We start from the raw sequence: 57,671 nt of genomic DNA, 5'->3' as shown, positions 1-57,671 counted from the left end.
ATTTAGCTGCACTGTACTTTGTAAAACGTTACTTAGGCTTCTTTCCAATAGGTTAATTATGGCTTTAATACTGGCACGCACGAGTTTTGTTTTAGTCCTGATGCTAACCGCTTCACTCTCTTTGTGGAAAAGCTCTGACCTACACCATACTGCTTACCTGCAAATGGAAACCTACTTAGGCGGATCGAGTACGCTTCACTTTACTTTCAGTTTATTGATCGGCTTTTTATCGGTTTTCACGTTCCCTTCTCTGGTGAGCTCGAATAAAACCGACATTTTTGGGATTCGTCTTTTGCTACTGCTGTTGGCTATCGTTTCAATGGAAGAAATAAGCCAACTTTTTATTCCAAATCGATCATTTAGTTTTGATGATCTCAGCACCAACTGGATAGGCGTTATCTCAGGTTACTTTAGTGCCAAGTTAATTCGTTTCATCCGCGCTCGATCGTTCTAGTAAGACAGGAATCTCTGGGGTATTTGGGTATATAATTACGCCAAACAACCAGACTAACGAGTACATCATGCCATCTCATCCAACCAAGATTACTTTTTTTGAATTCTTAACCCCGTTGATCACGTCAGGCAAAAAGACGATAACGATTCGAGATGAATCAGAAAGCCATTACGTTCCCAATACAGAAGTCGAAGTTTTTACCTTAGAAACGGATCGTAAAGTCTGCGATATCAAGATACGTTCTGTAGAACCACTTCACTTTGAAGATATTAATGAGTTTCATGCAGAACAAGAAGCCATCGAACTACCAAAACTCAAGCAGTTAATTCGAGAAATCTACCCAAATACCGACACGCTCTTTGTTATTGAGTATGAGCTGATTAAATAACCCACAACAAATACTAGACGACTGGTCTAATTCATTCTATAGTACACTTCATGAACGCAAAGACGAATGACACACGCCAACATATTCTCGACGTCGGATATGAGTTGATCGTAAACCGAGGGTTCACGAGTGTTGGTCTTTCAGAGCTATTAAAAAAGGCCGCAGTGCCAAAAGGCTCGTTTTATCATTACTTCAAATCCAAAGAACAATTTGGTGAAGCGATGATTCAAGACTACTTTACTAAGTATTTTGAGCGTTTAAACGCACGCTTTACCAATACTGAACTGAGTGGCTACCAACGCCTAATGAGCTATTTCGAAGAAATGGTCAAAGTAGAAGACGACGTGTGTAATGCGAACAAATGTTTATTGGTCAAGTTAAGTGCAGAAGTCTCCGATCTCTCTGAGTCAATGCGCTTGGCATTACGCCAAGGAGCAGACAAAACCATTCAAGCGATAGCGGATTGCATAGACATCGGCATTCAAGATGGCTCAATCCCCAATGGTGACAGTGCGTTATTAGCAAGGCAGATATACTACCTTTGGAATGGCGCTAGCTTGCTGAACAAACTTTATCAAGATCAGGCAGCATTGACGCAAAGTCTGACCTATACTCAACACTTACTGCAGAATACGCGCACTTGTCCATAACAGGCGGCGTGGAAGCAGAATGAACACCCTACACACGTTTCACTGTCAGAAAAAGCGTCAGTGTTAACACAGTAAACCTTCCCGCTTTAAATAAGCGGGATATTTTGAAATAAATACTAGACGACCGGTCTAATCAACAAGTGAGATAGATATGACTAACGCAACAAATCGCAGAATCGTACTCGCGTCACGTCCCCATGGTGCACCGACACAAGAAAACTTTCGTTTAGAAGAGGTAACGAAACCGACTCCGAAAGAGGGTGAAATGCTATTGAGAACGGTTTATTTATCTCTAGATCCATACATGCGTGGTCGCATGAGTGATGCCGAATCATACGCTGACCCTGTTGCAATTGATGACGTAATGGTCGGTGGTACAGTTTGTCAGGTAGAAACATCAAACCACCCAGATTACGAAGCGGGTGAATGGGTTCTTGCCTACACTGTTGGCTGGCAAGACTACGCTATCTCAACTGGTGAGATGGTCATTAAACTTGGTAAAGAACCGCAAAACCCTTCTTACGCGTTAGGCGTTGCAGGTATGCCAGGATTTACCGCGTACATGGGTTTACTCGACATTGGTCAGCCAAAACCAGGGGAAACCATCGTGGTAGCAGCTGCTACGGGGCCTGTAGGCGCAACAGTTGGTCAAATTGGTAAAATCAAAGGTTGCCGAGTTGTTGGTATAGCAGGCGGAGAAGAAAAATGCCGTTACGCTAAAGAGGTGCTTGGTTTCGATGAGTGTATTGATCACAAAGCTGAAGACTTTGCAGAACAACTGAAAAATGCCTGTGACAAAGGTATCGATGTTTACTTCGAAAACGTAGGTGGCAAAGTATTCGAGGCTGTAATGCCACTTCTGAATACAAATGCGCGTATCCCACTTTGTGGTTTGATTTCTCAGTACAACGCGACAGAGCAGCCTGAAGGTACCGACCACCTTCCATTACTAATGGGTAAGCTCCTGACCAAACGAATCAAGGTGCAAGGCTTCATCATTTTTGATGATTACGGACATCGTTACGGTGAATTTGCGCAAGATATTAATCAATGGTTGGCAGAAGGAAAGATCCAATACTGCGAACATCTAGTACAAGGACTGGATAATGCGCCAGAAGCATTCATCGGTCTGTTGGAAGGTAAGAATTTCGGCAAGCTTGTAGTACAGATTAACGACCCATTATAAAAAGGGATATGTAAATGATTAAACTTCACCACCTCAATCAGTCTCGTTCAAAGCGCATCATTTGGTTACTTGAAGAGCTAGATGTAAATTACGAAATTGTACCCTATGTCCGTGATTCCGTGACCTTCATGGCACCGCCAGAACTAAAAAGTGTTCACCCATTAGGAAAGTCACCTGTTCTTGAAGATAACGGCGAGATTATCATTGAGTCAGGTGCAATGACCGAATATTTGATTGAGAAATACAGTGACGGAGCCTTTGCTCCTGAGCGTGGTACAAAAGCACACACAGAATATTTGCAATGGATGCACTTTGCAGAAAGCTCTGCAATTTTACCTATGTTGCTAAAAATCTTCGTAAGCAAAGAGCCAAATGAAACTCAGTTTTTATCAGGCTATGCCGACAAGGAAGCAATGAATGTACTAGGCTACTTCGAGCAATCCTTAGAAGGCAAAACTTACCTAGTAGAAGAGCGTCTGACTGGCGCTGACATCATGATGTCTTTCATTGTCGAATTGGTTCAAAAGTTTGGTTTAGTTAATCACTTCCCTAATATTGAACGTTATGGGAAACAGCTCGCGACACACCCAGCATTTGCAAAAGCTGAACAACTTGAAGTGAAGTACTCTTAATTACTTCCCCCCTTTCGCCCCTTTGATCACACGTAAAACTTCATTTAAGGGGCGATATTACTAGCATCGCAGACACGCTAACTGGATAGCGCTCCCCCCCAGTCAATCGCTTTCGAGAACGCCGATTGTTATGTCAATCAAGCTAATGTAGTAAATTTCTGATTCTAATATAGTTTCGACCATAGTCACCATCTATTGAATTGATAAGCAATATCAGTTTTCTCCCCCAGCTTTTCCGTAATAACCTCCTCTACAGTTTCTAAGGTATTGAACCCTGGAGGGGGAAGAAAAATGACAAACAAGAAATTGACTACAGCAGCAGGTTGCCCTGTCGCACATAACCAAAACGTTATGACTGCAGGTCCTCGTGGCCCTCAACTATTACAAGACGTTTGGTTCCTTGAAAAATTGGCACACTTTGACCGCGAAGTGATCCCAGAGCGTCGTATGCACGCAAAAGGTTCTGGTGCTTACGGTACGTTCACAGTAACGCACGACATCACAAAATACACTCGCGCTAAGATCTTCTCTGACATCGGCAAAAAAACAGAACTATTCGCTCGCTTCACTACCGTAGCTGGTGAGCGCGGTGCTGCAGACGCAGAACGCGACATCCGTGGTTTCGCACTTAAATTCTACACTGAAGAAGGTAACTGGGACTTGGTTGGTAACAACACACCAGTATTCTTCCTACGTGACCCACTAAAATTCCCAGACCTAAACCACGCAGTAAAACGCGACCCTCGCACTAACATGCGTAGCTCTACCAACAACTGGGATTTCTGGACATCACTACCAGAAGCATTCCACCAAGTGACTATCGTAATGAGTGACCGTGGTATCCCAGCTTCTTACCGTCATATGCATGGTTTTGGTAGCCACACATTCAGCTTCATCAACGCAGAAAACGAACGTTACTGGGTGAAATTCCACTTCAAAACTCAACAAGGCATCAAGAACCTGACTGACCAAGAAGCAGAAGCCATCGTAGGTAAAGACCGCGAAAGCCATCACCGTGACCTTTACGAAGCGATTGAGCGTCAAGACTTCCCTAAATGGAAGATGTACGTACAGATCATGCCTGAGTTAGAAGCGGATGAAGTCAACTTCAACCCATTCGACCTAACACGTGTATGGTCTCAAAAAGACTACCCACTGATCCCAGTTGGTGAGTTCGAACTGAACCGTAACCCAGAAAACTTCTACGCAGAAGTTGAGCAATCAGCGTTTAACCCAGCAGCAGTTGTACCTGGTATCGGCTTCTCTCCAGATAAGATGCTACAAGGTCGTCTGTTCGCTTACGGCGATGCTCAGCGTTACCGTCTAGGTGTGAACCATCATCAAATCCCAGTGAACGCACCTCGTTGCCCTGTTCACAGCTACCACCGTGATGGCGCAATGCGCGTTGATGGCAACTTTGGTTCAACACTGGGTTACGAGCCAAACTACAAACAAGAATGGGCAGAGCAACCAGATTACTCTGAGCCACCTCTACGCATCAATGGCAACGCTGATCACTACGATCATCGTGTAGACGAAGACTACTTCAGCCAAGCGGGTGACCTATTCCGTCTGATGAGCGAAGAGCAACGTCAAACTCTGTTCGATAACACAGCTCGCGCAATGGACGGTGTGCCAGAGTTCATCCAACAGCGCCACGTTCAACACGCATACCAAGCGGACGAAGCGTACGGCAAAGGTCTTGAAATTGCACTAGGCTTAAACAAGTAAGCGAACGCTGCAATCATTACACTGCGTGATTTAAAGACGAAAAAAGGAGGTGCTCTACAGCACCTCCTGATTTCAAATCACTAATCCTTAATCACAAGTCACAAACCATGCTCAAGGAGATTCATTATGATTAACTTAGATTTCTTTAAGCTCTTTGATACCAAAGAACTGTTTATCTATTACTGATTCATCAACTACTGATTTTTAGCTACCGCTTTGATCAGTACTGATGTATCCATGCGACCTAAACCATCACGTTGAAGGTCTGCGTATTGCTCATCCACTTTCTTAGTCAGTGGAAGTTCTAGACCCACTCGCTCAGCTTCTTGCAGACAGAAACCTAAGTCTTTGCGCATCCAATCAATAGCGAAGCCAAAATCGAACTTGTCTTCAGCCATCGTATTTGCGCGGTTTTCCATCTGCCAAGAACCTGCAGCGCCATGCTTAAGCGTTTCTACAACTTGAGCGATGTCCAAGCCTGATTTTTGTGCCAGCAACAAAGCTTCACTCAGACCTTGTAAAACGCCTCCAATACAGATTTGGTTTACCATCTTACAGCGTTGACCCTGACCGTTTTCACCCAGTAGCGTCATCTGCTTCGCGTACACATCCATCGCCGGAGACACACGGTCAAAAATGCTTTGTTCACCACCACACATGATGGTTAGAACACCATTTTCTGCGCCTGCTTGACCACCAGAAACTGGCGCATCAATGAAGTGATTACCATACTTAGCACACGCTTCAGCCAGCTCAACCGCTAGGTCTGCAGAAGTGGTCGTGTGATCGACTAGCACTGCGTCCGCTTTCAAGCCGACCAGAATGCCCTCTTCACCGTAAACAACGCTACGAACGTCATCATCATTACCCACACAGGTAAAAACGATGTCACAGCCTTCTGCCGCTTCACGTGGTGTTTCACAAGCTACGCCTTGGTATTCTTCAGCCCATTTGTCGGCTTTCGCTTTTGTGCGGTTGTATACTTTGGTTTCAAAGCCCGCTTTACTTAGGTAACCAGCCATTGGGTATCCCATCACACCCAGACCAATAAATGCTACTCGTTGTTTTTCCATTGCACGCTTCCCTTAGTTCACCTGACTGAAATGTTTCGTAACATGCTACTAAAGAATTGAAATCATTACTCGTGATTTCTCTTTCCTCGGTCTCGATGATCCTGCATTGCAGTCCGTTTATTGCGCCTTCTACACCCCTTTACTTGACGATTAGCGTAACAGTCAAAGCACTTACAAAGGTTCACTACTGCTTAGCGTGGAACATCGCTTGCCCACTCTTGTCTTTATTCGACCAGAAATTGATGTTGAACTGAGCATCATCGCTCATCTCAATACGGTGCCAGTACTGCGGTGGGCTGGTAGCAAACTGGCCTGCATTAATCACCACCACTACTTCTGCTTCTGTTGCGTGTTCATCAGCAAAGCCGTAGTAGGTCACTTGCCCTTCCATGACGCACAGCTGTCCAAACACTCCCTCAGCGGTATTGTGATGAGTCAGCAGCGCTGCTGGCACATTGTCTTTAGTGAAGAAAGGCGTTGAACGTTGAACAGTCCAGTCTTTGGGAATTCGTAGATGCGACATAATGATACCCTCTCTAATTACAATTCTTTTCGTTTAAATCGGTTAAGCCTGCGCGGCTTGAGACAACTCTCGAAGTAATGGAAATGCTTGCGTAACTTGCTCTCCCGTCACGACGAAGCCCATAAGTCGGCTATTTTCATCTTCTGCCTTAGCGGCAATGCCTGTTTGAGAAATCTGCACGATCCAGTTCGTCACCGAACTAAAATCGCCTGCCAATTGAATTGGGTAGCTCGGCGTTTTCACCTTTACCATCATAGGCGGTAGTTTCAGCTCTGCTTCTTGCCCTAGTAGCTGTTTGCCCAAAGCATTGGCACTTAGCACGATCGGTTGGAGGTACGGCATCATTCGACCTTGGATCTCAGCACAATCGCCTAATGCAAATACATTAGCTACTGATGTCTGTAATCGAGCATCCACCTCGATGCCTTTGTTCACGCTCACCCCACAAGCCTTCGCTAACCAAGTGTTAGCACGTAAACCCGCCGCTGAAATCACTACATCGGCTTCGATTGCTTTACCTTTGCTCAAGCTTGCCACCAGCGAATCATCTGAGTGATTGATCGCAACTATCCCAGTCTCCAAGGCAAGTTGAATACCTTGCTGCTTAAGTTGGTTTTCGAGCGGCAATGCGATGAATTCAGGAATCAAGTTAGCGAGCAAACGGGAATTTGGCTCAACCACCGTAACCGCTTTACCACTGGTTGCGAGATCCATGGCGATCTCGACGCCGATCAAACCACCACCCATTACTAGAATTCGTTCCGCACGGCTGATTTGCTCTTCCGCTAATTGATATTCTTGTAGCGAGTTCAGCGTTATCACCTCAGGTGCTGCATCGCCAGATATTGGCGGCACAAAAGCTTTCGCGCCTGTCGCAAACACCAGTTTGGAGTAAGGATAGGTTTGGCCGTTGGCGACCACTTGCTGAGCTTGCACGTCGACATGCTCAATCATGGTATGGGCGAGCAGTTCGATGTTGTGTTCCTGTGCGAACGCCTCACCACTTTTAACTACCAAGTCTTGGGCGGTTTGCTTGTTGCTGAATACATGACTCAAATCAGGCTTGTTGTATTCCGCGCCATCATCAGCAGTAAACACTTGCAGCGGAATATGTGCGTCCATTCGACGCACTGTTTTCACCAATTGGTAAGCCGCAAAGCCGCTACCAATAATCACAATAGGTGCTTGCATATTCGCCCCCTTACCCGTTGTATTCGACAAAGACGTCTTTACCCAAGTGACATTCTGGGCACAAGAAGTAATCTGGCACTTCAGACCATGCCGTACCCGGTTCAACGCCTTGATTAGGCTCGCCTTTAGCTGGGTCGTATACCCAATTACAAACGGTGCAAACCATGCATTGGTAATCTGCAGGATGCGCCTCGGCACTAGGGTTGCTAGGAGCAGCATCTACTACCGCTTGTGTTGCTACTTGTGCAGCGGGTTGTGATTGAACTTGTGGTGCAGACGCAGCAATCGCCGGAGCAAGAACAGGACTAGTCAGGTCATGCTTTGCCCACAATTTCGCGATGTTCTGACCATGTTCGCGACATTCACGCATCGCTTTACCATCTGGTCGCCATTTTGTTTTCAAGCTCACTGCGGTTTCAAAGCCTGCGTCAGTCAATCGAGCATGGATACGATCCACCGCACCACCGTTCCAACCGTAGCTACCGAACGCAGCGGCTTTCTTCGCCTTAAAGCGCAGACCGGTAATTTCTTCTAGCATGCCTGCGATCTTCGGCATCATGACGTTATTCATGGTAGAAGAACCAACCAAGATGCCTTTTGAGCGGAATACGTTGGCGAGAATTTCATTCTTATCATGCTTAGAGACATTAAAGACTTTGACCGCCACGCCAGGGTCGACATCGTGAATGCCTTGCGCAATGGCATCGGCCATCATTCGAGTGTTGTTTGACATTGAATCGTAGAAAATCGTAATGCGATCTTCTTGATAATTGTCTGCCCATGCTAAGTATTGCTCGATGATTTGAACCGGATTATCGCGCCATACAATACCGTGTGACGTGGCGATCATGTCGACAGGCAAATTGAAGCTCAGCACTTCTTTGATTTTAGCGGTTACCAAGCTGCTGAATGGCGTTAAGATGTTTGAGTAGTAACGCAAACACTGTTCCATCAACTCATTTTGATCCACTTCATCATTGAATAAGCGTTCATCGCAGTAGTGCTGACCAAATGCGTCGTTACTGAATAACACTGCATCGCCCGTTAGGTAAGTCATCATACTGTCCGGCCAATGCAGCATCGGCGCTTCCACGAAGACCAATTGCTTACCGTTACCAATATCAATGCTATCGCCCGTTTTTACGGTTTTGAAGTTCCACTCAGGATGGTGATGATGACCCACAATCGAATCAATCGCCGCTTCTGTACAGTAAATTGGCGTGTTCGGAATCTTCTCCATCAATGCCGACAATGCGCCTGAGTGATCTTCTTCAGCATGGTTTACTACGATAAAGTCGATAGACTTAAGGTCGATTTCCATTTCTAAATTTTGGATGAATTGTTGACTGAATCGATGATCGACCGTATCAACCAATACGGTTTTCTCTTCACGAATTAGATAACTGTTGTAGCTGGTACCTTTTGTCATTTTGTATTCTGTACCGTGGAAGTCTTGAACTTCCCAATCGCGTTGACCTACCCAGTGAATGTTGTTTTTTACGTGAATTGTCATAATTACTACCTTGAATGACGGGATAAACAAAAATAATTTCTTCTTGTATTGCACTGGGCGTGCCAACTTTTAATTACTATATATTTCAGAACCTTAATTAAAAATCAACTTTAACAAGTGTCATTTAGACACAGTTGAAAATTGTCATTAAGACACTACAATAGTCATATTGACACAACTGGTATTGGCTATGACTTCTTTAATCGCACAATGGCTACACATCACGCAAGACCTTAACTCGGCGCTCACTCAACAGGCTCGCTTCGATACGTTATTAACCACGATTCGAGATGTATTGAAGTGTGACTCTTCTGCCCTTCTTTTGTATGAAGACCAGCACTTTAAACCTTTAGCGATCAATGGATTGGCGAAAGAAGTGCTTGGACGCCGTTTTTCCATTGAGCAGCACCCAAGATTAGAAGCCATTGCCCGAGCAGGCGACATCGTGCGCTTTCCCTCTGACAGCGACTTACCTGATCCATACGACGGCTTGATTCCAAACCACGATGACAAACTGCATGTCCATTCCTGCATTGGTTTACCTCTGCTGATCGACGATCAACTGATTGGTGCCATTACAATTGACGCCTTCGACCCCAACCAATTTGATGGGCTACGCAACCAAGAGTTACGTTTTGTCAGCGCGTTGGCAGCAGGTGGCCTTCACACTGCACTCCTACTAGAACAACTAGAGACACAAGCGAGCCTGCCACGCGACTCTTACGCCGAGAAGCGCACCTTAAGTAACGAAATCATTGGCAACTCTCAGGGCATGAAGAATCTTCAAGAGCAGATTGATGCAGTCGCCGATACGGAATTGTCTGTGTTGGTCATGGGAGAAACGGGCGTAGGTAAAGAGTTGGTTGCCAGCGCTATTCACCATCGCTCTAGCCGCTCGAACAATACTTTGGTTTACCTCAACTGTGCAGCGCTGCCGGAATCAGTCGCGGAAAGCGAGTTGTTCGGCCATATCAAAGGCGCATTTACAGGCGCAATCAGCAATCGTAAAGGTAAGTTCGAACAAGCCGATGGCGGCACACTGTTTTTGGATGAAGTCGGCGAACTGTCGTTAGAGCTGCAAGCTAAGTTACTTCGAGCCCTACAATACGGCGACATTCAACGTGTGGGTGATGACCGCCATATTCGAGTCAACACACGCATTGTCGCCGCCACTAACCGTATATTGCATGAAGAAGTGACTGCTGGTCGCTTCCGAGCCGACTTGTATCATCGTCTAAGCGTCTTCCCGCTTCATGTTCCACCTCTTCGTGAACGTGAAGACGATGTGGTATTACTCGCAGGCTTTTTCGCTGAGAGCTTAAGAAGCAAATTGGGATTGAACAGCATTCGTTTGTCCCCCATTTTGGTGCAGGCACTCAAAGACTATTCATGGCCAGGCAACGTGCGAGAGCTTGAACATGTCATTAAACGTGCCGGTGTTTTGGCAAAAGCGCGTACTCACGCCTTGGACATTGAGTTGGTTGAGCAAGATTTTGATATTAGAACGCCGAATCAGAACATCAAGAACATTGAAGAAGCGGAACAAAACTCTTGGCTTGAGCTACCAGAAGGCGGATTGAAGCCTGCCACAGATGCCTTCCAAAAAGCGATGATTGTTCGAGCTCTGGAAGAGAACCAAGGTAACTGGGCAGCAACTGCACGTCAGCTTGAATTAGATAACGGTAATTTACACCGCTTAGCAAAACGCCTAGGGATAAAATAGACACTAACGAATATCACCTAATATGGCATATTCATCGCCAAATAATGTGCCTGATGCCCAACCGCGCACTCAGCCCACCATAAGTAGTGGGCTGAGTGCTCAGATAGAATAGCTACCTAAGTTTGACGGTATTTTCTTCTAAATTTTATTGTCTTGAACCACCTCACAGATTTAATAACCCTTAACAATAAACACAATAATAGTTAAGGTATTTTTATGAGCTAGATCTAATAAAATTAAATATATAGTATTTATTTTAAGAATCTAAACTTTCAAAGTTCATCATAATAAATACAACCTCTATATATACACTTTACCTTCAAAAAACATCAAAATATAATCCCTTCGATAAAAAACACTTAAATGAATTTAACTGTATAAAAGTGAGGAGAATAAAATATGGGATATGGGGCGACAGTATATTCATTAGATACTGAAAAGGTTTTTAACGTACTAAAGAATGAGCGTAATCCAGAGCTAGAAAAAGCCATAATGGAAAGGTGTCAAGACTCCTTTAAGGTGATTAATGAAATGCTGGAAAGTAGTGGCGAAAGCATCCGAGCTGAAGAGCTTCTTATGCAAATGTTGTCTGAAGAGATAAAATACAGTCACTTGGGTTACGCCTATGCTTACTTGCTTGAAGCTATATGTAAGATCACTGGTTATTACTTATCCAATAACTCTTGGTATCCTTGCGATGTAAACGATTTCTGCGATATTCCATTCACTAATACCGATTATCCCATAAAATTCCCACTCCCTGACGATTTCCCTGTTGTTTTTATGATAAAAAATCAAGATATTCACCAAGATAACGTTGACTTCGGAGGCTTATCAGAGCAACAAATATCTGAAGTCAAGAGCTGGTACACTCATGCAGTCGTAAACAATCGTGACTTGGTATTATTTTATTATTAATTTTAACTATTAATAAATTATCCAATAGTTAAAATAACAATAGAATATTAATAAAACTCTAGCTTATATTAAGATAGAGTTTTATCTATTTAACTGAAATTTTTATAATTTTAAAAATATTATATTTCACACCTAATTTATAGACTCTGTGTATAGTGTGTTCAGAGGCAATGTGAACTCATAGGATCAAAATCAAGTTCTAATTTTTAGAAGAAAAAACGATCTGCTTGTGTCAAAATGCGCCATCCCAACCAAAAAGTCTTAATGTAATGAACTACCAAGCTGCTATTTTTGATATGGATGGTTTGCTCCTTGATACTGAGCGCGTCTGTATGCATATTTTCCAAGAAGCATGTGAAGCCCAGAACCTACCCTTCTATAAAGATGTTTACCTTTCAATCATTGGTCGCAATGCAGCGGGCATTGAAGTGATTTTTCGTAAAGCTTATGGGGATGATCTTGACCGCTTACACCAAGAGTGGCGCGACCGTTACGACGCTGTGGTTAAGCACCAAGCGATACCGGTAAAAGAAGGGGTGATTGAGCTGCTTGAGTGGTTGAAAGGCCAAGGGTTGCCAATTGCAGTCGCCACTTCTACAGCAAAAGAAGTGGCACAGAAGAAGTTGGAGTTAGCGGGCCTAAGCAAGTATTTCGACAACTTAACGACAGGCTGTGAAGTGTCACACGGCAAACCTGATCCAGAGATCTACCTGCTTGCAGCAAGTCGTCTAAGCGTAGATCCAACCAAATGTCTCGCTTTTGAAGATTCAAATAATGGCGTACGTGCTGCGGTAGCAGCGAACATGATCACTTATCAAATTCCTGATTTGGTTGAGCCTTGTGACGAAATAAAGCAATTAGGCCATACTGTCGCACCTTCACTGCATGATGTGTTGCACACGTTAAAGCAAACTCGCTAGGCCTACTTGTCGTCTGTTCTCTAGAAGCTCAGCAATTTAGCTGAGCTTCTTTCTTGAAACCTCTCCAATACCGTAAAACCAAACAATTCTGCCACCCGTTTAGAGAGATTATTTTCACCTTAACTCTGGCTAATCACGACTTTTGATTTAACTCACGCAATCGCATGAAATAAGGCATTTGAGTGATCAAATAGCGGAACTGACCAGTACAAGCTTGCAACAAAACGTCAATATACCGATTGAAGCACGTTTTTGGAGTGAAAATTGGCTGATAATGAGAACTATTGGATAAGATCAATCCAAGTCAGCCTAAAATACAAAATGGAGAGTGTTATATGTCTTTACGTTTATTAGCAACAACCTTCGCATTAGTAGGAATGAGCTTTGGTGCCCAAGCCAGTGCCGAGTGTGAAGTGTCATTAGATGCTAACGATATGATGCAGTTTTCTACTAAAACATTGAGCGTACCAGCCACTTGTAAAGAGGTAAAACTAACGCTGAATCACACAGGTAAGATGCCAGCGCAATCGATGGGTCACAACGTGGTCATCTCTGACACAGCCAACCTACAAGCAGTCGGTACTGATGGCATGGCAGCTGGAGCAGAAAATAACTACGTAAAACCAAATGATGATCGCGTCTACGCTCACACAAAAGTAATTGGTGGCGGTGAAAGCACCAGCATTACGTTCAGTACTGAGAAAATGAAAGCCGGCGGTGACTATTCATTCTTCTGTTCGTTCCCGGGTCACTGGGCAATCATGCAGGGTAAATTTGAGCTAAAATAAAAGCTTTAGCCAAGCCAAAAGAAGACTCATTATAGGGAAGCCAAGGCTTCCCTTTTTGATAGATAAAATAGCAATTGAGAAAGGTCTAACACGTCTGGAAACGTGACCAAGAAACATAGCAAGTATGAAACCCTTGCTCCATTGAGATTAAGTTCTTTTGCGAAAAGTTATGGTTAAAAATCAGATTTTTATTTTGCCTTTCCGAAACACAACTAAATGATAAAAGTCATTCAATACCATGTAACTCTTTCCAGTTTCCTGGATGAACCACATAGCCGAACAGAGCATGCCCACCATAAACCAATTCAGTCCCTTCCGGTATCCACAGCATCTGACCTGGGTGCACAAAATGTGTTTCACCATTTGCGGTCAGCTCGAAACAGCCTTCAATCACGAAAATAACCTCATCATAAAGCACTGTCCAAGCCACTTTAGCGCCTTCCCATTTAGCAAAGCCTACGCCTATGTTTGGTGAAATTTCTGGGCTTAACGCCCTGGCAACATACGCCATTCCTGGCGTATCACCACGAACATTGAAATCTAGACTTTTACTATCAACAAGTTTGACTGGCTTCATAATTCACTCCGGCTTTGCCATTTTGCTAATTGGATACGCGTTTTTACTCCCAAACCTAAAAAAGGCTCTGGCGGATTCAAACAAGGCATTCCTGTCACTTGCTGTATGTCATCCAATGATTTAGATGTCGCACCAACGACATAGTCAGCTAACAGTGTTCCAGAAATGGTTCCCCACGCAGCACCAACACCATTGTCACAAGCGCTGGCATAAACACCTTCATCTAATTGACCGAAAAAGTTAGTAAAGTTACGAGAGATTGCATACACCCCACCCCATGTGTGAGTAAATGGTACGTCGGCCAGCTCGGGATAACGCGCCAGAAAGACCTGACGATGATCGTCGCGAATTTGTTCTCTGACTTTATCGTTCATGCTTGAGCCATATTTCGGCACGTGTTTGTAAGTATTGCGGATCAAAATACGTCGATCGGCGGTCATACGTAACGTCGTTCCCGCATGATCAGCTGGAGTTAACCCCCAATTCAGCTCACCTCCGTATCGTTGCATTTCTGCGTCGGTTAATGGACGCGTCCAGCTTGCAAACGTCATCACTGGAAGTAGTCTGTTTTTAAGATAACCAAACTCCCGAGTAAAAATGCTGGTCCCAAGCAGCAGTTCAGGGGTTTCAACAGAGCCACTATCTCCATGTAATACCCAGCAACCGTTTTCTTTACTGAGCTTGCGGATTGGCGAGTTCTCTAACACCTCGACGTTCTCTGGAAGGCTTTCCCCTAGCCCACGCACCAAAGCAGCAGGTTGCATTAAATAACCACCTGGCGTGTAAATTGCGCGGCTGTAGTAGTTGGTTCCCAAGACTTTCGCCAGCTCACTGCCATTAACATGGAAGTATGGTTCGCCAAGGTCTTTCATTAGGTGCTCAAAGTGATCGAGATACGCTTCACCGCGCGCCCCTACGGCTCCTTGATATTTGCCCTTTGCTGACCACTGACAAGAAATACTGTGCTTCGACACTAAAGTGTTTAGCTGAGCAATCGCAGAACGGTTGAGCGACAATAACTTTTGTTTGTGCTCAGGGTCGGGATGCTCAAGTGAAAACTTATGAGGCAAATCGATAACAAAGCCCGAATTTCTTCCTGAAGCCCCTTGGCCGATACGTTGCGCATCAATCAGTATAATTCGTGCATTAGGCATAAGTTCAGCTAAACGTCTTGCCATAGCTAGGCCTGCGAAACCGGCACCTAACACGGCATAGTCAGCACTTTGTTTACCTTTTAACGCCGATTTTTCTGGAATACTTGGCAACGCATGGTACCAACCACACGTCACGTCATCATTGGGTAAATGAATCATCTTTTTTCTCCGCTACGCTGCTGACAGTTTCAATGACAATTGATCTAGCCAAGGGCCGCGTAATGACTGTACTTTTCTTCCTAGCAACGCAAAACCGAGCATTGCTCCTTCTGGTGAATAAAACGCAGCGGTCAATTCATCTGCTTGGGTCTCGATGTACCATTGTCCCTGTTCTTCAGCGGCTACCGGGAAAATCGTGAGTGGAAGAATCGGCGTTTTTACAATCACTGGAGTTGGTGTTAACGAGATAGGGGCGACATCGCCTAGCAAGCTTTTCGCTACAGAAGGGATCATTTGATTAATCGGTGCAATATAGGGCTGCCAACCTTGCTCAGTTTCAACACAGTCACCTAGCGAGTAAATATTCTCATCACTCGTCTGGCCGAATTGATTCACTTTAATGCCCCGGCCAACTTCAAGCCCCGCGCGCTCAGCCAGAGAAACATTTGGCTTGAGTCCAACCGCGCTCAGCACTAGATCTGCTTCAATCTGCTTGCCACTGTTTAGATGTAAAACCGCACTGGATGCGGACCTTGGCTCGATTCTGGTGATACTGTCTTGTAGAGCCCATTGCACGCCTCGATCGGCAAGTGCGCTTTGTAATGATTCACCCAACTGTTGCGGGATCAAACGCTCCATTGGCCATTGACCCAACCCGATAACTGTTACTTCATAACCGCTTTCGATCAGATCATTTGCGAACTCACAGCCAATTAAGCCATCACCTAGGATCGCGATGCGCTTTTTGTCTTGCAGCTCCGCTCTGAAACGGCGGTAATCAACTAAGTCGTTCACACTCATAACCCAAGAGCGATCGCCCTCAATTGGGATTTCAATCGGTGATGCACCTGTTGCCAGTACCAAGCGGCTGTAGGCGTATTTACCGATGGAGGTATGTAACGTTGAATTGGCACGATCGATCTGTTCAACACGGGTATGCGGGTAAACTCGGATGTTGAGACGGCTTTCCCACTCCAACGCGCTCTCACTTTGTAGCGCGTCGCCGTCTTTATTCATGACCAGTGCATTAGACAAGGCAGGCTTGCTGTACAGTGCGCCATCATCAGCGGTAAAGACAGTGATCGGAACCGTTTCAGATTGTGCTCTAAGTGCCGCTGCCAACTGGTAACCACTGTGGCCACTGCCGATGATAACGATAGGGTCAGCTGAAAATATAGGTTGAGTGACTTCAGATGGAAGTGGCTGAGCCGTATTTGGCTGAACAGACGATCCTACCGATACCGAAGACACTGCCACGACCTCTTCTACTGGCGCATCGTCGGTGATTTCGATCATTTCAAAATCGGCCTTACCCACTAAACAATCGGGGCATAACCAATCATCCGGCACATCTTCCCATGCTGTTCCTGGTGCAATGCCATCGGATGGCCAACCTTGTGCTTCATCATAGATTAAGCCGCAAATAATACAGAGCCACTTTCTCATCACTTATACTCCAACTACCTTGTTCAGAATTTCCGTGTTTACAAACCGTTGTCAGATTTGTTGTGATTCCATCAACCTCGCCCTAGCTTGTGGTCTGAAATCCAAGCCGGTACGAGGTGATGAAAATACAGTTACACGGTACCTATACGTTGCTGTCTTGCTGCAAACGAATGGCAATATTGCGTGTCTGGACATAGCTATAAATCGCTTCTTGTCCTTTTTCTCGCCCAAAACCGGACAAGCCCACGCCACCAAATGGTGTTTCGATACCACCAGCAAACCATTCATTGATGAACACTTGCCCACCACGCAGTTGCTGCGCCACACGCAATGTTTGGTTTAGGCTTTCACCAAAGACACCAGCAACCAGGCCAAAATCGGTGCAATTCGCGATTTCAACGGCCTCTTGCTCGGTTTCAAACGGTGTAATTACCAGTACAGGACCAAACACTTCTTCTTGAGCAATACGCATATCTGGTGAGGCTTCAATCACCGTCGGTGCCACAAAGTAACCCGACAAATCAGGGGCGTATCCACCCGTTAGGATGTTCGCGCCGTCGGCTTTTGCTTGGTCTATCATTTCAAGCACGCGCGCTTGTTGATCAGCCGATACCAACGGTGTTATATCCGGCTGGCTTTCACCTTGACCAATGGTTAGGTCTTGCGCCATTTTCACTACCGCCGCTTTTACTTCTTCATAACGCTCTTTTTGAATTAGCAAACGAGACATTGCCGAACAAACTTGACCAGCGTTAAAGAAAATACCGACTTGAACGCTTTGTAAAAGCGTTTCGAGACTCACATCTTTCAGTGCGATAGCGGCCGATTTACCACCCAGCTCCATCACAGATGGTGTGGCGCGTTGCGCTGAATCTTTCAGTATGCGTTGGCCGGTCGGCACAGAACCTGTAAAGACAATTTGATCAACGTCTTGATGCTGCACCAAGTGGCTGCCAACTACGGAGCCTTTGCCACATAGCAAGTTAATCGCGCCTTTTGGGAAACCCGCTTTTTCAATCGCTTTAATCAACAACGTCATAGCGAGTGGGGAAATCTCTGGCGATTTGATCACCACTGCGTTACCAGCAGCTAATGCAGGTGCTAATGAGCGTGCACAAATAGAAACTGGGAAATTCCACGGCACAATCTGCACTGACACACCAAACGGCACATATTGGGTGAAATCGACATAATCTTTACCCAACGGAATTGACGTGCCTTCCAGCTTGTCGGCCATGCCAGCGTAGTATTCGAAGTAACGTGCCGATTCTAAAAACTCATCTTTGGCATCTTGCAAAGATTTCCCATTTTCACGGCAGGCAACTAACCCACCTTCATCAACCATTTCACGAATAGCCGCGGCGGCTTTTAACATCCACTCGGTTCTGACGGCTGGACGAACGTCCGAAAGAACGCCTTGATTGACTACTCGACGTGCCGCTGCCATTGCGCGATCTGCATCGGTGATAGTGGCTTCTGCAACCGTCGCGTACGCTTCGGCTGTGCCAGGGTTCATGACGGTCAGCGCTTGCTCTGAATCGCACCACTCACCATCAATATAATTAAGGTAATGCATCATATTACTGCTCCAGTGCCGCTTTCACTTGCTTTGCCAACCAGGTTTGAAAGAAATGCGTTGGAACATCCATTTCTGGTGAGAACACACCACCACCAAAGCCAGGTGAGTAACGACCTTCCTGCATGCCCTCGACCGCTCCAATATCTTCGCCGAATACGACTCGCCATGACTCAACGGTAGCAGTACGGCACGCAGCGAACTCATCTTTCGTTGCTTCATCACCCACATAGAAAACACGTAGGTGCTCAACACTTTTATTCGCAGTGATTGGTTCAATCATCATTGCAAAGGCATGATCGGCTTGAATACCAAGCAACACGTTTGGAAAGAGTGCAACATATTCTGCATGACGCAGTTTATCTTCTGGCCAGCTTGGAAATTTAGGTAAGTGTGTTCCTGCAGTATCAGAGAGGTTGTATGCGAGACTACCTTGGCCAGCAAAACGCTCTGCAAACATGATGTTGTAGTGATCCTCTAGGCGAGAATAACTGTTCAAACTCGGATGCACCCAAGGTAAGTGGTAAGCTTCACAGTAGTTTTCTACGGCAAGCTTCCAGTTACTTTTCACTTCTATCTCTAAGTTGCCACCCATGTTCACGCGGCGAAGAAGCCCTAATCCTTCTTCACCTAAGAATTGCTGCCAACGTTGCTCTAGCGGCGCGATATGCTCTTCAAAGCTTTCTGCTTTGCCCGATAAGTTGACGAATACCATGTCCATCCAAACGGCTGAACGAAGTGGCTTAAGGCCATGCTTTTCACACTTAAATCGGTCATCTTTGTGTTTTGCGATACCACCGATGTGTGGTGTGCCTTTTAGATTGCCGTCAAGATCGTACGTCCATGAATGGTAAGGACAGCGAATCATGCCTTGAACTTCGCCTGCCTCATGAACCAGCTTCATACCACGATGGCTACACACGTTGTGGAAGACTTGGACTTCACCTTGACGATTTCTCATCATGAGTAGTGGAAGATTCATGAAATCAAGTGGCATTACATAACCATTTTTAAGCAGGTCTGATGCAAAACCAATACATACCCAAGTGTTACCAAACACCTGATCACGCTCAAAAGTAAAATACTCTTCGCTGGTGTAGGCCTGATTCGGCATTCCTGTTGCTTCACTGATTGGGTTCAGTACATTATCAACAAGTTCAACAGGAATAATGGTTTGGTTGACATTGCTCATATTCTTATCTCCGAGAGTCGAGTTGCATCCAGTGCGTACAACATCGTGTTGTGTTAGTGGAGATGATTTTGATTAACAACCCGGAAACAAACAAACGACTTTTTCGCCGGGCTTGGATGAGTTTTTGTCATTCATGCATTGATCTCGAACAAAAAAATAACCTTTTAATTAACAATGATCTTCTTGTCATGATTAATACTCATTAACCGATGAGTATTAATCAGTTGAAACACAAAAGCCCTCTCTCTACTCTCTTTCAAAAATTAACAATGACGCAACAAACAATAACGCTAAAACAAACGCACTGTGAGGGATGCCTATGAGAGCAACATCTGGGATATTGAAAGGACTCAATCCGACTGTGACAATCGCATCAAAGATCGTCGTTATCGGTTTTGTACTTTTCTGCGCCATTCTCGCCAATCAAGCGGGCCAATACTTCGAAACGATTTCCGGCATTTTGCTACAGAATATGAAGTGGTTTTACATCGGACTTGTTTCACTCGTTGTCGGTTTTCTTCTTTACCTTATGGTTAGTCGATATGGGCATATTCGTTTGAGTAAAGATGACGAAAAACCAGAGTTTAGTTATTTGTCTTGGGTATCCATGCTTTTTTCCGGAGGCATGGGGATAGGCTTAATTTTCTGGTCGGTCGCCGAACCGATGTGGCATTACGCTGACAACCCATTTACTCAAGGCCTGACCAATGAAGCCGCAACAACATCAATGAAACTGACATTCTTTCACTGGGGTCTACATCCTTGGTCTGTCTTTATCATTGTTGCACTCGCATTAGCTTACTTTTCCTACCGTAAAGATCTGCCTTTTACCCTACGCTCTATCTTGTACCCTTTGATTGGTGATCGTATTTATGGGCCTATCGGGCACACGGTTGATATCCTAACAGTCGCGGTGACTGCTTTCGGTATCTCTCAAACCTTGGGGATGGGAGTTATCCAAATAAACTCTGGTTTGAATCAAGCCTTTGGTCTAGACATTAGTTTGGGGATTCAACTCTTTATTATCGTTTCCCTTTGTACTTGTGCGGTTGCGTCGGTGCTATCTGGTGTAGGAAAAGGTATTCGCCGTTTATCAGAATGGAACATGCTGCTTTCACTCGCACTCGTGCTAGTCGTACTTTACATTGGTCCAACTCGCTATATCTTAAATACGCTACTCGAAAGTATGGGGCTTTATGCACAAAACATTGTCGGTATGAGCTTATGGAGCGATGCACAGAATGACTCTGGCTGGCAAAACTGGTGGACGGCTTATTACTGGCCTTGGTGGATGACTTGGGCGCCTTTCGTTGGCATGTTTGTAGCTCGTATCTCTAAAGGACGCACAATACGTGAACTTATCGGTGGCGCATTAATCGTACCTACGCTAATCACGTTTTTATGGATTTCAGTATTTGGTGGTGCAGCGTTGAAGGTAGAGCAAGACGCTCGTGTTGCTCATCAAGAGCAAGTCACTGCGGCACAAGAAGCCAAACAAACACCACCTGCGGATTTTTCTGGCGGCCCGATTCTTGAAGCGACTAAAGCCGATACGACACGCGCTTTGTTTACGCTATTCGACAATCTAGATACAGGTATGTTTGGTAAACTACTTAGCGTGCTTGCGTGTCTATTACTCGGTACTTATTTCATTACCTCCGCAGACTCGGGTACCTTGGTTCTATGTACCCTCGATGCCGCTGGGCACAGTGAGCCTCCTACCTCTATACGCGTATTGTGGGGGATCATGATCGCAGCCATTGCGGGAGTACTTCTATACGCAGGAGGGTTAAAAGCAATGCAAACGGTCTCCATTATTGCCGGTTTCCCTATCGCCATTTTTATCGCAGTGATGAGCTTAACGCTGTTTCATAGTATTCGACGCGAACCTAAGCCATGGGCAATGCTTCCAGAGCACGTTCACCCAGAGCAAGAGAAACTTGATGGTCCTGTTGAACCGCTTGTTGAAAGCAAAACAGTGGTTTCCGAGCCTATCGCTTCAACATCCTCACTAAAAGATGATTCCACACTCAATCAGGGACCAGTACTAAGTTAGTGCGTCGTTTCATCAATCAATTAAAACAAAGCGGGAACTGGTACTCCCGCTTTTTAACATGACCAAACTCTGTTATTTTCTCTGCTTATTGATTTAGGCTAAACCTCGATCACCCACCTCATCTGGCAACTGTTGCAAAAGCCACTCTCTAAAACGCTTGACGCTTGCTGGGATTAAACCTCTATTTTTAGGTTCAAGCATAGAGAAATTGGAAGGTGTTGAAAGCACGTGTTCGACTGGCCTAACTAAAGCACCGCTTTGTAAATAGTCGTCCACTAATGATCCCCAGGCTAACGCGATGCCCTGACCATTAATTGCCGCTTGTAACAGCATTGGATAGTTATTGATGTTCATGCGATTACGAGGCGAAATATTTGGCAATCCTACACTCGCAAACCACTGCTCCCAATTCACCCAATCTCTTTGAGACTCTTCCAGATAGAGTAACGTTTTATTGAAGATTTCTTCTGGCTCACTAGGCTGGCCGATTTTCTCTAAATAAAGCGGGCTACACACAGGGAATACTTCTTCTGAAAATAGCGTTGTCACGTCCATTTCCGCAGGTGGAGTGCGACAATAAAACAAGGCGATATCGCAATCTAATCGGCGTAAGTCCAACACATTATCTGAGGCCAATATCCTTATATCGATGTCATCATGTTCATTTTGAAATTGAGCAACCTTAGGCAACAACCACAAGGCTGCCATTGCATTTGTCGTCGCAACCGTGAGCTTTTGTTCGCCCTGCCACTTCTTCACTTCACCCGTGATTTGAGCAATATCGAGCAAAGATTGGCTGACAGCTTGATAATATTGAAGACCTGTAGGCGTTAAATTAATGCTTCGATTGGCTCGCGTGAACATAGCCTTGCCTAAGTATTCTTCTAATTGTCTAATTTGGCGACTGATAGCACCTTGGGTCACGTTTAGCTCGTCAGCGGCTAATGTAAAACTCAAGTGCCGCGCCGACGCTTCAAACGCAACGAGGCTATTTAAAGGTGGGAGGGGTTTGATTTTCATGTATCTTCCAGTAAGGCAGTATTGTAATTATTTTTATTCCCGGCAATCTTATGTTGCACGTGGATAATGCCATTCTGGACAACACCCCAAAAACGACAATTTATAAATGATAAAAAATAGAGATGAATCATAAATTGTTGTGAGAGAGACTGCCGTATACAGTTTCGTGGCTACAACGAGCACAAAAAGAGGAGCAGTTACTCCTCTTTTGCCTAGCCTTTTGCTCACTTTCTTCGAGTTAGCCCATTTACCCTATTGCCAATTTAGTGCTCGCGTAACGCGCTTTTTTCTTTCTTGGACTGGCTAAGAAGTACGCCAAAGTAAGGGGGCCTAATCGTCCCATAAACATCATGAAGATGATCACTAACTCACCCGGTTCGGATAAACTGCCCGTTAAGCCTCGCGACAAACCAACCGTACCCAGTGCCGAGACTGCTTCGAACATAATGTCTAACATAGACGCTTTCTCTGTCAGTAACAGCGTGAATATGGCAAACCAAGTCACCCCCACCGAGATCAGAGTCAGCGCCAATGCCTTGCTGATGGTCTCTTTGGGAATCTCGCGTTGAAAGGCATAGGTTGCTTCATCGCGACGCAAATAGCTGTAAGTTGCCAAGACCAATACCATAAATGTCACAACTTTAATGCCACTTGCCGTACTCAATGAACCACCGCCGATAAACATCAACACCAGAATGATCGCCGTTGTGGCATCTTCCAACTGATCGATAGCTAAAGTATTGAACCCCGCCGTTCTTGGCGTCACCGCTTGAAACCACGATGCCCACCATTTCCCTGCTTCGCTCAAAGGGGCAAGCGTGTTGGGGTTGTCATATTCAATCAGGTAAATCGCGATAAGTGCCACCACGTTAAGGGTCACCGTGCCTAAGATCATCATTCGACTGTAAACGGTGAGTCGGTGCCAACGGCGATTGCGTTTTAAGTCAATCCAAACCGAGAAGCCTAAACCACCAATAATGAACAAACTGGTAATGGTGAAGTTAACGATCGGGTCGTCCACGTAAGGCATTAAGCTATCGGCACTCAACGCAAAACCTGCATTGTTAAACGCACTGATGGTGTAGAAGAAACCATGGAACAAACTGGTTTCCCAGCCCAGCTCTTCACTCCAATAAACGCTCAAAATAGTGAAACCAATAAGTTCAACGAGCAGAGCGAACATCAATACAGATTTAGCAGTGGCAATGAGTGTCGATGAATCAGTCTGGTTGAACGCCTCTCTCGCGACTGCTCGCTCCAAAAAGCCAATTTTTCCGCCCAGAGCCAGCAAGGTCACGATAGCAAACGTCATCAAACCTAGGCCACCACATTGAATCAGGAAAGCAATAACCACTTGCCCAAAAGGCGTAAACGCCGTGCCCGTGTCCACCACAACTAATCCCGTCACCGTAATGGCCGATGTTGCTGTAAACAGGCTTTGAATCCAAGTGATGGGCTCTGTGGTGGCAATCGGCAGTTTGAGTAAGACCGTGCCGAGCATGATCAAGCACGCAAAGCTGAGGCTAAGTATTAATGGCGGTGCGCCCAACAATTTTTTGCCCGCTTTGGGTTTTCGCTCGATTGGGATAACAGAGGGATGCCACAAAACCATGTTACACCAACCTTGGAGCGACGTATTTCAGCTCAGCGCGACTACCGCAAAGCAGCAGCGTGTCGAACTCATTAAGCACAAACTCATCATTGATATTGGTGTAGACGGCTTCTTCGCGCTTCACCAAGATAGGCTGAATGTTGTAACTGCCTCGGCTGATCAACTTAGAAAGCGGCGTATCGTGCAGATTGGATTTAACGTGGATTTCCACCACATACAAGCCATGCCCCATTTCCAAATAGTTGTTCACCATCGGATAGTTGAGTGCCTGCGCGACTCTTACGCCCATCTCCTCTTCCGGATGAATAATGCGTTGTACACCAAGCTTAGACACGATGGTGTGGTGTGCTTTGGTGCTCGCTTTGACCCAAATGGATTTCACACCCAGATTTTTCAGAGCCAGAGTACACAACAAACTGGCTTGCATGTCTTCGCCAATCGCCACCAACACCACATCACTGTTTGCTAACGCTAACTCTCTGAGTGCACCTTCGTCTGTTGCGTCACATATGACCGCTTGCGTTAACTCTTCGACGTATTTTTCGACGATTTTCGGGTCGCTATCCACCCCCGTTACGGTGTGTCCAAGATGAATAAGTTCTAAGCTGGCGGCAACGCCAAATCGCCCTAAACCAATTACTGTAAAGTGAGCCATATCAATACCTAACTGTGTTTTATATATAGAAAATGCTAATGCGTTAAGGGCTAGACTGATTTTCCGTCGCGGAAAATAGGCAACACGAATCCTGTTCGAGTGCTGATAACCAGCACTAAACCTTGGCATTAACGTTGATTAAATTTGGAATTTAGTGGTGCTTGGACGTCTCAAGCACTAAACGATAACCCAGCCCCGGCTCGGTTTTTAATAGCCGCTGTTCGTCAGCACTATCGTTCAGTTTTTTGCGTAGTTGACTCACTAACACGCGTAAGTAGTGAGTGTCTTCGACATGACTTTTTCCCCAAATCACCGCTAGCAAATGAGTTTGCTCAATGAGTTTTCCCGGCTTGAGAATCAACTGTTCAATGAAAGAAAATTCTTTCTTGGTGAGTGGAATTTCCCTCTGATCCAACCAAAATTGGTGGGTGCTTTTGATGATTTTGACTCGGCCAGCCACCAGCTCATCAGCGATGGATTTCTCATCCACCAAATCTCGAACCAGCACTTTGATGCGCGCGATGAGCTCTTTTACGCCAAAAGGCTTGCTTAAGTAATCATTCGCGCCCGCTTCTAAAAGGCGGATTTTTTCCTCTTCTTGATCGCGAGCTGTCAGCACTAGCACTGGCGTTTTATACGTCTGACGAAGCGTAGTGAGAAACTCCGCCCCATCGCCGTCGGGCAAGCCTAAATCTAGCAAAATTACGTGCGGCGAATGCGCTTCGAAACACGCTTTGGCTTCTGCAATGGTACTCGCGCCAATGTAATCAAACCCTTCAGCAGACAGCGAAATTCGAATAAAGGTATGAATGCGAGGCTCATCGTCCACGACTAAAACTTTGTAACTCACGCCTGCTCTGCTCCTTGATTGAGTGGAAGTCGAATGCGGATCAGCGTCCCTTCTGATACTGGCATAGATTGAATCTCTCCTTGGTGTGCGGTGATGATGCCTTTGGCAACCGCGAGTCCCATTCCGGTGCCTGAATCGGCCGATTTGTTGTTCACACCGGAATAGAAAAGGCTGAATATTTTTTCCGCATCTTCAGCTTTGATGCCAATCCCCATGTCCCGAACATCAATCACGCACGACGAACCCTGCTTAGAAAGTGAAACCTCAACAGATTCATTCTCTGGCGAAAATCGCATGGCATTATCCAGCACATTAAAAATCGCTTGTTCGATGAGCGAACGACTTACTGACAAATAGCCAACGGCATCATCCATATTCATGGATACTTTCTCGGTGTAATTCGGCAAACGAGAAACCGCATCCCGCACAATATTCGCAATAGGCTCATCTTTTTTGGTAATTTTTAATGTGCCGTGTTGGAGCTTAGTCGCCTGTAAGAGGTTCTCTATATATTGATGCAAGCGGTGGCTTTCTGAAGTCGCACTGTCGAGCAATTCTTTGCGCTCTAAGTCATTGAGCTTGGGCATGTACTCGTTGAGTGTGGTCAGTGTTCCAATAATGGTTGCCAGCGGCGTGCGTAGGTCATGGGACACCGATAGCAGGATGCTGTTTTGCAGCTTGGTTTGTTTTAACTCTCCCTGCTGGCGACGATAAAGATCCGCAAAGGTGCTGGTGATAAATGCCACCACCATAAACACGACTAAATTAAAAATGTCTTCCGGACGAAACATCTGCAAAGAGTAACGAGGTGTCGTAAAAAAGAAGTTGAAGCTCAGCGCTTCGATCACCGCCGCCGCATAAGCGAATCGCGAGTTGCATTGAAACGCCACTACCACGACCGCTAACTGTAAAATCAGCAGGACTGCGGCTGTAGAGCCAAACAGTTGGTCTAACAGCCATGAGACGACAACCGCACCAACAATCACGGTAGTAGAAAAGAGAAAGGTGTTATCTCGCCATTGAACAAACATAAAATACATCAACCAAAATTCGATGTAGAAAACTTTAGCAAAAGCCCATTCGGAGTTCGCGTAAAAAAAGCGTAAAAAATTCAATAACGACAGTGAGTTATAAACATAATCATCATTAAGTTGGCCTAACTCAATGAATAATCACAAGTTAACGTTGCCCATTAACGCCTACTTACTCGGTATAAACGACAGACACAAAAAAGAGGAGCATTTGCTCCTCTTTCGTGTAGCGTCATATTAGATGACTTGCAGTTGAGCATCACCTTGCTCAGACAAAAATCCGCCGGTTTGATGCTTCCACAACTGAGCGTAAACACCACCCAATTGCAGCAGCTCGTAATGCGAGCCTTGCTCAATGATTTTGCCGTCATCCATTACAATCAAACGATCCATCGCGGCAATCGTTGATAAACGGTGAGCAATCGCAATCACTGTTTTTCCTTCCATCAGAACTTCAAGGTTTTCTTGAATTGCCGATTCTACTTCTGAATCAAGTGCAGACGTTGCTTCATCCATGATCAAAATTGGCGCGTTTTTCAGCAGAACGCGAGCAATCGCCACACGTTGACGCTGACCACCAGACAGCTTCACACCGCGTTCACCCACTTCAACCTCATAGCCAACGTTACCTTGCTCGTCTCGTAGAGATTGAATGAAATCATGAGCATGTGCTTTCTCAGCAGCTGCGATAACGGCATCCATTGAAGCACCTGGATCACCGTAAAGAATGTTCTCTTTAATTGAACGATGCAGCAAAGAGGTGTCTTGCGTGATCATACCGATGTGTTGGCGAAGCGACTCTTGTTCAACTTGAGAAATGTCCTGTCCATCAATACAAATCTTACCGCTATTTACGTCGTAAAAACGCAGCAACAAGTTGACCAACGTGGATTTACCTGCCCCAGAGCGACCGACAATGCCGACTTTTTCGCCCGGTTTAATGGTCAGATTCAAGTTCTCAAATACTGCCTTTTCATCACTGTAGTTAAAACCTACGTGATCAAAGCAGATCTCACCTTGGGAGATTTGCAAAGGCTTAGCATTTGGTACATCTTTCACTTCAACATCGTTTGAAATCGTATTGATGCCGTCCACTACCGTGCCAATGTTTTCAAACAGCGCGCTAACTTCCCACATGATCCACTTCGACATACCTTGTACGCGCAATGCAATACTGATGGCAATCGCAATAGCACCAATTGTTACAGCGTGATCTAGCCATAGATAAACCGAAATGGCACTAATAGACATCAGCAGCAAATAGTTGATGGCATCCACACTAAACAGTAAACAAGTCACCATGCGCATTTGGCGGTAAACCGTCACCAAAAATTGCTTCATGCTGCTTTCTGCGTATTCCAACTCTCGTTGCGAGTGCGCGAATAGCTTTACGGTAGATATGTTGGTGTAAGAATCGACAATGCGCCCAGTCATTACAGAACGAGCATCCGCTTGCTCCGTCGCTACTTGTTTCATTTTAGGGATAAAGTAGAACTGGATAACCGCGTACATTCCTATCCAAATCACAATAGGCAACATTAGCAAACCATCAGCTTCGCCCATCATCCAGAGCATCGAAAGAAAATAAACGCTGATATAAACCAGTACATCCACCAGCTTCATGACCGTTTCTCGTACCGCTAACGCACTTTGCATCACTTTGGTCGCAACTCGGCCTGCAAAGTCACGCTGGAAAAATCCAACCGCTTGTTTTAGCAAGTAACGGTGAATCAACCAACGGATAGACATCGGGTAGTTACCCAATAACGTTTGGTGCATCACCATTGAGTGGACAAAACCGAGAGCTGGCATCACAACCGCCACTAAGAACAGCATCATTAGCATGCGATCACCCTGGTCTTGCCAGAATGTTGCGCGATCTTGATTAGAGAGAATATCGACGAGCTCGCCCATATAACGCAACAGCGTCACCTCAGTAATGGCAATAAGCGCACTGAACACAGCCATAACGAGTAAAGGGGCTTCAAAGCCACGAGTGTAAAAACGACAAAAGCCAAATAGCGTCTTCGGTGGCTTTTCGGTTTCCATCTGGGGAAAGGGTTGGGTCAGCTTTTCAAACCAATTGAACATAACAATGACTTTAGGTACCGCGAATGAATTTGCGAACGTTTTACTATCTTTTGATACAAAAGTCAGTAAAATACCGAAACAAAAGCTCAAATGATAATAATTACAATTAAGCTTAGCGTTAATCATAATTATCGGGAATAGATTTATGCAAAAGAATAACTCACTGACCATCGCTATCCGCAACGCGTTGGTTTGTGCTTTAGCACCTACAGCAGTGGTTGCATTCACAGCACAAGCTCAAGAAGACGTCGTACAAGATGACGTGATTGCCATGGAGACCATAACGGTCACCGCGCAAGCACTTAAAGTAGAAACCCCTGCAGCAGAAACGCCGCGCAGCGTATCTATCATTTCTGAAGATGAACTTCGTGTTCGTGCACCGAAAAAGCTAGATGAAGCATTACGCTACACGTCTGGTGTAACCGCTCAGCCTTATGGCGCAGACAACGACACTGATTGGTTCAAAGTTCGTGGATTTGATGCAGCGACTTACCTAAACGGCAACCGCCTATTCCGCGATGGTTACTACACATGGTTGGTCGAACCTTACGGCCTAGAAAGTGTAGAAGTCGTTAAAGGTCCATCGGCTATTCTGTTTGGTGAATCGGCACCAGGCGGTATCGTGAATGCTGTTCAGAAAAAACCAACGTTTACGCCTCAAGGCGAAGTAAAAGTCGAAGTTGGCAACAACCAACACCAATCCGTAGGTTTTGACATTGCTGACGAAGCAAACGACGCAGGCACTGTGCGCTATCGTTTGGTTGGCTTGATGACAAGCCAAGATGGTGAACTGGACGGCACAAATAACGAGCGTTTCTACCTAGCGCCAAGTGTCGAGTTCGACATTTCTGACCGTACAATGCTGACCGTTTTGGCAACTTACCTTCATGATGACGGTGTACCAACTAACCCATTCTTCCCGGCAGCAGGTACTCTGATTGGCTCTAACTTTGGCAAAATCGATCCTTCGACTAACCTTGGTCAGCCAAACTACGATAAATACGAACGCACGCAGTTTTCTCTAGGTTACTTACTAGAGCACGACATCAATGACACGTGGTCACTCTCGCAAAACCTCAACTACGGTTCGAATGAGTTGTACTTGCGCAGCTCTTACGCGTTCTCAAACAACGATCCAGCGAAAGAAGAGTTAACGCAAGGCATCGTATTCCGTGACGGAAAAAACCAGAGCATCACGTTCGATAACAATGCTGTCGGCAACTGGATGACAGACAACGCAGAGCACACAGTGCTTATCGGTATGGATCTGCAATTCCACAAAACCGATGGCGACGAGCAGGACAACTACGCATTTGGCACCATCAATCCGTGGAACCCAGTTTACGGCAACTTCACCCCTCTTGATCCTGCCAACAACGTGAAACGTGAGATTGAGAAATCTCAAGCAAGTCTCTATTCACAATACCAATTGAAACTGCATGAACAGTGGATTGGTAACATCGGTGCTCGTTACGACTGGGTGAAAACAGAAAACTCTGGCAAAGGCGCTACCGTTGATCAAAGTGAATCTCGTGATGATGGTCAGCTCTCTCTAAGTGCGGGTGTGATGTACCTTGCAAACAATGGCCTGTCACCTTACGCAAACTACTCTCAGTCGTTTGAAGTGATCAGCACTATTGATGCGGCAACCAATGAACTTTACAAACCGCTGGAAGGCGAGCAAGTAGAAGTGGGTGTAAAGTATGAGCCAAGCTTTATGGATGGCTTTATCAACCTTGCATGGTTCGACATCACGCAAAAGAACGCGTTGGTCACTAACCCATCAACATGGATTGCGACACAAACAGGTGAAGTGACATCTCAAGGTGTTGAGCTAGAAAGCACGGCGCAGCTAACAGACGATCTAAAACTGATGGCAAGCTACACCTACACTAAAGCGAAAACAGATGAGAGCTTTGGCCAAGGTAAAAAACAAGCCGCACTTATTCCTGAGCACCAAGCTTCTGCATGGGTAGACTACAGCGCCTACAGCCTGATTCCAGGCCTCAATATCGGTACTGGTGTGCGCTACGTAGGTGAGTCAAAAGATAACCCTAAGAGCTCGAACCTAACGGTTCCTTCAGTCACTCTTTGGGATGCGTCAGTCACTTACGACATCACTTCACAGTGGCAAGCACAGCTAAACGTGAACAACATCCTAGATAAAGAGTTTGTTTCAGGTTGCGATTACTGGTGTTACTACGGCCAGTCTCGCTCTGTTATGCTAAACGCAAACTACCGCTGGTAATTGTACTTCTACTCCCCTCTATTGAGGGGAGTTTTCTCCTAAGAGCCATCCATGTTTCAACTGTCTAATATTGAGATCGTGCGAGGTGGACGTCAGATCCTCGGCATCGAACAACTTAACATCCCAACAAATGAGCTAACGGTCGTTTTAGGCCATAACGGTTCAGGTAAGTCGACACTGGTGAACCTGCTTTCTGGTCAAATGTCGCCAGATAAAGGTACGGTAACACTAAACGATACTTCCCTTTCATCACTTAAAACCAAAGAGTTGGCAAAACAGATCGCCTATTTGCCACAAAAGCTGCCCTCTTCAGCTGGTTTAACGGTCGAAGAGCTAGTGCGCTTAGGTCGCTTTCCGTGGCGTGGGGCACTTGGTCGTTGGAAAACCGAAGACAAACAGATCATCACGCAGGCTATGGAACGAACAGGGGTTACACCTTTTGCTCAAGCTTTGGCGGATGACTTATCGGGCGGTGAGCGCCAACGTGCTTGGGTGTCTATGCTACTGGCTCAACAATCGCCAATTTTAATTCTCGATGAGCCAACCTCGGCGCTCGATGTTCACCATCAGTTTCAACTAATGGCGCTGCTGGCAGAACTGAATCGAACCGAGAATGTAGGCATTATCGTGATCCTGCACGATCTGAACTTAGCACTGCGCTACGCCACCCACATTGTTGCGCTCAAAAAAGGTAAAATTGCCTTCGAAGGCAACGCCGACATGTTGTTAGACGAGGCACGCCTTTCTAAACTATATGAGTCACCAATTAAGCTGATTGAGCACCCAAGCCCGGCTAACACATTAGCGAGCCAAAAGGTGGCTGTTGTATGCGCATAATGGCTCGTTTACTTACCGTGGTTACACAATCTGCTTTTCTCCTCGCATTTTTTATGACCAATGCACATGCAGTCATCACCGTTACCGATGAATATGGTGAGCATAGTTTTGAGCACGCGCCACAACGCGTTGTTGCCTTAAACTGGGACATCTTAGAACAAGTTTTGGCGCTAAACGTAGAACCAATCGCAGCCCCAAATTTACCAGGCTACCGCCAATGGGTCGTCAATCCAACTGCACCAGTGTCAATTGAAGATATTGGAACCCGAGCAGAGCCCAACTTAGAAAAAATAGCCAGTTTGAAACCAGATGTCATCCTTGCTGCGTCTCCACAGCAAGACTTGATTCCGTTACTCAAACAAATTGCTCCGGTAATCTATTTACCTAATTTTTCTGAAAATGAGGCCGCAGCTGAAACGGCCATTCGTCACTTTCGTACGCTCAGCAAGCTATTCAATAAAGAGGCACTTGCTGAACAGAAACTGGCAGAATTAGATGCTTCATTTGCGCAGATGCGCCAGCGAATTCGCCACTATTACTCTGCTCCACTCAGCGTTCTTGTGATGCGATTTTCAACCCCGAATACTGTATTACTTGCAACCGAAAACTCCACCACTGACTACGTGGTTAGAAAACTGGGATTACAGGCTCCAATTAAAGAGGACCCACGTGCGTGGGGAGTAAAGCAAGATCGAATCAATCGGCTTCAGGGCCTCAAAAACAGCTACGTTCTCTACGTACAGCCTTTCCCAGAAGAACGAAAACTGAAAGAGTCGCCACTTTGGCAAGCGATGCCGTTTGTGAAAAAGCAGCGGGTAAATTCAGTCAGAGCAGTGTGGGCGTATGGCGGTGCCATGTCTTTGCAATACACCGCTGAAGCGATTACCGACAGTCTAATAGAGTTGGCACCAGAACAATGAGAACGAAACATTATATTGGTTATCTGGCGCTGATTACGTTACTTAGCGTCTTTAGCCTACAAATTGATACTAATTTATCACTTTTCGAACAATGGCAATTATTAACAAAACCAGAGGTAGCAACCGAGTTTCGTGATGTATTCTTTACGCAAGCGCAGCTTCCTAGGTTAAGTATGACCCTGCTTGTTGGTGCCATGCTTGGTCTCACCGGCAGCTTAATGCAGCAATTAACGCAGAATAACCTCACCTCGCCGTTGACTCTTGGCACCTCTTCTGGTGCTTGGCTTGCATTAGTCGTGGTAAACATTTGGTTCGTCGATTGGGTAGCCGATTACTCTGCATTAGCCGCAATGGTGGGGGCTTTAGTGGCGTTTGGCCTGATCGTATCAATTGCAGGCGTGCGTAATATGACAGGTTTGCCGCTGGTCGTTTCGGGGATGGTGATCAATATCTTGCTTGGTTCTATCGCCACAGCCATTATTATTTTAAACGCCCAGTTCGCACAGAATATTTTTATGTGGGGAGCAGGAGACCTCTCTCAATACAGCTGGGATTGGTTTGAGTGGTTATTACTTCGCTGCGCTATCGCAATCGTAATTTTGATCGTCGCACCACGTATTCTGACCTTAATGAAACTAGGACAAGAAGGCGCAGCAGCCCGAGGCTTAGCGGTATTACCCGCGTTTGGTGCATTAATGGTGATGGGTATTTGGCTGGTATCTGCCTCAATCACCGCAGTTGGCATTATCAGCTTCATCGGATTACTGACACCCAATATTGCCAGAGCGATGGGAGCAAGAACACCGCGCGACGAATTGATCAGCAGCATGCTTTTGGGCGCAATGCTACTAATCATCACAGACTCTGCCGCTATCTCGCTGAGCTTATGGTTAGAGGAAACCATTCCTAGCGGCGTAGCGGCTGCAGCTATTGGCGCTCCCGCTTTAATTTGGTTTACTCGTAAAAAGCTGACGGCAACCGATCAACTTAACCTTTCAATGAGCCAAGGAAAAACGGCGCTTTCTAAACGCGCGGTATGCAGCATTGCGCTATTCAGTCTGGTTGGGATTCTAGCTTACTCATTCGTTACCCATGGTATAAACGGAATTCAATGGTCTGTGCCAGGTGAGTTCCAATGGCAATTGCGTTGGCCGAGAATGTTAACCGCACTCTCTGTCGGTATTGCGCTATCCGTTGCCGGAATCATTTTGCAACGCATTGTTTATAACCCTCTGGCAAGTCCCGATATTCTCGGTGTGTCTTCCGGAGCCACGTTTGCCATTATTACGACAGGAGTCATCGCTGGGTCGCTTCTCTCCGCATTTAGCTGGGGTATCGCTTTTTTCGGAAGTATGTCCGTATTGATGTTATTGCTGGTTATCGGTAAACGAAGCCATTTTAATCCATCTAACTTCGTGTTGTCCGGCATCGCACTAACGGCACTATTAGAAGCCCTCGTTCAATTTTTGCTAGCTCAAGGCTCAGGTGACAGTTACAAAATTTTATTGTGGCTAACTGGTTCTATTTATCGAGTCACAGCCGACACCGCACTGATGCTATGTTTGGCCATAATAGTTCTGCTTGCCGCTGTATTCTCGATTTCTCGTTGGCTAACACTAATTTCCATCGGGCGACAATTCTCAAATGCACGAGGGCTTAACCCTACCGTAGCCAATACGCTTATGCTCACCATCGTTGCTTTGTTATGCGCCTTTTCTACCGCTACAGTTGGTCCAATATCTTTTGTTGGCTTGGTCGCTCCCCATATGGCGATGATGTTAGGAGCAAGAAAAGTGAAAGAGCAACTGTGTGTCGGTGCCTTAATTGGCGCAACCCTAATGTTGTGGGCAGATTGGCTAGGACAAATCGCTATTTATCCAAGTCAGGTCGCAGCTGGCACGTTGGTCGCTATTATAGGCAGCACTTACTTCCTATTTTTAATGCTGAAGAGTAAATTCAGCTAAGTTGGGAATATTGTTACAGCCTAAAAATACGCTAAGAAAAACAAACCCCGCTATTTTGATAGCGGGGTTTGAAATTAAAGGCGAAGTACGATGCTCTATTCTTCTCGCACTACAGGAAAACGTTGCTCATAAAGTTCCATAAAGTCCTTACGAATTAAGTGCTCTAAGTGGTTCGCTTTATCGGTTGGGCAGAAAATCATCACGTGCAGAATTTGTTCACCATTAATGTTGCTAGAAATATGCATATGTGGCTCAGAACCAGGAAGGTCAACACCAGCATGTTTTTCAATCATCGCATTGTAACGATGTGCAACATCAGCAAAGTAACTGCAATGTTCTTCAATTTTATCAGTTAAAATCGGTAGCAGTGGATACAAATTGACGAAGTCTTTCACCACTACAGAAAAGTTGTGGTAAACGTACCGCTTCATGAAGTTGAGGTTCTTTACTGGATAGGTAAAGAACATACTATTAGGCAATGTCGCTGTTTTGCCGGTGTAATGATATTGCCCATGATGCAGGTCGATCTCTTGAATCACCGTCGCCATCATATTGTGCTCAATCACTTCACCGCATAACTTCCCGACCTCAATCCAGTCCCCAACGCGAAAAGAACGTGAACTTGCTCTTTGAATCGAACCCGTAAAACACAAAATGATTTCTTTGGATGCCACTACAATGGCAACGGCAATCGCCGTTACACTCAGAGCAAACTCGTTAATTTCTGATTGCCATAAAATAAATAAAATCAGTAATGTAACAGCAAAGGTGCCATTTTTAGTTCTGGACATCCAACTACGCTGATCTTCTGAGAGAAAAGCGTGATCACCACGAATCATCGATAAAATTGCACGACGAATTAACCACATAATCGCAAAGATCAGTGCGGTAAAAATCAATTTATGAGTGAGAAGAAAATCGACGACTAACTGCACTTTCTCCATTACCCGACTCCCTGTTTGGTTTAGATAGGTTGACCTTTCATGCTAAATATCGCTCAGAAAACAGATAGCTAGCTTGCGAGAGGACAACCTTACCAAATTATTCAGTCGGTAGCCCCAGTTCACTCTCTTTAAATACGATAAACGCACGGCGGTTTAAAGCATTGGCTTCTGGAGATTCTTCGTTGATCACAGGTTGAAGCTCACCAAAGGCTTTTACTTCCCACACAAACTGCGATGGATCGAGTTTCGTCTTGAGATACGCCACCACGGTTTGCGCTCTTCGCTCCGCCAATTGTTCATTATAAGAGAGCGAACCCACTTGGTCGGTATGACCAGCCACCATAATGCTACCTTCTAAACCTTGCAGTTTTGCGATGAAATCATCTAATTGTGAAAGGTCTTCCGGTTTTAATTCCGACTTATCGAAATCGAAGTGTGGTGTCATCGCCATGTAGATCTTACGTTCTGGTTTTGGCGGCTCACAGAAAGGCATCTCTTCGTACTTCTTCGCCTCTTCAAACATCACGTAAGCACGACGGTTTTCAGCACGAGCTTGATCCGATTTACCCAACGCTAGCGGCTGCGACTCACCAAAGTGCTTCACTTCCCAATCGTATTGTTCTGGGTCGAGTTGCTGCTGAAGGTACGCTTCTACCGATTCAGCGCGTCGCATAGACAGCTTCTCGTTATATTCGTCAGAGCCTTTAAAATCGGTGTGACCAACAATCGTGATGCGTCCGCTCAAGCCTTGAATATCACGGATGAACGCACCTAGGCTTGCCGCATCGGCTTCACGAATGATGGATTTATCGAAGTCGAAATGCTCGGCTACCGCAATATGGATTTCGCGTTGCGGTGCCAAACATTCACTGATCAGAAACTTGGAGACATTGACATCGGCAAACTTTTCTCGGTTCTCTTGGCTTACATACGCATCCGCCGAACAACCTGCCAATATTGCCCCTGCGATCATGCCGCTTAACAAACGAATCGTCGTTTTCATATCGCCCTCTTATAACTTACCAACTAGGTTAATGAACACGCCTGATGCATCGTAATCGTCATCATTCGCTAGATTGCCATCAAAGCCTGAGAAGTTGTAACCCACGCCGACTTTGAAGTTGTCGCTCAAATGTTTGTTAACCGAAACCAATGCTCCCTGCTCTAACTCGTCGTAGGTGCTGTCCGTCTTCCAGTGGTACTCACCAGTCACGTCCCAATCTTTCATAACACGGTAAGAGGCACTCAAACCGTAGAGAGAAATTTTACTGTCGACTGGAATGTCTTCGCCTGACTGACGAGTGAAGATTTCATGCTTGTCCTTATAAGCGTATTTCGCGCCTAAATCCCAGTTTGCATCCAACGAGTAGATACCTTCGATTTCGATGATGTGGCTTTCTTCATCTTTGTAATCCACATCGCGGTTAAGTTGGTCGAAGTCCACCAAATACGTATAACGAGAAAGTACGTTCAAACGGTCGTTGTAGATTGGGCGATATGCTAAACCTGCGGTCGACTCAATAAAACGAGCCAACACTTTATCGCTCGATTTGCTCTCTGAGCGTGAGTAGTTGAACTTACCAAACAAGGTGTACTCTTCCGTTAGATGATGTGTGTAACGGTTAGTCGTCACCCATTGGTCGACACGTTTTTTATCTGGGTCTGCGGAATCATCGGTCTTGTCGACACGGTACTCGACTTTGTTCTTGAACAATACGTCATCGACATCGATGGATGTGCTCACACTCACGGCTTGGCGCTCTGTGGTGATCTTCTGGTCGTCTTCAATTTCGCCTTTTTGATAGCCAATCCCCATGTCGATGTCGTCGTTCATGTCGTAACCAAAACCAAACGAGTCAATACGACCTTTGCCGTTGTTCTCATCTACAAATTGGTTTTCTTGGTAGAAATCGACGGTTGAAGTCAGGTCTGCACGTTGACCGACAATCACGTTGTTTTTGCCTTCGTAAGTGTCGTCTACGTAGGTTAAGTAGGTGCTGTAATCTTCCGTTACGTCATACGTCACGCTCGCTTCTGCGGCATCGCCGCGATCACCCGTGGTGTATTCCGCGCCAACCACAAAGTCTTCTAGAATTCGCGTTTCACCACCGAGCGTGACGCTGTCGTTCTCGTCGTATTCGTCTGTTTGGCCTACGGTTTTCTGACCTTTGATGTACACGTTGTTGTCGCTGTCCCAGATGTAGTCAGCACGCAGACCCGCTAACGTGCCTTTGCCTTTTTCATCTTGGTTGTTTAGCTCTTCAACTTGTTTACCCGCTGCCGAGATCTTGATGTGTTTGGTGACTTTAACTTGGGTTTCCAATTCCGCTTGCTGGGTATCCGTTCGCAAATCACCATCGGATTCACGCTCTTCAACCGAGGTAAAGCGCGTCTTAACAGCAACTCGGTCAGTGGCTTGGAAACGAATTTCGGTACCGTAAGACTCTTGCTCTAAGTCATCATCTTGGCTAGCAAAACTGTAACCTGCGTCTTTGGATTTGTACCAAGCTTTAACGTCGTTACCCACCGCAGAGAATACGTTAGGAGCTAAGTCGTAAAGGTTCATCACCCCTTTCACTTGGTAGATATCACCTTCACGATCTTCCGCGTTGCTGCCAATTGGGGTAAAGGTTAAACCGCCATCGAAAGAAACGTAGTTGGAATCGGTTTGACGACCTTTACTGTGTCCGAATTCGGCTTTTAAGTACGTCCCTTCAGATGCACGCAAGGTTAAGTCCGTGCCGTACGCTTCGTAATCTTGGTTGTCTTTTTCTTCGGTTTGGTAGTTTGCACCCACACCGATGTAGTCGTTCACCCAACCTTTCACACGACCACCAGCGGTCATTGCGTCAAGCGCGTCACTGCCTTGAGGGACGTATTCATAGTCCACCGCAAGATAGTTTTTGTATCCTGAACTCGGTTGGTCGTTTATCACATCACCAAAGTTATCCGAAATGATGTTGTTCAGCGGTCTGGTCAGAATAATGCGGCCTTGGTATGGGTCGATTTCATAGTCACGCCCCGATTGCAGCGGCATTTCTTGCACAGTGATGCTGCTGTCTGGGTCGACAACTTTCACCATCACTTTGTCACTGCCCGGTACCACTTCACCATGACGCAAGAAGTACAACGAACCACCAGTACCTAGGAATTCATCGTGAGCGAAGAGTGAATCAGATTCAGCCGCAAAGCCAACAATGTTTAGACGATCTTCACCAAACTTGGTGGTTGAACGAGTACGGTAGTCACCTTTAAAGCCGTATAAGCTACGGTTGTAATCGTTGTTGTCGGTGCCAGTAATGCCAGTGTTGTAGTTACCCCACAACACATTGGATTTGTCGTACTCAACGTTGAGGTAAACCTTACCTTTGGTATTTACCACTTTGTAGATGTTGGAACTGTCACCATAGTTGCCGTAATACATCTCATCGTCGTCTTCGAGAATGTCGAATACGCTGGATGAGTCAGAGGCAAACGGGTTCTTAAACATGTCTCGCACGTCACTCTCTTTAGTATCAAAGTGAGTGGTAACTCTGAGTTTGTCGCCAAATTTACCCTGACCAAAGTACGCCAAGCGTCCTTGGTTATAGATGTCATCTTGGTATTGCTCGTCGACGGCTAATGCGGCGGAGTTGCCCGTCACTTTGTTTTTACCGATGTAGAAATCCGCAAGACCTGCTTGTACCCAATACTCATCAGGAATACGCACGTACAGTTGGTAGCGACGCTCTTCACCGCTGTCGAATACTACACGAGTAGGGAAGAGATACGCATCTGCTGGCAAGTACTGTTCTGCGTATAACTCGCCCTCTTCCACATCAAACTCGTCTTCGCCAATCACGACTTTATCGACGCCTTTTAGTCCCGTACCCATGAATCTTGCCAGACCCGCAGAGGTTGGAATGTTGTGACGCATCAACTGAGCTTTACCAAGCTTGCGGCTTTGCTCTTCTTCACCGTCGTTCTTGTCGATATCGACTTCAGAATCTGGCTCGACAAGGTCAATCACACCAACCGTCGTCACGTCCATGTTGCCGTCTTTATCGAAGGCTTTTAAACGGAACAACAGCTGTGTGTTGGATTCAAATTGATACTCTTGGTCGGTCGCGCCATCCCAAACAATGTTGAAATCGTTGGCAAATTGCTGACCTTCAACCACTGCTAAAGGGTCAACCAAGCCACGGTCACCACCACGGAAGACTTCCAGTTGGTAATGGTCAACGTAGTAGCTGAAGTTGGTTGTGATAGCAAAGCTCATCTCTTGCAATGGCTTGCCATCTTTCACTTCAACATCGCTGCTAATGCTCAGGTCAAGTACCGGGTCAAATCGCATGATGTCGCGGCTTACCCAAATCGCACCTTGGTCTAGGTAGATACGCGAGTTATCCGTTTGTTCGTGAGCTTTTACTTCAATACCCAGTGAGTCACTGTCAAGTTTCTCCAATTGGCTGGTGTCTTTCGCGTACGAAAGTATTGGCAACGCAGCCGCGATACACATTGTCAGTTTTGATTGTCTAAATCTAATCATAATAATCCTGCTTAACCGCTTGAGTGGTTGGCTGGGTCTGGCCCAGCCTGCGTCTGTACTGCGAACGGTTAATCATCCCCACTGCTTTGAATACTGAAGTTAAATTTCGTCAGTTTGTTTGGTGTGATTCGGCGTACTTTCGGGTTCTCACTGACCACCCTCATGCCTGTCGGTAGCGAGTCTGTGTCGACTTTGACCAAGAACTGCTTACCTTTTTTATTCAACACCCACTGATCTGGAACGTGGTATCGACCATATTGGTCTGTCTCGATGATGATGCCTTCGACCGTTAACAGTCGAACGCCTGGGATACCGTCTTCGTAAAGTCCTTTGTTCTCTACAATGATTTCCCATAAGTACATATCCCCATCTCGGTAGAGGTTTCTCACCACGTCGATGTTCTCTGCCGACAGACCTTTTTTCTTATCTCCTTTGTGCTTGGTAATCGCGTTACCTTGCTTATCGAACTCGATGTGCGTGCCGTTATCCGTTGTCACCTTGAACGGGAAACCTTGGCGAGTTCGAGTATTAAACTGGAACACCACTTTGTTGCTGTGTTCGAGGGTACGGTTACGAGATAGACCAAACAGCTCATCGACTTCATAGCCTTTGTCCACACTCGACATAACAACGTCTTGGCCTTTGAGTTTCACCTTCACATCTTTAAGTTGGGTTTCAACGCCATCTTGAGTAATGAAAGTTGAGCCCAGTACGTAATCACCTGCGGCAAGGTCTACATCAATATAAATGTCATCTGCCGTTGCGTCTGCTTGGAAACCGTCACCGTTGTGGTCTTCAAACACCTTGCCGATGATCGAAGCGGTGTCGAATACCTTATCTGGCATGACTTCAACCGTTGCACTGGCGAGGTTCGACTTCACAACGTAGTTGGTCGTGGTGTTTTGTGCCGAGAAGCTTTCTGCCGGTGGCGCTTCGGCCCATGCTGTGTTGGTGTAAACGCCAAAGGTAGCACCGACGCTTACACGCATTAGGTAACGGATACGAACAGCATCAGCGGTTTTCGAATCGCCCTTGCCGTAAATATTCATGTCGCCGACTTCGAAGAACAGTTGATTGGTCTTCGTTGGCTCTACGGTGATTTGGATGTCATCCGAGGTATCAAATACGCCATCAGGACCACTGTTGACCATCTCTGTCGAGTCTGGGATGTAAGCAAAGCCGCCCGGATAGCGGTCAACCAAACGTACACCCGTGAATGGGTTGTCGTTTTCATTGGTAATCACGACTTCGTATTCAACAACTTCACCGACGCTCGCCTCTGACTTGCTCGCTACCTTGGTCACTTTCAGCATGCCTTCGTTGTAAGCTTGCTTCTTAACCTTGATCGTGACGTTGGCGGACGCGACTTCACCTGTCGATGCTTTCGCGGTAAAGACGTTCGTGAAGTTGTCATCAATGCCTTGGTTGATCTCACCTGTCACTACGATTTCGTATTCATTACCTTGGTACGCCTTCATAGTGTGGTTTGAATCGACATTGCTATCTGAATCGACAGAAACCACCACACCAGACTTAAGCTCAGTGATGGTCGCTTTCCATGTGGTGAACAATGGATTGCCGTTGTTACCAATAAGCTTATCGATTTCATCCAACAGGTTGACGCTTTCTGCATCTGCAGAGCCTCGGTTGGTCGCCGTCATCGTGAAGGTAATTTCATCGTCGTCGTTGGTGTATTCCGCTTTATCTGCCACCTTGGTCACCGACAAAATGATCGGCAGTGGTTTGATAGTTGCGAAATCATCCGCCAGAACATCACTTTCTGACTTGTCGTAGGCATACGCGTGGTTGGTGATTTCTCCCATCGCATCCGCGTTGACGACACCCGTGATTTCAATGTCCAACTTATCGTTTGGCGCAATAATCACACGGCTATTCACGTCCAGATTGTCACCTTGAATCTGTGGTAACACGATGGTGCGGTCATCACTGTATGAGCTTGTCATGCTCCAACTGGTAAACGCTGGCGCTTCGGTGTCATGAATCGTATTTACCTTCAACTCTGAGATAAGATCCTTAAGCACTATCTCTTCGGTAAACGATCCAGATTCATTACTTAACACCACGTGGTAAGTGACGTTTTCACCCGGACGGTAGTACTCATCATCGACGGTCTTCTCTAGCTTGACCGACTCTGGCATCGCCAATAGCATCGCGCTTGCTTCTTGAGTTTCACCGCGGAACAACGCACTTGCTGTGTTCTCAATCTCGCCCGTTGCGTATTGATTCACCAAACCAGTGATGACGAACTCCACTTCATCATTCGCTGCAATGGTCAGCGTTGAATCGATGTCCGTATTTACGCTTGGAATATTGGTAATGTCAGTATCGGAACTGCCCTTGTTAACTTCGATACGCCACGAATCGAACGCTTTGACTGTCGTGCCATCTAAACGAACCACTTCAAGATCACTAATGGCATCTTTCACCTCGACATCTGTTGCTGGCACCGTACCTTCGTTCTTCACTTTGACGCGGAATGTCGCTTCTTTGCCCGGAATGTAGAACTCAGTGTCAGCGGTTTTCTCGATAGAGATACCTTGCGATTGAGGCTGAATAGTCGCGCTCGATTGTTGTGTGGTGCCATTCAAATCAGCGGTGGCAGTGTTGGTAATTTCACTCGCCGCTAATGGGTTGGTTTTCGCCGTAATGGTGAACTCAACAATGTCATGCGGCGCGATATCGATTACTGAACGAATGTCTTGGTTATCGATAGGCATTGGCGTGATCGTTGTGCGGCTGTCAGTGTTGGTTGTTTCAATCGTCCAGCTTTCAAACGCTCGCTCATTAACACCGTAAATGTTGGTCGCTTTGATACCCGATAGCATGTCATCCAATTTAATGTCGTTATCGAAACCATCGGTACCGTTGTAAACACGAACATGGAAAACCGCTTCCTCACCCGGAATGTAAATTGGTGATTCTGCTGTTTTCTCAATCCAAACTTCTTCAGGTAAGGTTTCTAACGTTGCTGTTGCATCGGTGGTCGCACCGCCGAACTCAGCTGTCGCGGTGTTAACGATGTTAGCCACCGCACTGCTGTTGACTGTACCTGTGATGGCAAATTCAACCGTGTCGCCAGGCGCGATATCAAGGTTGGTAGAAATGTCACCGTTTGGTCCTGGTACCGTTTCGATATTGGTGCGTGGGTCGCCTTTAGTGGTCACGATGGTCCAATCATTCAATGCAGGCTCCATTGCTCCACCCGAGGTTTCCACTTCGAGTGAAGAAATGATGTCCTCGACTTTTACATCGGCCGCAAAGCCAGAACCGTTGTTGGTCACTTTGACGCGGAATGTAGAGAACTCTCCCGGCTGGTAGTAACGCTCATCGGTGGTTTTCTCTAGAATGATATCGCCCGGACGCGGTTTCAACGTTGCCGTTGCCGTCACGTCTTTACTGTTGTGATTCAACGTTGCGGTGTTAACAATGTCGCCCGTCGCTTCTGTATTGACTAGACCAATAACGTAAAGGGTGATGGTGTCGTTCGGTGCGAGGTCGATGTTGTAATCAATATCCTTGTCGACAACGAGTGAGTTAGCATCGACTGTGGTCAGTGAACTGCCCGTAACATACTGAACCGCCCATTGCAGGAAGGCTTGGTTCGCCGAGCCATCAATGGTGTTCACGGTTAGCGCACCAATTTCATCTTTTAGGTTGATGTCATTCGCGTAGCTGTTGCCTTCGTTGACGATTTTCAGGATGTAACCTGCCGCTTGGTTAGGGCTATAAAACTCTACCATTGGCTCTTTGGTGAAGGTTAAATCTGGGATCTTCGCCGTGCTGGTCGCTTCTGCGGTTTTAGTCGAACCGTTGTAGGTCACTTCAACTTGGTTGGTGACATCGCCCACCACTTCTGGGTCAAGCTCCCCTTCCGCCGTAATGGTCACCACATCATTTGGACCGATGTCCAAGCTGCCATCTAAAAACTCACCAGTGGACGATGGGAACTTGGTGTCACCCGTCTGTGAAGATGCATTGAAGAAGATGGTGCCAGATTCAAACGCTTTTACTGTCGCGCCCGTAATACTGGTTGAAGTGATGTCGTTGACCAGATCTTTGATCTCCACATCACTCGCCCAGTTGGCGGTGGTGTTTTCGATCTTGATGGTATAGGTCAGCTTGTCACCTGATTCGTATTGGCTCTTATCAACTGTTTTATCGACCGTGAGGTCAGCAGTTGCCGCCACGTAAGTCGCATCCGCAGTTTGAGAGCTGCTTGAATCGCTCACTTCCACTACGTTGGTGATATCGCCAACAAGGTCCGCTTTTACAACACCTTCAACATGAAGTTTCACTGTGTGATCTGGGTGAATGTTGTAACGAATCTGATAACCATTGTCGCCAGTCACCTCAGAGCCCGCTATGGGTTGAGTCAACGTTGGATCGGTACCATCAACGCTCACAGATTTTGCTGACCAAGAATCAAACGCACGCACAGGTAATGTTGCGCCAGCTTTCTCAGCACGAATTGTCTTCCAAAGGTCTGAAATCAACACATCGGTCGCATAACCTGTACCGGTATTTTTCACCTCAATGTCGTAACCAATGGTATCACCCGGATGGTAAATCGCAGGGGTGATTGAGGTTACTTTAGTCACAGCAAGGCTTCCCGGTTCTGGGACGATAACTTTTTCTTTGAGGTTGTAGGTGAAGTACTTGGTTCCTGAATTCAGCTTACCTTGTAGTTGGTTTGTAAACTCACCAACGGCATCATCACGAACATGACCAACGACTTCGATTAGGATTTCACTTTCTGCACCGCCATCCACTTTACCATTCATTTTCACGGTAACGTCGATGTCAGTATTGGCTGCGATAGATTGGAGCGGTGTAATGTCACGAAAACCAGAAGCGTTACCGTCGCTCACCACACTTGCTGTTACTGCCCAATCTTTAAGTGCTGTCTGTTCAGAGCCATCAGCAACTTCAACCTTGTACGTCGAGATCAAATCTCGAACATCAATTTCTTCGTTAAGTAGCGTTTCATTTCGAATGCGCATTTCATAACGAATCTCGGAACCCGGTGTGTAAGTTGGTGTGCTGGTCGACTTCTCTGCCGTTAAGCTTGAAGTACCCGGATCCAACACAATCGCATTACTATCAACATCATTCACTTTTGCAATATTTGTGATTGTGCCAGACGCATCCGCCGCTACCGTGCCGTCAATCTCAAACACAACCGCATCACCCGGCATCAAGTCGAACGCTGCATTCAGTGGCACGGTTCCTTGGTAGTTACCCGTAATAGAGAATCGGTCTGGATCAGGCGCACTTACGATTGCCACACTGTAGTCTTGGAATGCAGCCTTACCATCTGATGTATTAATGGTGTTTAGCTCATCAACGATAGTCGCGCCATTGGTAATGCTGTCGCCCACGTTGGTCACACTAACTTGATACTGAACTTGACCGTTCGGGTTGTAGTGACAATCTGTACCCGTCGTTGATGGGAAAGTACATGTACCACTGTCTGCGGTAGTACTCAGCACTGACTTCTCGAAGTTCAATACAGGCACAACTGGTGGAATTACATCAGTTGTATCACTTTGGTTGCCTGCTTTACCCGTGTTGCCATCGATATCACCAAGTGCATCTGGGCGAACTTTACCAGTAACCGTAAACTCAATGACTTCTTCCGGAGCGATATCGACTAACAGGTCAAGATCATCGGTTGCATCATAAGATTCGATGTAAGTGTCTTGTGTTCCCGTTGTACCTGTTGAAGTAAAGGCATGGGAGATGTTGGTCTCTGAGAACGCAGATTTCGTCGTCCCGCCAATCACCTCAACGCGAACGTTAGAGACGATATCTTGGATAACGGTTTGATCACGCCACACGGGTTCGGTGTTGGTCACCGTGAATTTGTAGATGACCTCATCTTCCGGTTTGTAAGTGTCACCGGATACATAAGATTTGCCATCGATAGAGGCAATTTCTTTACTCACCGACAGGTTACTACCCTCTGGCGTGACTTTCGCAGAATTGAAGTTGCTGCCGTTGTATTTCGGAGTCGCAACAATCTGGTCGAGCGCGTCTTGGCGGATCTGTGACTCCATGACAAAGTCAATCCAACCACCCGGCGCAATTGAAAGTACAGGAATGTCGATATCTGCATTTGCGCCGCCGGTATAGCCATCAATTAGCGTCGTCGCTTCACCCGAGGTCGTCGCGGTCACTGTCCAACCATATTGGCCAAATGCCTGTAGCGTTTGTGAGTCAGATTCGCCTGCTGCGTTTTGCGCGACACGTACTTTGACGTTTGAGAACAACTCTTTCAGTGACTTGTTGTACTCCAAACCTTTACCATTGTTCTCAATACGCAAGTGGTAAACGATCTTTTCGCCGTCTGTCGTATGGTTGTATGTGGTCTTGTGTGTCGCTAGTGATGTATCAGTGTACGCTTTATGCGACTTAGCAATGCTCACCGGCAGCATGTTCACGGGTTCTGACGGTAAATTATGGCTGTTGTCTACCACCGCAACGTTGAGAATTTGGCCAACGGCTTTCTCACTGATCTTCGCTTTAATGGTGTAAGTAACAAAGGTTCCACCTGTCGCGAATCCGTTTGCGGCTAAGTTGAAATTAGTGTCGATATCACTGTTATTGCTGACAGAGCCTGCATCACTGATGCCACTCGAATCGGTACTGGTCACGATGGTCCATGAATCAAACGCACGACCTTTACCGCTTCCATCGAAGTAATCAGTCTGAATCTTGCTGATTTCATCCTTGATTGGCATCTCATTGATGTGAACGTTGTTCAAGTTCTTCAGTGAGATTTCATACTCGATGTAACCACCCGGCGTGTAACCACCGCTTAACTCGGTAGTGCCATCCTGATCGTAGATTTTGGTGACATGTTTAGAGAAGTCGTACTTCTCAGCAGACGCTTTGGTCTCCGCACTCACGGTATCACCATCGACAGTAAGCAAGTTCAAGATCTCACCGACGGAGTTGTTGTTCACCCTAGCTGTGACAACGTATTCAATGGTTGTGCCTTTAGGGATGGATGCATGAGTATCGATGTCTGCGTTATCAGCAATCTTGCCATCCAGATCGAGAATAGCCGAGGAGCTGCCACTGACGATCCTTGGAACAACCGTCCAACCCGAGTCAAACGCTTTACCGCTTGTGCCATCGACAAGATCGACCATGATATTGGATAGTCGGTCGATGACAGGAATGTTGTATGCGTTGCCCTTACCATCGTTTTCGATCGTTAAGCGGTAAACCAGAGGTTGTCCCGGTTCATAGCTTGATTGATCTACCGTCTTGGAGAACGCTAGATGGTAGCTGTTCGGAATAACCGTGATGCCACCAATGGTGATTGTGCCAGTCGCGTCTTCTCGCACTACACCAACAACTTCAAAGGTAACAGAGTCTTTTCCTGCGACATCGATCGTTGTGTTGATGTCTTGATTATCCGCAACGGTGCCATCTAACGTGCCATCTGTTGTACCGTCGCCACCATTAGAATCGTCCTTCGAAACATCTACTGTGAAACCTTTATCAAATGGCGTAGCCAAAGAGCCATCCAACAACTGAGTCGTCACACCGGTGATGTTTTCACTTACTGCGTGGTCATTGACATAACCGGTTTGAGAAGAAACCGTCACTTGATAGGTAAGTGTATCGCCCGGAGAGTAGAATTTTGATTCCACGCCATTAACCAATAGCTTTCTGACTACATCACCACCGTTGTATGCGCGCTCCATCTCGTGATGAGAAACGTGTGATTCTTCAGTCACTTGGCCAAAGTCACGGTATACGTAGGCATCATTCTCAATTTTGTCATTTAAGTTACCCATTGAATCCTGAGAACCAATGACATTGTCTTTAACACGAGCTTTAATTCGGAAAGTACGCAATTCGCCCGCAGCAAGTGTCATCGTGTTCGATGCATCACCCGGTGGGTAAATAAAATCTTCTGTAGTTTGAGATTGAAAACCGCCACCGTCATCGAAATCAAACTGCCAGTATTCGAATGGAGATTGATCTGGGTAGTTTTCATATTGATTGTCTTTGTCATTTGCCAACACAGAGCGAATGTCTGTCAGTAAATCAACGACCTTAAGACCATTTTCAACATTCGCGCCGTTGTTCAAAACACGAACCTCATAAGTGACGTCATCGCCAGGGACAAAACGTACTTTGTCCGCTGTTTTCAGAATAGAAACGTTAAGAGAATCCCCCGATGTACCACCAATTTCGGCAGAAGAGGATTGGTTTAAGTTCGTCGATGGGTCATAGATCTCTGCGGTATTAGAGATCTCATCTTCTACATAGTCATTTTTAACTGTAGCTTTAATGGTATAGACGACATAACCTTCTGAGCCATTGATCTTAGGGTCAATATCGATGTAGCTATTGATGTTGCCGCCATCTGGAAAACCTGACTTCTCACCTTCATAACTGCCTGTTTTAAAGGGTGAGTTATTGGAGTCTGTCGACGCTGTAATTGTCCAATCTGAGAACGCATTTAGGCCGAGGATATCATCCGTAACATGCACTTCGTTGGCATAGCCTGGACCAGTATTGACGATTGTGACTTTAAACGTCACCTTATCGCCGGGCTTGAAATCATCGTTTGGCGTTGTTTTGGCAACAATAACTTTCGGATCGTGAGGATAAACTACTACCGTGTCCGAAGCTGAATTTTGAATGCTTGAATCAGGCGTTTTAATTTCTGCCGTGTTATCAAATCGAGAGTAAATGATCTCGTTTTCATTTGAGCGATCGATTTGTGCCACGATGGTGTAAAGCACTTCAACGTTTGGCGGGATATGCGCTGTGGTGTCTAGATCTGTGTTATCGCTAAAAGTACCGACATCTGTATAAGCAGGGTTGCCATCAAGTTGAGGATCATCCGAGATGATCTCAGCACTGATCGTCCACGACTTGAAGACTTGTTTTGACGTCGTGTCTGGTTCCAATATCTTCGCGGTGATCGAAGATAAGGCGTCTTTTACCGCCACATTTGTCGCATAACCGTTTTCTTTATCGTTCTTCAGGCTGATTTGGTAAGTGACCTCAGTATCCAGCTTAGAATAAGCCGTCTGCTCACCATGAAAACCTGAGTCAGTATTGGTCTTAACGCGTTTGTTTAGCTCAATCGCAAAATCACGAGGATCAGAACCTCGGTCTGCATAAACAGAGCCATCCACCGTGACTTCGTTTGAGATATGACCATTTGCAATTGGGTTAGTGTCAGCAACGATGGTGTATTCGATATAGGAGTGAGGTTGAAGCGTTGCGATGACATTTAAATTGTCAGGGTGTTTAACTTCTCCGGTCATCCCCGTATTTGAAGCAGTTGCTGGTGTGCCATCGTCTTTAAATGCTTCAGCGGTGATCGTCCAATCCGAATAAGCATTGATTTCTTTGCCGTTGATATCGGTTGTTTTCACTGAGTTCAGGTCATCTAGCACCTGAACTTGGTTTGCAAAACCATCACCATCGTTCGTCACGGTAATGGTGTAAGTAAGAGTCTGGCCTGAAGAGTAAAAGCGACTATCTACATCTTTACTTGCGCGCAAGTTGTCATCTGGTGTTTGAACACCCGAGCCTTCTTCAGTGACGTTATCGTTAGAACAACTTGGATCGTCATCAAGAATAAGACCAGTGCTGGTATCATTGGTTTTCGCAGTCAGCTTGTACTTGATGGTTTTACCTGGAGCGATATCTGGGGTTAGCGAAAGTGGATTCGACGTCCAAGTGCCGTAGCTAAAGGTGCCTGGGTCCGAGCCAATCGAGTCCTCACCCGAAATAACCTCAACTTTCCACTGTTCAAAAGCTTGGCCATCCCCTGCGCCACCCGCTTGCTCAGTCTTAACACAAGTTAGGTTATCTTGGACTAACAGGTTGTTGGCAAAATATTTTGATGAGCCATTTGTAACGGTAATTTCGTACTCAATTTCACCACCTGGTACATATTCGGATGCAGAAGTGGTCTTCGAAATAGAGATATCAGAATCCGTCACACTCAACACTTTTTCAGCATCAACCGTATCCGAAATACTGGAGCTTTTGACCAACGAGCCTGAGTCATCCGTTACAGAAGCAGTAAAGCCTTGCAAGGTACCAATCGTGATTGGGGTAAGGGTTGCTTTAATTTGGTAGGTGATCGACTCGCCCGGATAGATAGAAACGGTATCGTCAAAATCGACATCCGTTTGTGCGCTGCCTTGGTAGTCAGAAAGTGAGTTACTGCCAATGCTTGAAACCGTGATATCCCAGGTCGTGAAGGGGTTACCATCCACATCGGTGTTGTTGTAAGAAGGGGATAAATTGTTAGCTAAACCATTGCGGCTAATTAGGTCGCTAATATTTTGTTTTACATGATAATTATGAGCAATCGCACCACCGTTGTTACTCACCTTCAACTCAAAATCCACCTCACCGTTAATCAGGTATGGCGATGTTGAATTGAGCGTGTGTTCCAGTGCAATTTCAGGCTCAGATGGAGGCGTTGATAGCGGGTTGCCGTCGACCGTACCAGCACGAGTCGTGGAGCTTGCTTGGGTATCAATATCGGAAACTAAGTCCGCAGCAACCGTCGCTTTGATGGTGTAAGTAATGTAACCACCAACAGAGATCTCCGCATCGGTGACTGACAAATCTCCTGTTGTTGCAAAGGTACCCGCATCGCTCCCCGATGAAGCCACGGCACTAATGGTCACGCTGCTAAATGCATTCCCTGTTGTGCCATCTAACTTTTGTCCTGTTAAAGACGCAAACTCTTGCTCAATATCTAATCCTTTAACCGCATAAGCACCATTATTGGTTGCCGTTAAAGAATAAGTCAGTGTGCCGCCAACATCGTATTCGGTCGGGCTAACGTATTCTTCGAGAAGATAATCGTATTCAGCCGGAGGGAAAGTAATTGTATCTGGGTTAGTAAAAGTCGTCTCTGTGCCGGAAACCGTTCCTTTTACTTCGGTGTTGCCAAGAACAATATCTTCAGCAGCATCATCAGCAACCGTCGCTTCAATTTGATAAGTAATACGCCCTAGCGGTAATAAGTTTGCGCCGGTCACATTCAGGTTGCTATTGCTAGAGGAGTAAGTACCTGCATTCGTACCTAGCGTATGAGTATCAGTGATCTTGACACTACTGAACGCCCTATTCGAACCAGACATCACATCCCAAATGGCATTCGTTACGGAGACATCACTGATCGTGCTGATCGTCGTATTTCGAACTTCAATCGAGTATGTAATGACCAGTCCATTTTCGTAGGGCAGACCGAATGTTGGATTAAAGGATATTTCTATTTCGCCTGCAGCTAATGCATTTTCAGAGTAAAAAAAAGCAATCAATAACAAGATAACACTAATCTTAAACATTGATGTAATGCTTTCCAACTTGTATAAATTTTTATTAGTCATTTTTAAGAAAGTATAATCCATAAAAATATAATATTTAGCGTAATAACACTGTTGAATTTAAAATAATAAAAATAAAAACCAAAATTAATCCCTGTTTTTCATGATAAATACACAACATTATTATCAGCCTAATGGCACAAAGTAATTTATATTTAAAATATAATAATCAATTGCAAATAGTAACAATAAATAAAATATATTGTTATATAAAGAATAGTTATCAGATTTGTCTTACAAAGAAATAAATGTATGGCTACAAAGTGGTAAGTAAAAAAATGCACATGATAATTTGTTTGAATCGTACACATGAATAAAACCACCATATATTCATTAAATCTATCATTCGAAAAGATTTTAATAGAAACCTCAGATGGGATTCGGATAAGTAATTTAAGCTATTATTCCTACCGTGACCTTTCACAACCTACATAACCTTTCGATTGGGTATAGACTCGAGCTTTATGTTGTTCTAACAGGTGATAAATCCCACCGACCAAAGCCAAGTTAAATTTTTATCCCAAAGTTCGTTTCCTTTTTTAACTTTCAGAAAAATTACAATATCTTCGCTATTTACCATACCACACTTTTCTATCTCCCTTGCGACAATACTTTGAACTACAGTACACCTGTAACATGACAGTAAGTTCTCAGCCTATTTCTTCAATAATTAATATCTAATCGTAATTACGTGTCGCTGACTACACCGGGTGAACTATATAAATTAACAACGCAATCTATTTAAAGCTTTTTAATTTTTTTGAGTTGTAAGAACGATAATTCCTGTATTTATATTTTAAATTTCCCTATACAATATTATAAGATTTTATATGATAATTAATGACGATATAACGTCGTATTTATTTAATAAAACACATTACCAACAATAAAATAAGATTGTAAAAAAGAAAAATTTTAAATTTACTGATATGATAATACATTTTTATTTTACAGCAAGGTTTAATGTACTTTATCTGAAATACTTAATACTCCATATTGTTTATTTTTAAAAAGTATCAAATAATTCATCCAAGTTACTAATACTAAAAAATTATGGATATAAAAATAAATTATCACTAAGTTTTCAAAAATGCTCTAAGATACAAACTATGAAAATGAATAGAGTACTATATGACATTTCTACCACAGTTAACCTAAAAATAATTAGCTAGTAAAATATTGATATTCTTCACTAGATCAGAAAAACTAAAAATTACAAACATACGACTTTAAGAAAAAAACCTAGACTTTAAACTGTTTATTTAATGATGATATGTAATTGGATTCGATACTCTTTGACAATACTCTTCAAAAAGCACTTAGAAATTACTCCTCTCTGAAGGCGCGATTCATGCTTTCTGTAATTGGCTTTATTAGGTAGCTCAATGGCGTTCGTGGCTCAGATAAAATCAGCACTTCGGCATTCATGCCTGAGGTTAAACGATGTTTTGTCACATCTTCCGGTGAAATTGCAATTCTAGCGAGATAAAAATCTTCTTGGTTTTCTTGCGAGAGCTTATCGGCAGAAATCGTCAGCACTGTACCGTCTAAAGGTGCCAACGTCCGTGCATTCAGAGCGGTCAGACGAACATGCGCTTGCTGGCCTGGACTCACTAAATCAATATCCTGAGGATTAACACGAGCCTCGACTAACAACTTATCGTCTTGCGGGACCAGTTCTAGTAACGTTTCACCCGAGCCAATCACACCTTTTTCGGTAAACACTTGCATGTTGACTACGCGACCAGAAATAGGTGCGTTGATCGTTGTTCTTGCGACAATATCTTGAGCGGAGCGATATTCTTCCCGAATTGCGACAATTTCCGTTTTGGTGTTTCGTAGTTCCTCTACAATCTCATTCAGCCTTTCAAGCTTCAACTCTTCAATTTGCGCTAGGTTCTCATCTAACCTTTTTCTAACGGTGAGCGATTGCCTGTCTAACTGGCTTAAGGTACTTCTCACCTCCGCTGCTAGGCGCTTGAGTTGAAGTAAGGTAGATTTTCCCGAGAAACCTTTTTGCACCAAGGCTTGGTTGCTGTCTATTTCTTCAGCAATAAAGTTGAGCCGTTCCGTCTCAATCACTTTGGTTTGCTGAAGGTTTTCAAGCTCTAAATTTGCTCCAGAAATACTCTGCTCAATGATACTCAGTTTACTATCAAAGAATCGCTTTCTCGCTTCAAAGATCTTGTTTTGAACCAGTTGTGCTTCTTGTACGATATCGACACGGGGAATGCTTTCAAGATCATCAGACCATACAATCGTTGGAAGCTCATCAAGCTCCGCACTTAAACGGTTTTCCTTTGCTAGAGTATGGATAAAACGACCACTTAACGAGTCCAACTTAGCCATAGCTTGACGCTTAGAAAGTTGAATTAATAACTGACCTTTTTCGACTAAATCCCCTTCCTGTACATATAGCTTTTCAATAATACCGCCTTCTAAATGCTGAATTTCTTGTCGCTTAGTGAGAACTGACAAATCACCATAAGCAATCGCTGCACTTTCTAATTTGGCTGTTGCAGCCCAGTAGCCAAGACCTCCAAGAAAAACACTTAAGGTCACCACACCGAGTAAAATTGGTTTTCGAAAGCTTAGTCTCGCTTTGGGGCTAAAACGATATACGATCTCGGTAGAACTCTGATTAACGGTTGGCAGTTGATTGCTCATTTCTTACCCTTGGGATATCTGTTCTTTCTTCGCCCATCAAACGTTTTAATACTTCATCTTTAGCGCCGTATAACTTGACTCGGCCGTCAGCCAAATACAACAGCCTATCCATTTGTCGTAACGTACTCGGATTGTGGGCAATGACGATAATCGTTGTACTCTGTGCTTTTAAATGGGCAATCAAACGTTGATACGCAGCCTCTCCCTCACCATCGAGGTTGGCATTCGCTTCATCGAAAATCACAATAGAAGGATCGCCATAAACGGCTCTTGCAAGAGCGATTCTCTGCCTTTCCCCCCCAGATAAACCACGGCCATTTTCACCAATAATGCAATCATAGCCTTTGTTTTTCTTGAGTATTAATTCATGACATCCTGCTAGTTGAGCCGCCTTGATGACTTTAGCGGGGTCTTCTTCTTTAAAGCGCGCGATGTTCTCTCGAATTGTGCCAGGAAATAACTCCACCTCTTGAGCGAGATACCCAAAATGCACGCCGCGATCTTCAGATGCCCATACGGAGACTTCCATTCCATCAAGAGTCACTTTACCCGCTAATGGCTTAACCGTACCTAATAACAGCCGAGCAAACGTCGATTTACCCGTACCAGAAGGGCCAATCACCCCAACAGCAACACCCGGAGGAATCGATAAGTTGATCGATGAGAGCACTGGTTCGGTTGCTCCAGGATGGCGATAGGCCAGTCCGGTAAGCTCATAGTGTCCTTTTGGTTTAGGCAGTGGCATATCTGATTCATCTTGGCGCACGATCGCATCGATTTCTTTCAACCTTTTATAGGCGCCTTTAGCAGACATCGCACTTCGCCACGTGCCTATCGCCTGCTCCATCGGCGATAATGCCCGACTCATTAATATGGAGCTCGCGATCATCGCCCCTGCCGTTATCTCATGTTGGATAACTAACCATGCACCACCTCCCAGTAAAAATATCTGTAGTGATCCACGCACAAACTTAGAAAAGTTAGCCATGTAGATGAACTTACCTGCAACTCGCTCTTCAAGCACATTCACTTCACTCACGCGCGACTGCCACTTCTCTAAAAATGCATTCATCATCCCCATTGCGAGAATTGAATTGGAGTTTTGCGTGGCTAATTCTGCTTTGTTGATATGAGAAATCGCTCTGACTTCGCTCTCTTGCATTGTTTTACGCGTCATTAGCTCATTAAGTAGACCTAGGCTAAACAATACGATAGATCCAAGTAACGCGATGTGACCTAGTATCGGGTGCAATAAATACACAAATAAAATAAACAGCGGTGTCCAGGGCGCATCCAACAGTGGATAAGGTGCTTGACTGCTCAAAAAGCTTTTGATGTTCTGAATGTCTCTCAGAGTTTGCGAGGTATAACTCTTCCCAGTATGTGATTGATATTGAATCGTGCGCTTGAGCATGAAAGCGGAGAGTTTTGTGTCCATCCAATAACCAAAAGATTTACTCATTTGTGCTCGTGCAATGTCGATGATGGACATGGTTAACAGCGCGACAATTACGATGACAGTGAGCAAGAATAAAGTATCGGTTGAGTAGGAGGATATCACTCGGTTGTACACTTGAAGCATGTACAGCGGAATAGAGAGAACCAATAAGTTGATAAAAAGGCTAAAAACGATCAGCAAGCCCGCAAGCGTGCATAGTTTTTGTTTCACTTCTTTGAAAACCGTTTTTTGCACGACTACTTCCGTTTAACGTGAAAATTGTAGGCGCCAGAAATACTAGCGCCTAGCTTAAGGTAACCTCAAATCGCTCTAGAGTGTCCGGTTAGTTCGCTTTAGCATGGCAGAGCCACGCAAACTAATTCCCATCCAGAGTTATTTTCAGTCGTTTAGATTACGAACAGATCTGCACCATAGGTGTTGATGTCAGTTTCAGTCACGCCAATAAGTTTCACTGTTAGATCAGCCCCATCGGTAAACACTGCATTCCCAACTGCATCGTAGCTAAAGCTTAAATCACCGAAGGCTGTAACCGAGTCGCTAACAATGTGCAAAGAATCTTCACCAATGGTGAAATCCATAACCTTTGCTTCGCCATGGCCACCAAACTTATCCGTGAACACAAACTTGTCACTGTCACTCCCACCTACCAATATGTTATCTCCAGCCCCTACAACAAGAATATCATCACCAGTGTTTCCTAATAGCTTGTTATCACCCAACAAACCTAAAAGCTTATCGTTTCCAAAACCTCCTTTTAATAGATCATCACCAATCCCACCTTTTAACAAATCATCTCCAGCACCACCAATTAGGCGATCATCACCGTCGCCGCCGATCACATAATCATTACCGCCACCGCCAACAAACGAGTCATTACCACCAAAACCGATAAACAAATCATCGCCGCCATCGAAATCAGCAAATTGGTTATTTACACCTGCATCGCCTAAATACGTGTCATTGTCACTTGCGCTCATTTTTATTCCCTCTTGGCTTATTAATTGAATAGACCTTCTGTTCCACGTCTGACTAGATTCGTCACGACATGAGAAGTCTAATAGTCAACTGAATAGGAATAAGTTTGAATATGGGATGATATTTCAGACTGACATTTTAATAATAAATATAAAATTTAGTACTTTATAGAGTATTTTCTTTTTATTACAGCAAGTTAATACTAGTACTACAGGTTTCTCTTAGCCCAACTTGTAGCTTGCGTACGGTTCTTTACTTCTAACTTTCTAAAAATATTGTATAGATGTGATTTAATAGTATGCTCGCTGATAAATAAAGAATCAGCGATTTCCATATTTGAACCACCTTCTTTCAACATTTTTAAAACCTGAACTTCACGCCGAGTAAGCTCAACCTCAATAGCAGGTTCGATAATGCTATTTACTTCTCTGCCTCGATAATAATTTACTAGCTGATCAAGTAATCTTCGAGACAGCCAATTATCCCCTTTTATTATTGCTTTTAATCCCTGACAAACCTTGTCCATTGAACCTCCTGGAGGCTTTGTTGCGTAATTCGATGGAACTAAATCAAGAAACTACGATCTGAGCGGCTACGCCTATCAATCGTCGTAGC

At 45.2% G+C, this 57,671-nt stretch carries 38 protein-coding genes and 2 pseudogenes (1 of these 40 running past the window's edge); 16 read left to right on the top strand and 24 right to left on the bottom strand.

All coding sequences use genetic code 11. The annotated features are described in order from the left end of the window. The 7 genes from R7Z41_RS17455 to R7Z41_RS17425 form a co-directional block, all read left to right on the top strand. Nucleotides 1-56, top strand: partial view of an oligosaccharide flippase family protein gene (locus R7Z41_RS17455; protein ID WP_205391388.1) — the final stretch only. Its footprint begins 1,252 nt before the window's first position; the window shows 56 of its 1,308 coding nt (coding positions 1,253-1,308); the start codon falls outside the window, past its left edge; it ends in the stop codon at nt 54-56. Nucleotides 57-58: 2 nt separating this feature from the next. Beyond that, the gene (locus tag R7Z41_RS17450; RefSeq protein ID WP_031781000.1) at nt 59-454 is read left to right on the top strand and encodes a VanZ family protein; all 396 of its coding nucleotides are present in this window, start codon (nt 59-61) and stop codon (nt 452-454) included. A gap of 67 nt (nt 455-521) precedes the next feature. Further along, nucleotides 522-842, top strand: a complete 321-nt coding sequence (gene yqfB, locus R7Z41_RS17445; protein ID WP_005385855.1) for a N(4)-acetylcytidine aminohydrolase — start codon at nt 522-524, stop codon at nt 840-842. Nucleotides 843-892: 50 nt separating this feature from the next. Further along, nucleotides 893-1,492 carry a TetR/AcrR family transcriptional regulator gene (locus R7Z41_RS17440; protein ID WP_005385858.1) on the top strand — a complete coding sequence of 200 codons (600 nt, stop codon included), beginning with the start codon at nt 893-895 and terminating at the stop codon, nt 1,490-1,492. Nucleotides 1,493-1,643: 151 nt separating this feature from the next. Beyond that, nucleotides 1,644-2,678, top strand: coding sequence for an NADP-dependent oxidoreductase (locus R7Z41_RS17435; protein WP_206970766.1), 1,035 nt, complete (start codon nt 1,644-1,646; stop codon nt 2,676-2,678). A gap of 14 nt (nt 2,679-2,692) precedes the next feature. After that, nucleotides 2,693-3,310, top strand: coding sequence for a glutathione S-transferase family protein (locus R7Z41_RS17430; protein WP_005375238.1), 618 nt, complete (start codon nt 2,693-2,695; stop codon nt 3,308-3,310). Between the two features lie 291 nt (nt 3,311-3,601). Then, nucleotides 3,602-5,041: a catalase gene (locus tag R7Z41_RS17425; RefSeq protein ID WP_017821260.1), complete on the top strand. Its 1,440-nt coding sequence runs from the start codon at nt 3,602-3,604 to the stop codon at nt 5,039-5,041. Between the two features lie 194 nt (nt 5,042-5,235). Here the strand turns inward: R7Z41_RS17425 and R7Z41_RS17420 are convergent, their stop codons facing one another. The 4 genes from R7Z41_RS17420 to norV form a co-directional block, all read right to left on the bottom strand. After that, nucleotides 5,236-6,114, bottom strand: coding sequence for an NAD(P)-dependent oxidoreductase (locus R7Z41_RS17420; RefSeq protein WP_005375233.1), 879 nt, complete (start codon nt 6,112-6,114; stop codon nt 5,236-5,238). 184 nt (nt 6,115-6,298) lie between these two features. Next, nucleotides 6,299-6,637 (bottom strand): DUF1971 domain-containing protein, encoded by a 339-nt coding sequence (locus R7Z41_RS17415; RefSeq protein ID WP_054701793.1) that lies wholly within the window; start codon nt 6,635-6,637, stop codon nt 6,299-6,301. A gap of 42 nt (nt 6,638-6,679) precedes the next feature. Next, nucleotides 6,680-7,828 carry an NADH:flavorubredoxin reductase NorW gene (gene norW, locus R7Z41_RS17410; RefSeq protein ID WP_213896835.1) on the bottom strand — a complete coding sequence of 383 codons (1,149 nt, stop codon included), beginning with the start codon at nt 7,826-7,828 and terminating at the stop codon, nt 6,680-6,682. A gap of 10 nt (nt 7,829-7,838) precedes the next feature. Beyond that, nucleotides 7,839-9,341 (bottom strand): anaerobic nitric oxide reductase flavorubredoxin, encoded by a 1,503-nt coding sequence (gene norV, locus R7Z41_RS17405; RefSeq protein ID WP_225477362.1) that lies wholly within the window; start codon nt 9,339-9,341, stop codon nt 7,839-7,841. Between the two features lie 190 nt (nt 9,342-9,531). On the opposite strand from norV, the gene norR reads away from it, so the two are divergent. The 4 genes from norR (at nt 9,532) to azu (ending at nt 13,690) form a co-directional block, all read left to right on the top strand. Continuing rightward, nucleotides 9,532-11,064, top strand: a complete 1,533-nt coding sequence (norR, locus tag R7Z41_RS17400; RefSeq protein WP_206970763.1) for a nitric oxide reductase transcriptional regulator NorR — start codon at nt 9,532-9,534, stop codon at nt 11,062-11,064. A 399-nt stretch (nt 11,065-11,463) separates the two neighbouring features. Further along, a complete protein-coding gene (locus tag R7Z41_RS17395) occupies nt 11,464-11,982 on the top strand; it encodes a hypothetical protein (protein ID WP_053307894.1) in 519 nt (172 codons plus the stop codon). 269 nt (nt 11,983-12,251) lie between these two features. Beyond that, entirely contained in the window at nt 12,252-12,902 is a 651-nt protein-coding gene (locus tag R7Z41_RS17390) for an HAD family hydrolase (protein ID WP_005385872.1), read from the top strand. Nucleotides 12,903-13,237: 335 nt separating this feature from the next. Beyond that, nucleotides 13,238-13,690, top strand: coding sequence for an azurin (gene azu, locus R7Z41_RS17385; protein WP_005375211.1), 453 nt, complete (start codon nt 13,238-13,240; stop codon nt 13,688-13,690). A gap of 226 nt (nt 13,691-13,916) precedes the next feature. Here azu and R7Z41_RS17380 read toward each other — a convergent pair whose 3' ends face one another. The 6 genes and pseudogenes from R7Z41_RS17380 to R7Z41_RS17355 form a co-directional block, all read right to left on the bottom strand. After that, on the bottom strand, nt 13,917-14,267 hold the full coding sequence (locus tag R7Z41_RS17380; RefSeq protein ID WP_017635301.1) for an ethanolamine utilization protein EutQ: 351 nt from the start codon (nt 14,265-14,267) through the stop codon (nt 13,917-13,919). Continuing rightward, nucleotides 14,264-15,580, bottom strand: a complete 1,317-nt coding sequence (locus R7Z41_RS17375; protein ID WP_005385877.1) for an NAD(P)/FAD-dependent oxidoreductase — start codon at nt 15,578-15,580, stop codon at nt 14,264-14,266. Before R7Z41_RS17375 ends, R7Z41_RS17380 begins: the two co-directional genes overlap by 4 nt. A 12-nt stretch (nt 15,581-15,592) precedes the next feature. Beyond that, nucleotides 15,593-16,876, bottom strand: a complete 1,284-nt coding sequence (locus R7Z41_RS17370) for an NAD(P)/FAD-dependent oxidoreductase (RefSeq protein ID WP_225477366.1) — start codon at nt 16,874-16,876, stop codon at nt 15,593-15,595. Continuing rightward, a pseudogene (locus R7Z41_RS17365) lies at nt 16,865-17,026 on the bottom strand (rubredoxin); the annotation flags it as partial. The gene R7Z41_RS17370 and the pseudogene R7Z41_RS17365, both read right to left, overlap by 12 nt. Before the next feature lie 142 nt (nt 17,027-17,168). Continuing rightward, on the bottom strand, nt 17,169-18,605 hold the full coding sequence (locus R7Z41_RS17360; RefSeq protein WP_206970762.1) for an aldehyde dehydrogenase family protein: 1,437 nt from the start codon (nt 18,603-18,605) through the stop codon (nt 17,169-17,171). A gap of 1 nt (nt 18,606) precedes the next feature. After that, nucleotides 18,607-19,794 carry an aromatic ring-hydroxylating oxygenase subunit alpha gene (locus R7Z41_RS17355; RefSeq protein ID WP_017635305.1) on the bottom strand — a complete coding sequence of 396 codons (1,188 nt, stop codon included), beginning with the start codon at nt 19,792-19,794 and terminating at the stop codon, nt 18,607-18,609. Between the two features lie 319 nt (nt 19,795-20,113). Here R7Z41_RS17355 and R7Z41_RS17350 point away from each other — a divergent pair, with 319 nt between their 5' ends. Beyond that, on the top strand, nt 20,114-21,850 hold the full coding sequence (locus R7Z41_RS17350) for a BCCT family transporter (protein WP_225477360.1): 1,737 nt from the start codon (nt 20,114-20,116) through the stop codon (nt 21,848-21,850). A 93-nt stretch (nt 21,851-21,943) separates the two neighbouring features. Here R7Z41_RS17350 and gcvA read toward each other — a convergent pair whose 3' ends face one another. From gcvA to R7Z41_RS17320, 6 genes are all read right to left on the bottom strand, one after another. Then, on the bottom strand, nt 21,944-22,870 hold the full coding sequence (gcvA, locus tag R7Z41_RS17345; RefSeq protein ID WP_225477359.1) for a transcriptional regulator GcvA: 927 nt from the start codon (nt 22,868-22,870) through the stop codon (nt 21,944-21,946). 247 nt (nt 22,871-23,117) lie between these two features. Continuing rightward, nucleotides 23,118-24,482 (bottom strand): TrkH family potassium uptake protein, encoded by a 1,365-nt coding sequence (locus R7Z41_RS17340; protein WP_225477357.1) that lies wholly within the window; start codon nt 24,480-24,482, stop codon nt 23,118-23,120. A gap of 1 nt (nt 24,483) precedes the next feature. Beyond that, nucleotides 24,484-25,137 (bottom strand): potassium channel family protein, encoded by a 654-nt coding sequence (locus R7Z41_RS17335; RefSeq protein WP_005375180.1) that lies wholly within the window; start codon nt 25,135-25,137, stop codon nt 24,484-24,486. A 151-nt stretch (nt 25,138-25,288) separates the two neighbouring features. Then, nucleotides 25,289-25,987, bottom strand: coding sequence for a response regulator transcription factor (locus tag R7Z41_RS17330; RefSeq protein ID WP_154203989.1), 699 nt, complete (start codon nt 25,985-25,987; stop codon nt 25,289-25,291). Beyond that, the gene (locus tag R7Z41_RS17325) at nt 25,984-27,018 is read right to left on the bottom strand and encodes a DUF4118 domain-containing protein (protein ID WP_262647109.1); all 1,035 of its coding nucleotides are present in this window, start codon (nt 27,016-27,018) and stop codon (nt 25,984-25,986) included. Before R7Z41_RS17325 ends, R7Z41_RS17330 begins: the two co-directional genes overlap by 4 nt. A 237-nt stretch (nt 27,019-27,255) precedes the next feature. Further along, the gene (locus R7Z41_RS17320; RefSeq protein WP_213903447.1) at nt 27,256-29,109 is read right to left on the bottom strand and encodes an ABC transporter ATP-binding protein; all 1,854 of its coding nucleotides are present in this window, start codon (nt 29,107-29,109) and stop codon (nt 27,256-27,258) included. 145 nt (nt 29,110-29,254) lie between these two features. Here R7Z41_RS17320 and R7Z41_RS17315 point away from each other — a divergent pair, with 145 nt between their 5' ends. The 4 genes from R7Z41_RS17315 to fhuB are packed head-to-tail and all read left to right on the top strand — an operon-like array spanning nt 29,255 to nt 35,078. Beyond that, nucleotides 29,255-31,357, top strand: coding sequence for a TonB-dependent siderophore receptor (locus tag R7Z41_RS17315; RefSeq protein ID WP_132936302.1), 2,103 nt, complete (start codon nt 29,255-29,257; stop codon nt 31,355-31,357). Nucleotides 31,358-31,408: 51 nt separating this feature from the next. Further along, nucleotides 31,409-32,194 (top strand): ABC transporter ATP-binding protein, encoded by a 786-nt coding sequence (locus R7Z41_RS17310; RefSeq protein ID WP_005375174.1) that lies wholly within the window; start codon nt 31,409-31,411, stop codon nt 32,192-32,194. Continuing rightward, complete coding sequence (locus tag R7Z41_RS17305) at nt 32,185-33,114, top strand: iron-siderophore ABC transporter substrate-binding protein (RefSeq protein ID WP_170893377.1); 930 nt, start codon at nt 32,185-32,187, stop codon at nt 33,112-33,114. Before R7Z41_RS17310 ends, R7Z41_RS17305 begins: the two co-directional genes overlap by 10 nt. Continuing rightward, the gene (fhuB, locus tag R7Z41_RS17300; RefSeq protein ID WP_225477353.1) at nt 33,111-35,078 is read left to right on the top strand and encodes a Fe(3+)-hydroxamate ABC transporter permease FhuB; all 1,968 of its coding nucleotides are present in this window, start codon (nt 33,111-33,113) and stop codon (nt 35,076-35,078) included. Before R7Z41_RS17305 ends, fhuB begins: the two co-directional genes overlap by 4 nt. 95 nt (nt 35,079-35,173) lie before the next feature. Here fhuB and R7Z41_RS17295 read toward each other — a convergent pair whose 3' ends face one another. The 8 genes and pseudogenes from R7Z41_RS17295 to R7Z41_RS17260 all read right to left on the bottom strand — a co-directional run. Then, nucleotides 35,174-36,022 carry a mechanosensitive ion channel family protein gene (locus R7Z41_RS17295; RefSeq protein ID WP_005375171.1) on the bottom strand — a complete coding sequence of 283 codons (849 nt, stop codon included), beginning with the start codon at nt 36,020-36,022 and terminating at the stop codon, nt 35,174-35,176. A 97-nt stretch (nt 36,023-36,119) separates the two neighbouring features. Next, complete coding sequence (locus R7Z41_RS17290) at nt 36,120-37,025, bottom strand: OmpA family protein (protein ID WP_206959025.1); 906 nt, start codon at nt 37,023-37,025, stop codon at nt 36,120-36,122. A 9-nt stretch (nt 37,026-37,034) separates the two neighbouring features. Beyond that, entirely contained in the window at nt 37,035-40,550 is a 3,516-nt protein-coding gene (locus R7Z41_RS17285; protein ID WP_206959027.1) for a hypothetical protein, read from the bottom strand. 68 nt (nt 40,551-40,618) lie between these two features. Continuing rightward, nucleotides 40,619-51,916, bottom strand: a complete 11,298-nt coding sequence (locus R7Z41_RS17280) for a DUF11 domain-containing protein (protein WP_225477351.1) — start codon at nt 51,914-51,916, stop codon at nt 40,619-40,621. Nucleotides 51,917-53,281: 1,365 nt separating this feature from the next. Next, the gene (locus tag R7Z41_RS17275; protein ID WP_206959032.1) at nt 53,282-54,622 is read right to left on the bottom strand and encodes an HlyD family type I secretion periplasmic adaptor subunit; all 1,341 of its coding nucleotides are present in this window, start codon (nt 54,620-54,622) and stop codon (nt 53,282-53,284) included. Next, nucleotides 54,597-56,315, bottom strand: coding sequence for a type I secretion system permease/ATPase (locus R7Z41_RS17270; RefSeq protein ID WP_206959034.1), 1,719 nt, complete (start codon nt 56,313-56,315; stop codon nt 54,597-54,599). The genes R7Z41_RS17275 and R7Z41_RS17270 overlap by 26 nt, the downstream gene beginning before the upstream one ends. A 152-nt stretch (nt 56,316-56,467) precedes the next feature. Next, nucleotides 56,468-57,058, bottom strand: coding sequence for a calcium-binding protein (locus R7Z41_RS17265; RefSeq protein ID WP_206959036.1), 591 nt, complete (start codon nt 57,056-57,058; stop codon nt 56,468-56,470). Nucleotides 57,059-57,264: 206 nt separating this feature from the next. Further along, a pseudogene (locus R7Z41_RS17260) lies at nt 57,265-57,594 on the bottom strand (LuxR C-terminal-related transcriptional regulator); the annotation flags it as partial. Nucleotides 57,595-57,671 lie beyond the last annotated feature (77 nt).

The sequence above is a fragment of the Vibrio sp. 1457 genome (genome assembly GCF_033340195.1).
In the GTDB taxonomy this organism is placed as follows: Bacteria; Pseudomonadota; Gammaproteobacteria; order Enterobacterales; family Vibrionaceae; genus Vibrio; species Vibrio alginolyticus.
Note: the sequence above shows the minus strand (reverse complement) of the source record. Positions and strands in the feature narration are given on the sequence as shown.

Bases quoted from the DNA above. Each gene is read 5' to 3' on its own strand.
- R7Z41_RS17450 (WP_031781000.1), top strand. From the start codon at position 59: ATGGCTTTAATACTGGCACGCACGAGTTTTGTTTTAGTCCTGATGCTA.
- yqfB (WP_005385855.1), top strand. From the start codon at position 522: ATGCCATCTCATCCAACCAAGATTACTTTTTTTGAATTCTTAACCCCG.
- R7Z41_RS17440 (WP_005385858.1), top strand. From the start codon at position 893: ATGAACGCAAAGACGAATGACACACGCCAACATATTCTCGACGTCGGA.
- R7Z41_RS17435 (WP_206970766.1), top strand. From the start codon at position 1,644: ATGACTAACGCAACAAATCGCAGAATCGTACTCGCGTCACGTCCCCAT.
- R7Z41_RS17430 (WP_005375238.1), top strand. From the start codon at position 2,693: ATGATTAAACTTCACCACCTCAATCAGTCTCGTTCAAAGCGCATCATT.
- R7Z41_RS17425 (WP_017821260.1), top strand. From the start codon at position 3,602: ATGACAAACAAGAAATTGACTACAGCAGCAGGTTGCCCTGTCGCACAT.
- R7Z41_RS17420 (WP_005375233.1), bottom strand. From the start codon at position 6,114: ATGGAAAAACAACGAGTAGCATTTATTGGTCTGGGTGTGATGGGATAC.
- R7Z41_RS17415 (WP_054701793.1), bottom strand. From the start codon at position 6,637: ATGTCGCATCTACGAATTCCCAAAGACTGGACTGTTCAACGTTCAACG.
- norW (WP_213896835.1), bottom strand. From the start codon at position 7,828: ATGCAAGCACCTATTGTGATTATTGGTAGCGGCTTTGCGGCTTACCAA.
- norV (WP_225477362.1), bottom strand. From the start codon at position 9,341: ATGACAATTCACGTAAAAAACAACATTCACTGGGTAGGTCAACGCGAT.
- norR (WP_206970763.1), top strand. From the start codon at position 9,532: ATGACTTCTTTAATCGCACAATGGCTACACATCACGCAAGACCTTAAC.
- R7Z41_RS17395 (WP_053307894.1), top strand. From the start codon at position 11,464: ATGGGATATGGGGCGACAGTATATTCATTAGATACTGAAAAGGTTTTT.
- R7Z41_RS17390 (WP_005385872.1), top strand. From the start codon at position 12,252: ATGAACTACCAAGCTGCTATTTTTGATATGGATGGTTTGCTCCTTGAT.
- azu (WP_005375211.1), top strand. From the start codon at position 13,238: ATGTCTTTACGTTTATTAGCAACAACCTTCGCATTAGTAGGAATGAGC.
- R7Z41_RS17380 (WP_017635301.1), bottom strand. From the start codon at position 14,267: ATGAAGCCAGTCAAACTTGTTGATAGTAAAAGTCTAGATTTCAATGTT.
- R7Z41_RS17375 (WP_005385877.1), bottom strand. From the start codon at position 15,580: ATGATTCATTTACCCAATGATGACGTGACGTGTGGTTGGTACCATGCG.
- R7Z41_RS17370 (WP_225477366.1), bottom strand. From the start codon at position 16,876: ATGATCGAAATCACCGACGATGCGCCAGTAGAAGAGGTCGTGGCAGTG.
- R7Z41_RS17360 (WP_206970762.1), bottom strand. From the start codon at position 18,605: ATGATGCATTACCTTAATTATATTGATGGTGAGTGGTGCGATTCAGAG.
- R7Z41_RS17355 (WP_017635305.1), bottom strand. From the start codon at position 19,794: ATGAGCAATGTCAACCAAACCATTATTCCTGTTGAACTTGTTGATAAT.
- R7Z41_RS17350 (WP_225477360.1), top strand. From the start codon at position 20,114: ATGAGAGCAACATCTGGGATATTGAAAGGACTCAATCCGACTGTGACA.
- gcvA (WP_225477359.1), bottom strand. From the start codon at position 22,870: ATGAAAATCAAACCCCTCCCACCTTTAAATAGCCTCGTTGCGTTTGAA.
- R7Z41_RS17340 (WP_225477357.1), bottom strand. From the start codon at position 24,482: ATGGTTTTGTGGCATCCCTCTGTTATCCCAATCGAGCGAAAACCCAAA.
- R7Z41_RS17335 (WP_005375180.1), bottom strand. From the start codon at position 25,137: ATGGCTCACTTTACAGTAATTGGTTTAGGGCGATTTGGCGTTGCCGCC.
- R7Z41_RS17325 (WP_262647109.1), bottom strand. From the start codon at position 27,018: ATGTTTGTTCAATGGCGAGATAACACCTTTCTCTTTTCTACTACCGTG.
- R7Z41_RS17320 (WP_213903447.1), bottom strand. From the start codon at position 29,109: ATGTTCAATTGGTTTGAAAAGCTGACCCAACCCTTTCCCCAGATGGAA.
- R7Z41_RS17315 (WP_132936302.1), top strand. From the start codon at position 29,255: ATGCAAAAGAATAACTCACTGACCATCGCTATCCGCAACGCGTTGGTT.
- R7Z41_RS17310 (WP_005375174.1), top strand. From the start codon at position 31,409: ATGTTTCAACTGTCTAATATTGAGATCGTGCGAGGTGGACGTCAGATC.
- R7Z41_RS17305 (WP_170893377.1), top strand. From the start codon at position 32,185: ATGCGCATAATGGCTCGTTTACTTACCGTGGTTACACAATCTGCTTTT.
- fhuB (WP_225477353.1), top strand. From the start codon at position 33,111: ATGAGAACGAAACATTATATTGGTTATCTGGCGCTGATTACGTTACTT.
- R7Z41_RS17295 (WP_005375171.1), bottom strand. From the start codon at position 36,022: ATGGAGAAAGTGCAGTTAGTCGTCGATTTTCTTCTCACTCATAAATTG.
- R7Z41_RS17290 (WP_206959025.1), bottom strand. From the start codon at position 37,025: ATGAAAACGACGATTCGTTTGTTAAGCGGCATGATCGCAGGGGCAATA.
- R7Z41_RS17285 (WP_206959027.1), bottom strand. From the start codon at position 40,550: ATGATTAGATTTAGACAATCAAAACTGACAATGTGTATCGCGGCTGCG.
- R7Z41_RS17280 (WP_225477351.1), bottom strand. From the start codon at position 51,916: ATGTTTAAGATTAGTGTTATCTTGTTATTGATTGCTTTTTTTTACTCT.
- R7Z41_RS17275 (WP_206959032.1), bottom strand. From the start codon at position 54,622: ATGAGCAATCAACTGCCAACCGTTAATCAGAGTTCTACCGAGATCGTA.
- R7Z41_RS17265 (WP_206959036.1), bottom strand. From the start codon at position 57,058: ATGAGCGCAAGTGACAATGACACGTATTTAGGCGATGCAGGTGTAAAT.